We start from the raw sequence: 54,113 nt of genomic DNA on the forward strand, positions 1-54,113 counted from the left end.
TCGTCCGAGATGACGTGGTTCGATCTGGCCGATCCGCCCACACTGGCCTTCGAGACCATGGACCAGGCCGTTCGGGCCGCCGCACGACAACTGGGATGTTAAGTCGGTTTGAGAATTCAGCGGGTCGGGCACTATGCCGTCACCACACAACAGGGTGTGGATGACTTGAGTAGGAGACGACCGATGACTGTAGCTGGCATCATCACCGCACTCATTGTTGGCCTGATCGTCGGTGCGCTCGGCCGCCTGATCGTGCCCGGCAAGCAGAACATCCCGCTGTGGCTGCACATGCTGATCGGTGTGGGCGCCGCGCTTCTCGGTACCGTGATCGCACGGGCCGCGGGCATCGCGACCGAGACCGCCGGCATCGACTGGCGCGAGCTGCTGGTCCAGGTTGTCGTCGCGGCGATCGCGGTGGCCATCGTGGCCGGTGTCGGTGGACGCCGCAGCGTCAGCCGCTACTGACCCCCGGTAGCAAAGTAGCTACCTCCCCCTTGTACGACATGGCAGGGGCGTCCGACCGAAACCGGTCCGGCGCCCCTGCCGTACGTGCTGGGTGGGTTGACCGGTCGTTAGGGTGGTGCCATGACAGGCAGACTCGTCTCGGTCAACCTGGCCGTCGTGACCCAGGCTCCCTGGGCCGGGGATCCGAGCGGACGCAGCGGCATCGACAAGCGCCCGACGCCGGGGCCGGTGACGCTCCGCGCCGGAGGAGTGGACGGCGACTTCGTCGGCGAACTCTCGGTCCACGGCGGGCCGGACAAGGCGGTCTACTCGTACGCCCGCGAGGACGCCGCCTGGTGGTCGCGGGAGCTGGGGCGGGAGATCCCACCCGGTGGCTTCGGTGAGAACCTCTCCACCGAGGGCCTCGACCTGACCGGGGCGGTGATCGGCGAGCACTGGCAGGTCGGTTCGGCCCTGCTGGAGGTGAGCCAGCCGCGTACGCCCTGCCGGACGTTCGCCGGCTTCTGGGACGTACGCGACCTGATCAAGCGGTTCACCGCGCGGGCGCTGCCCGGCGCCTACCTGCGGGTGCTCCGCGACGGTGCGGTGACGGCGGGCGACACGGTGACGGTGGTGCACCGGCCGGTGCACGGGGTGACGATCGGGGAGACGTTCCGGGCCCTGAACCTCACGCCGGAGTTGCTCCCGCGCCTGCTCGACGTACCGGAACTTCCGGCGCACCTGCGGGAACGGGTCGAGCGGCGGACCGCCCGCCAGCCCCGCTAGGGAAAGGGGCCGGCATGGCGCTGCGACCCGTCCAGGTGAACATCAAGGCTCTCGATGACTCGGCGATCGGCCGGTTCTGGGCCGAGGCGCTCGGGTGGAGTGCGTACCGGCCCGGTGTGACCACCTACGTCGGACCCGTCGGCGGCTTCGTCTGGCCAGACCCGGTCGCCGTCGGCATCAACGTCGTTCCCGTTCCGGAACCCGGGACGACAACGAAGAACCGGGTGCACCTCGATCTCGCCACCACCTCTGCGGCCCACCAGGCCGAGTTGGTCGCGCGCCTGGAGACCCTCGGTGCGACGCCCGCCGACGTGGGCCAGGGCAACGTGCCGTGGACCGTTCTCGCCGACCCGGAGGGCAACGAGTTCTGCGTCATGGAGCCCCGGGAGATCTACCGGGACACCGGGCCGATCGCCGCCGTGGTGGTCGACTGCGAGGATCCGCAGGCCATGGCCCGGTTCTGGGGTGAGGCGTTGGACTGGACCCTGCACCAGGTGACCGACGACCAGGCGGTGTTGCGCTCCGCGAAGGGCGTCGGCCCGTACCTCGAGTTCCTCCGTCGGTCCGGCGTGAAGACCGTGCCGGACCGGGTCCATCTCGACCTGTTGCCCTACCCCGGTGACGACAAGGCAGCGGAGGTGGCCCGGCTGCGGGCCCTCGGCGCCACCGACCTCGACCTCGGCCAGGGCGACGTCCCGTGGACGTGCCTGGTCGACCCGGAGGGCCACGAGTTCTGCGTCCTCGCCCCGTCCTGACGCAGAACCGCTATCCCTCGGCGTAGACCTCGGCCACGACCAGCGCCGAGTTGGCCGACCCGTCGGTGATCGGATGCCACGAGCCCTCGTCGGCGGTCCATTGCAGATTCTCGAAGCTGACCCGCTTCACCCCGTTGTCACCGGCGTGCGAGACGAGCCAGTGGGCGTAGCGCCAACCGGTCTGGACACTGGCGGCGGGAACCGCGAGACCGGTCAGCTCGGCCGGCACCGTGGTCTGCAACTTGCCCCAGTCCAGGTTCAGCCCGGTGGTGAGCGCGGTCGCGGCGGCGGCGCCGCGCAGCAGCGGTTCGTCGCCGACGGTGCAGGCGACGGCGCCGGTCGCGTTGCCCAGCAGGGCCCTGGTGAGTACGGCCGACTCGTCGGCCCACTTCTCGTACGCCTCCGGGAACGCCGAGCGCTGCACCCGCTGGGCGGCGTCGGTGACCCGCATCTGCTCCCAGCCCTTGACCTTCTTCAACGCGGCGTAAAACTTGTCGGCGGCGTACCGCGGGTCCCGGATCTTCTCCGGGGTGCCCCAACCCTGGCTCGGGCGCTGCTGGAACAGCCCGACCGAGTCACGGTCACCGCCGGCCAGGTTCTCCAACCTGGACTCCTGGAACGCGGTGGCGAGGGCGACCACCACTGCCTGCTCGGGCATCTTGCGTTTGGCGCCGATCGCGGCGATGGTCGCGGCGTTCGCCATCTGCTCCGGGTTCAGGTTGACCCGGCCGTCCGCCTCGACCGTGCATCCGCGTACGGCGCTCGGCAGCGGCAGCTTGCCGACGATCTCGCGCGAGCCCAGGTAGACCCCGAATGCGGCAACCGCCGCGAGCGCCACGCCAGCCGCCACCATCGCTTGAGTCCGCACCCGCACCCCTTGCTCGTTCGTCGCCCGACCCCGTCTGTGCCGGTCCGCCGGCCCGTCGCGGGCCGGGGATGATCGGCGAACAGGGCCTAGCGTACGTCCCGACTCCGTACTCTCGGCCAGCCTTGTTTTCCCGGTAATCCTGTGCTCATCGGTCCTTCACCGGTTCCGTACCGGCGCCTGACATCGGGCGTTGCTGCTCAGGCCCCGGGTACCCAACGAGCGGGCCGTTTCTCGCGGAACGCGAGGATTCCCTCTCGTCCCTCCTCGGAGAGGAAGTACCGGGTCGACAGGGCACCGAGTTCGGCGAGTTCGGCCCGCAGGTCCGTGGCGGCCGGTCGACGCAGCAGCTCCTTGGTCCCGGCCAGGGCGCCGGGTGCCCCCCGGACCAGCGCCGCACAGTACGCGGCCACGGTCTCGTCCAGCGCGTCCGCCGGCACCGCCCGGCTGACCAGCCCGATCCGCTCGGCCCGGTCCCCGTCGAAGGTCTCACCGGTCAGGTAGAGCTCGGCGGCGGCCCGGGGCTGCAACCGGGGCAGAACGGTCGCGGAGATCACGGCCGGGATCACCCCGATCCGTACCTCGGTGAAGGCGAAGGTCGCCTCGGACGTACAGACGGCGATGTCGGCGGCGGCGATCAGCCCCAGCCCACCCGCGCGCGCCGGCCCGCCCACCCGGGCGACGACCGGTTTCGGGCACTCCCGGACCGCGGCGAGTACGTCGCCGAGCTTGCCGGCCGGCACCGCGCCGGTGCTGAACGCCGCCGCGGTCTCCTTCAGGTCGGCACCGGAGCAGAACACCGGCCCGGTGTGTGACAGGACCACCGCGCGTACTGTGTCGTCTGTCACAGCGTCGTCCAGTGCGGCGAGGAGCTGGGTCATCAGCGGGGTGGAGAGCGCGTTGCGGTTGTGCGGGCTGTCCAGCGTGAGCGTGGTCACCCCGGGTGCGGTCGACACCCGGACGAGCGTGTCGGGGGCTGCGGTCATGCCGGCACACTAGTCGCATGCCCGGCGTCCTCCCCGAAGGTGAACCCGTACCCGCTGACGGTTCGCTGCCCCGTACCGCCCTGACCGCAGTCGGCGACAGGGGGTTCGGGGTCTACGTGCACGTGCCCTTCTGCGCCAGCCGGTGCGGATACTGCGACTTCAACACGTACACCGCCACCGAACTCGGTGGTGGCGGCCGGGACGGGTACGCCGATTCGGTGCTGGCCGAGCTGGCGTTGGCCGGGCGGGTGCTGGGCGAGGCCCCGCCGCGCCGGGTGGACACCGTGTTCGTCGGCGGCGGCACCCCGACCCTGCTGCCCGCCGACGAACTGGCCCGGATCCTGGACGGAATCGACCGGACCTGGGGGCTGGCCGCCGACGCCGAGGTCACCACCGAGGCCAACCCGGAGTCGGTGACCCCGGAGTCGCTCAAGACGCTGCGGGCCGCCGGTTACACCCGGATCTCCCTGGGCATGCAGTCCGCCGCCGCCGGGGTGCTCGCCCTGCTCGACCGCAGGCACACCCCCGGTCGGGCGGTCCAGGCCGCCCTGGAGGCGCGTGACGCCGGCTTCGACCACGTGAACCTGGACCTGATCTACGGGACGCCGGGCGAGACCGCCGACGACTTCGCCGCGTCGCTGGCCGCGGTGACCGAGGCGGGGGTGGACCACGTCAGCGCGTACGCCCTGATCGTGGAGGACGGCACCCGGCTGGCCGGTCGGATGCGGCGCGGCGAGCTGCCGTACCCCAGTGACGACGTGGCGGCGGACCGCTACCTGGCCGCGGAGGCAGCCCTCGGCGCGGCCGGTTTCTCCTGGTACGAGGTTTCCAACTGGGCCCGCACCGCCGACGCCCGGTGCCGGCACAACCTGCTCTACTGGACCGGCGGGGACTGGTGGGGCCTCGGGCCGGGGGCGCACAGCCACGTCGGCGGCGTGCGCTGGTGGAACGTCAAACACCCCACCGCGTACGCGTCCCGCCTGGCCGCCGGTGAGTCTCCCGGCCACGCCCGGGAACTGCTCACCGGGGACGATCAGCACGTGGAGGACGTGATGCTGCGGCTGCGCCTGGACTCGGGACTGCCGTTGGCCGGGCTCGACGATGCCGGTCGGGTCGGCGCGGAACGGGCCCTGGCCGACGGTCTGCTGAGCCGTCCCGAGTACGCGGCCGGCCGGGCGGTGCTGACCCTGCGGGGCCGGCTGCTCGCCGACGCCGTGGTACGCGACCTGCTGCCCTGACCCCCGGTCGGGCGGGCGCTGGCTCGGGCCGGTCCGGACCGCCCCGAGCCAGCGGATCATCCCTGAGTGATGGTTACTTCACCAGGCGGTACGTCATCGGGTACCGGTAAACCGAGCCTCCGTTCGCCTTCAGACCGCCGAGGATCGAGAACACGATGATCACGATCCAGGTGATGAAGGGCAGGAAGAAGAGGATTCCGAACGAGCAGACACTCAAGATGACCGCGATCAGCGTGGCGACCGCCCAGGTGATCTGGAAGTTCAGCGCCTCGACCGCGTGCACCCGTACGGTCGGCGACTCGTTGCCCTTGGCGAGCAGCGCGATCAACGGGGCGATGAACCCGACGATGATGCCGCCGAAGTGCGCGATCAGGGCCCAGGTCTTCTCGTCGCTGTTCGCGTACCCGGTCGGGGCCGCGCCGCCCGGATAGCCGGCGCCCGGGGGATAACCACCGGGGTTGTAGCCACCGGGCGGCGGGTAGCCACCGTCGGCGGGCGGCGGGTAGGCACCCGGCGGGGGGTAGCCACCCGGAGGGGGATAGCCGCCGGGCGGGGGGTAGCCGCCGGCCGGCGGGGGTGCGCTCGGCGCGCCGTACTGCGGGGCGGCCGGGGGCGGCCCGTAACCGGGCGGGGGCGCCTCGTCCGGACTCGAGTACGAGCCCGGCGACGTGAACGGAGTGGTCGGCGGTTCCGGCGGCGGGTAACCGCCGGGGCCGCCCTCTCCGGGAGGGCGGGGTGGTTCAGTCATGGGGTCACGGTAGGGGTATCGATCAAACGACGCCAACTACCACGAGTGACTTCACTGGACAATTGCCGACTGAAGCTGTTATGCCGACAGGGGGTCGGTTACCGTCCACCAGATCACTCAAGATCTCCGGCCGGGCTCGCGATTGATCATCGCAACCGGTCGGGCCCACGTCGTAGACTGGCACTCGTTACAGTCGAGTGCCAGACTGGTGGGCCGGGTGCTCGCACCGACCCGGTCGCAGGGAGGTGAGGATGGGTCTCGACGACCGCAAGCTCGACGTGCTGCGCGCGATCGTGGAGGACTACGTTTCCACCCAGGAGCCGGTCGGCAGCAAGGCCCTGGTCGAGCGGCACCAACTGGGCGTTTCACCGGCCACCGTCCGTAACGACATGGCCGTGCTCGAAGAAGAGGGCTACATCCGGCAGCCGCACACCAGTGCCGGCCGGGTGCCCACCGACCGCGGTTACCGACTGTTCGTCGACCGCCTCTCCCGGGTCAAGCCGCTCACCCCGGCCGAGCGCCGGGCCATCGAACGTTTCCTGGTCGGCGCCGTCGACCTCGACGACGTGGTGCACCGTACGGTCCGGCTGCTCGCCCAGCTCACCCGGCAGGTCGCCGTGGTGCAGTACCCGAGCCTGGCCCGTTCGTCCGTGCGCCACCTGGAACTGGTGCCGATCTCCACCACCCGGCTCATGTTCGTCATGATCGCCGACACCGGTCGGGTCGAACAGCGCCTGGTCGAGATGCCCGCGCCGCTGCTCGCCGACGACGTGACCGACCTGCGCCGACTGATCAACGAGAAGCTCGTCGGCAGCCGGCTCTCCGACACCCCGCCGCTGGTCCAGGCACTGGTCGACGAGGTCACACCCGACCTGCGTCCGGCCATGGCGACGCTGGCGACCGTCCTGCTGGAAACCCTCGTCGAGCGACACGAGGAACGGATCGCCCTCGCCGGCACGGCCAACCTGACCCGAGGCGGGCTGCTCGACTTCCAGGGCTCGCTGCGACCGATTCTGGAGGCGCTGGAGGAAGAGGTCATCCTGCTCAAGCTCTTCGGCGAGGTCGAACCCAGTACGCTCCGAATTCGGATCGGCGACGAAAATGAGATCGACAACCTGCGCGCCACCTCGGTGGTGAGCACCGGGTACGGCACCGGCAGCAACATCCTCGGCGGGCTCGGGGTGCTCGGGCCGACCCGGATGGACTACCCCGGCACCATCGCGACCGTACGCGCCGTCGCCCGATACGTGGGCGACCTACTGGCACAGAACTGACGGGCAACGGTGCAGCGGGCGGCACCGGTACGGAACTGATCAACAAGCTGACCTGACGACACCGGCGGACGGCACGACTGACATGGGGACACGGAACACAGTGGCCAAGGACTACTACGGGATTCTCGGCGTCAGCCGGGAGGCCTCCGACGACGAGATCAAGCGCGCCTACCGCAAGCTGGCGCGGCAGTTCCATCCGGACGTCAATCCGGATCCGGAGGCGCACGAGAAGTTCAAGGACATCAACGCCGCCTACGAGGTCCTCTCCGACGACCAGAAACGGCAGATCGTCGACCTCGGCGGGGACCCGTTGGCCCCCGGCGGTGGCGGCGGTGGCGCCGGACCCGGCGGAGCCGGCCCGTTCGTCGGCTTCCAGGACATCATGGACGCGTTCTTCGGTGCCGCGGGCGGCAGCCGTGGGCCCCGTCCACGTACCCGTCCGGGTGCCGACGCCATCCTGCGTCTCGAACTCGACCTGAACGAGACGGCGTTCGGCGTCGAGGCGCCGATCACCGTCGACACCGCCGTACTCTGCACCACCTGCGCCGGTGCGGGCACCGCCACCGGCACCCACCTCGCCACCTGCGAGGCGTGCGGTGGGCGGGGCGAGGTCCAGTCGGTCCAGCGGACGTTCCTCGGCCAGGTCGTCTCGTCCCGGCCGTGCACCGTCTGCCAGGGCTACGGCACCGTCATCCCGCACCCCTGCCCGACCTGCGCCGGTGACGGGCGGGTCCGTACCCGCCGGTCGCTGACCGTCAAGATCCCAGCCGGGGTCGAGGACGGCATGCGGATCCGGCTCGCCCAGCAGGGTGAGGTCGGCCCCGGCGGCGGAACCGCCGGTGACCTCTACGTCGAGATCCACGAACGCACCCACGACGTCTACTCCCGCAAGGGCGACGACCTGCACTGCCGGGTCACCGTGCCGATGACGGCGGCGGCGCTGGGCACCCGGCTCACCATCAAGACGCTGGACAGCGACGAACCGGTCGACGTGAAGCCGGGCACCCAACCGGGCAGCACGCTGCGGCTGCGCGCCCGTGGCGTACCGCACCTGCGCGGCACCGGACGGGGTGACCTCTTCGTCCACCTGGACGTGCGTACGCCGACCAAGCTCGACGCCGACCAGGAACGCATGCTCCGCGACTTCGCCAAGACCAGAGGCGAGGAGGTCGCCGAGCTGAGCAAACAGGGCGGCTTCTTCTCCCGCATGCGAGACGCCTTCAACGGCCACTGAGCCCCCCGTCGGGCCCTTGGTTCGCGCACTTGTAGAGAAAGAGTGGCTATTCCTTCGGGGGTAGCCACTCTTTCTCTACAAGAGGGGCCATCGCTGGGCGAGCGGGGGCGGTGAGCGGGGCGGGGCGGGCGGTTAGCCTGTGGGCGTGTCGGTGCCGTTGTTTCTGGTGGAAGCCCTGCCTGCGGGGGAGTCGTTCACGCTCGGTGGGGCGGAGGGGCATCACGCGGCCACCGTGCAGCGGTTGCGGGTCGGCGAGGAGTTGCTGCTCGCCGACGGGAAGGGCGGCACGGCCGCCGCGTCGGTGACCGCCGTCGGCCGGGGCACCCTGGAGCTTCGGGTGTCCTCTTTCGCGTACGCCGACGCGCCCGACCCGCGACTCGTGGTGGTCCAGGGGATCGCCAAGGGGGACCGGGGCGAGTTGGCCGTACAGGCGATGACCGAGGTCGGGGTGGACGAGATCGTGCCCTGGGCGGCGTCCCGTTCGGTGGTGCAGTGGCGCGGCGAGCGGGGCGGCCGGGCCAGGGAGAAGTGGGTGGCGACCGCGCGGGAGGCGGCCAAGCAGGCCCGCCGACCGTGGTTGCCGGTGGTGGCCGGAGCACCTGACGAGTCGACCGGGCGGGTGGTGGACCGGATCACCGGGGCGGCGGCCGGTTTTGTGCTGCACGAGGAGGCGACGGTCGGTCTTTCCGCTGTCGACCTGCCGTCGACCGGGGAGATCGTGCTGGTCGTGGGGCCGGAGGGTGGCATCACCCCGGCCGAGGTGGCGGCGTTCGAGTCCGCCGGTGCGCGGGCGGTACGACTCGGTCCGGCGGTGTTGCGTACGTCGACCGCAGGGGTGGCGGCACTCGCCGTCCTGTCGGCCCGACTCGGGCGCTGGTAGAAGGCCCGGCCTACCCGGTGACGTCGACCGTGGCGGTCAGGCGTACGTCGGCGACGCCCCGGGCCGCCTCGACGGTGTAGCGACCGGGGACGGTGGACCACTGACCGGCCCAGATCTGGGTCGTACGGGCGGCCAGCGGCACCCATACGGTGATCGTCTCGTCGGGTGCGGCGGTGACCGTGGCGAAGCCGGCGAGTTGCCGGGTCGGTCGCTCCGGGTCCGGCTCGCCCGGACCGACGTAGACCTGCACCACCTCACGCCCGGTACGCGTCCCGCTGTTGCGCAACGTCACCACCGCGACCAGGCCATCATCGCTGGAGTCGGGTTCGACGGTCAGCGACTCGTACGACCAGGTGGTGTAGCCGAGGCCGTGGCCGAACGGGAACAGCGGGTCGGCCCGCCACCCCCGGTAGCCGATGAACACGCCCTCGTCGTAGTCGAGTTTGCCGTCGACCGGGGTGGTGGAGAGCACCGGTACGTCGTCGGCGTGCCGGGGCCAGGTGGTCGGCAGTCGCCCACCGGGTTCGGCCCCACCGAGCAGTACGTCGGCGAGCGCGGCACCGGCCTCCTGCCCGGGGAACCAGGTGAGCAGGATCGCCGCCACCTCGTCGGCCCACGGCATCAGGACCGGTGAGCCGGCGTTGACCACGACGACCGTACGCGGATTGGCCGCCGCGACCCTGGTCACGAGTTCGTCCTGGCGGCCGGGCAGGGCCAGGGTGGTCCGGTCGAAGCCTTCCGACTCGACCTGCTCGGTGGTGCCGACCACCACGACCGCGACGTCCGCCTCGGCGGCGGCGCGGGCCGCCGCGTCGAGCAGTTCGTCGGCGTCGGCGGTCGGTTCGGCGTGACCGAGGGCGAACTGCACGAAGCCGGCCATCCCCTCGACCACCTGCAGGGTGAGCGTCACCTCGACCGGTTCGCCTTCGCGCATGGTGATCGGGAAACGCCGTTCGACCGGGGCGAAGAACGTGACCGTCGGGTCCTGGTTCTCGTCGAAGACCGACCCGTCGAAGATCCCGGTGCCGGCGACGGTGAGGTTGAACATCCCGAACCCGTCGATCGAAAGCTGGTGCTCGCCCCCGGTTCGCGGGGTGTGGCGGGCGGTCAGCTCCACCGAGGCCAGGTCCGCCGGGTCGACCCCGTCGGGCAGGCCGCCCATCCACCGGACGATCGCGGTGCCGAGTTCGGCCCGGTAGAGCACCTCGCCGCCGGCTCCGCGCAGGGTCGCGGTGATCGGGGACCACTGTGCGCCGGTGGCCGCCGCCAGCTTCGGCCGGGGATCGGCGCCGATCGTGTACGTGACCTCGGCGTCGGGCAGCGCGGCGGTCAGCCCGGCCAGCGGGGAGACGATCCGCTCCGGGACGACCTGGGCGCTGCCACCGCCGAGGATCCGGGCGTCGGTGGCGAGCGCACCGGAGACCGCGACCCGCCGCAGCGTGGCCCGGTTCAGCGGCAGCACCACCCCCTCGTTGCGGGCGAGCACGAACGAGCGGGTCGCGATGTGACGCGCCACGTCCGGGCCGTGCAGCGGCGCCGGCCGGTCGGCCGGTTCCACCGCCGGGGGTACGCCGTCGAGCAGGCCCACCCGCGCGGCGAGGCGCAGGACCCGCCGTACCTTGTCGTCGATCACGTCCTGGGCGACCCGGCCGGCGCGTACGGCGGCGACCAGCTCCGGTCCCCACGGGTCACCGTGTGCGGGCATCACCACGTCGAGCCCGCCGTTGGCGGTGCCCACCGCTGACCGGGCGGCGGTCCAGTCGGAGACGATGAACCCGTCGAAGCCCCATCGCTCCTTCAACAACCCGTGCTGCAGCTCGGCGTGCTCTGTCATGGTGGAGCCGTTGACCCCGTTGTACGCGGCCATCACGCCCCACGCCCCGGCGGCCACGATCCGCTCGAACGGGGCAAGGTACAGCTCGTGCAGGGCTCGTTCCGACACCCGTACGTCGACGGTGAACCGGTCGGTTTCGGAGTCGTTGGCGACGAAGTGCTTGACCGTGGTGCCGACGCCCTGGTCCTGTACCCCGGTGACGTACCCGGCGCCGATCTCGCCGGTGAGCAGCGGATCCTCGGAGTAGCACTCGAAGTGCCGGCCGCCGAGCGGGCTGCGGTGCAGGTTGACCGTCGGCGCCAACAGCACGTGTACGCCCTTGCGCCGCGCCTCCTGCCCGAGCAGCCGACCGGCTTCCCTGGCCAGCTCCGGATCCCAGGTCGCGGCGAGCGCGGTCGGGCTCGGCAGCGCCACCGACGGATCGTCCGGCGCCCACCCGATCCCGCGTACGCCGATCGGCCCGTCGGACATCACCAGCGATCGCAACCCGATCTCGGGGAGCGCGGGGAGGGTCCACCAGTCCTGACCGGACAGCAGCCGTACCTTCGCCTCCAGGTCGAGCACGCCCAACGCCCCCTCGATCGCCGCCTCGCTCACCGAAGCTGTCGCCGCTGCCGTCACCCCACCGCCCCCTGAAGTTCGATCCCAATCGATCCTGCCAGCGATCGACCATCCCCGCACCCACCCGCCACAGGGTTGATCATGAAGTTAGCGCAGAGATTCGGCGCTACGGACGCGCTAACTTCATGATCAACGGCCGGGGTCTTCGTCAGCGGAGGTACGAGGCGCCGTTGAGGTCGATGATGGTGCCGGAGGCCCATTCGGCTGCGGGGGAGGCCAGCCAGTGGACGGCGGCGGCGATCTCCTCGGGGCGGGCGACCCGGTTGAACGGGCTCTGTGCCCGCATGGCCTCGTTGCGGGGGACCTTGATGTGTTCGTTGGTCAGGTCCGGTTCGACGAAGCCGGGCGCGACGGCGGCGACCGCGATGCCGTACGGGGCCAGTGCCACCGCGAGCGACTGGCTGAGGGAGTTCAGTGCGGCCTTGCTGGCGCCGTACGCGGGGTGGTTCGGCTCGCCCCGGAAGGCGCCCCGGGAGGAGACGTTGACGATCCGGCCGCCGCCCCGTGCCCGTAGGTGCTGGACCGCGCACCAGGTGACGTTGGCCGCCCCGACCAGGTTCAGGTCGATGGTCTGTCGCCAGTGCTGCTGCCACTGCTCGTACGTGGTTTCGGTGATCGGGTGCGGGGTGGACTGCCCGGCGTTGTTGACCAGCACGTCGAGTCCGCCGAGCCGGGCAGCGGCGTCGTCGACCATCCGGCGTACGGCTTCGGGGTTGGTCAGGTCGGCCTGGACCACGACGTGGGCGGTGCCGGGCAGCGCCGCCGCGAGTTGTTCGGCCAGTTCGGCGGACTCCCGGTGGTGGATCGCCACCCGGTCCCCGCCCTCGGCGAACGCGGTCGCCACCGCCCGTCCGACTCCCCGGGAGGCCCCGGTCACCAGTACCGCTCGTCCTGTCACGCCCATCATCATCCCCCGGAGGCATACCATGCCGTGGGTGGAGACTGACTGCTTGTTCTGCCGGATCGTGGCCGGCGAGATCCCGGCGACCGTGGTCCGGGAGACCGACACGATGCTCGCCTTCCGCGACATCTCCCCGAAGGCGCCGGTGCACATCCTGGTGATCCCGAAGGAGCACTTCGTGGATGTGGCGACGCTGGCCCAGGCCGACCCGGAGTTGGCGGGCGCGCTGCTGGAGACGGCGGCGACCGTGGCAGAGCAGGAGGGGCTGACCCTGGACGGCTTCCGGTTGATCTTCAACACCGGGCAGTGGGGCGGCCAGGAGGTTTTCCACGCCCACGCGCACCTGCTCGGCGGCGCCCCACTCGGCCCGATGCTGGCCGGCTGATCAGCCGGCGAATTCCACGATGGCGCGGGTGAACTCCTCGGGCTGTTCGAGGTGGCCGAAGTGGCCGCTGTCGGTGAGCAGGACGTGCCGGGAGCCGGGGATGCCGTCGTGCAGCATGGTGGCCCACCGCGTACCGCAGATGAAGTCGTGCTCACCGACGATGACCAGGGACGGTGCGGTGACCGACCCGAGCTGGTCGCGTACGTCGAACGGGGTTGGCTCCTCACCGAGTTGCGGGCCGAGCCATCCACGTACGGCGGCGCGCATCGGTGCGTACTCGGCCTCGCGGCCCCAGTAGTCGGCGAAGTAGACCGGCAGGATCCGCTGCAACTTGGTGCTGACCCAGTTGTCGTCCGGCTCGGTCGGCGTCTCCTGGAACGCCACGGCCACGTCCGCCGCCTCCGGACGGTCGGGGTGCCGCTCGACGAAACGCTGGACACCCGCCATCGCCTCGGCCCAGAACTCGGGGCCGGTGACCGGCGAGGTGTCGTACAGGATGAGGCCGGCGACCCGGTCGGGGTGGTCCAGGGCGTAGCGCTGGATCACGAACCCGCCGTGTGAGTGCCCGAGCAGGAGCACCCGTTCCTGGTCGAGGTGTTCGACCACCCCGCGCAGGAACCGGGAGTAGGTGTCGAGACGGTAGTCGCGGGGGTCGGCGAGCTGACCCGACGCCCCGGTGCCGACCGGCTCCAAGTAGACCATGGTCAGGTGCTCTTCGAGCGTGGGCATCCGCAGGTACGCCCATTCGATCCCCGGGCCGCCGGAGTGCACGATGCAGACCGGTCCGGTGCCGGCGACGTGGTAGACCTGCCGTACGCCGTCGATGTCGATCTCGTGCGTGCCGGCGGTGATGGTGGAACCCATTGGAGGTAACTCTCCCCGAACTGTGGCCTGACGAAGGCGAGCCTGAGCTGTCGCTACGAGATGCCGCAGTGGCGGAAAAGTTCGACCTGCTGGCGTGAAATTCTCCGGTCAGGCGGCGGCCAGTGCCGGCTGGGGGTGGAACAGCCGCATCCGTGCGGTGCGCCCCTCGTGCAGGGTGTGCAGCCAGACGGCGCCGGGCGGGCAGTGGGTCGGGTCGTCCGGAGGGCTGATCAGGTCCGCCTCCCAGATCATCACGTCGCCGCTGGCCGCGACGTTGGTGATCCGTTGCCGTACGCCCGCGGAGAGGTCACGGTCCATCGCCCGGACCGCGAACTCGCGACCGCCGGCCACCTGACCGTCCGGGGCGACGAACTGGGCGTCGGGTGTCCAGTGGTCCCGTACGAAGTCGGAGAACTCGCCCCGGCCGGCGGTCACCAGCGCCTCCTCCGCCTCGCGTCGGCGGGCGGCGGTCAGCGCGGCGGCGTCGTCGTGGGCCAGGCTCGCCGTCTCGTGCAGGGCGGTGGCGAGCTTGCTCCTGGCCTGGCTCAACCGGCTGCGTACGGTCCCGACCGGGATCCCGCAGAGGGCGGCGATCTGGTCGTACGACGATACGTCGCTGAAATACCTCAACATGGTCACCAGGCGGACAGGCTCGGACAACTGTCCCATTGCGTGCCAGACCCAGTCCCGCATCGACCGGCCCTCCAGCAGGTCCTCCGGGGTGGGGTCGGCGGCCGGCAGGGCCAGTGCTTCCAGATCGGCCACCGGGACCGTACGCGAGCGGCGCAGCCGCATCCGGGCACCGTTGCGTACGACCGCCCGCAGCCACGGGCCGACCGCCGACGGGTCGCGCAGTTCCCCGATCCGGCTCAGCGCGACCAGGACGGCGTCCTGCACCACGTCCTCGGCGTCCGGTCCGTAACCGAGCAGGCTCAACGCCACCGCCTGCATGCCCGCCTGGTGCCGCGACACCAGTAGCCCGAGCGCGGTCGGATCGCCGGACTGGGCGGCCCGTACCAGGTCGGCATCGGACTCCGGGGTGGAAACCACACCTGTCTCCTTCTCTCGCACACCTCTTCCGGGACTGGATGCGGGAGCGGTCCGGAAAGTTCGACCACGTGCGAAATTGACTGTGGGTGATCGTTCTGCGGGTCCAACGCTACCCGGAGTAGATAACGCCTGGCTGGTGTGCTCCCGGCCGGTCCGCCGATATCATCAGCGTGATCTTGACGGCGGCGGCGGAGGGTTGGGGTCGATGACCGAGGTGGGCCGGCGACTGACGCGGATGACCCGGCAGGTCCAGGCGGAGGAGCGGGTGCCGGCGCTCTCGGTGGCACTGCACCGGGCCGACCGGCCGCTCTGGACCCTGGCCGTCGGCGGGACCGGCAACAACGCCCCGCTCGGTCCGCAGACCCCGTTCCGGATCGGCTCGGTGACCAAGACCTTCACCGCCGTACTGGTGATGCAGGCCCGCGACGACGGCCTGCTCGACCTGGACGACCCCATCGGGACCCACCTCGACCTGCCCGCGCACGGCGAGCTGACCGTACGCCGGTTGCTCTCGCACACCGCCGGGCTGCAACGCGAGCCGTACGGCGACGTCTGGGACACCCTGCGCGCGCCCGCCGTGGACGAACTCCTGGCCGAGCTGGACCGGGCCGAGCGGGTGCTCCCGCCGGCCCGTCGCTACCACTACTCCAACCTCGGGCTGGCCCTGCTCGGCCACGCGGTCGCCCGGCTGCGCGGCGGCACCTGGGCCGAGGTGCTGGCCGACCGGGTGCTGAACCCGCTCGGCCTGTCCGCGACCACGCTCGTCCCGGCACCGACCGCCGCGACCGGATTCCTGGTCGACACCTACTCCGACCACGCCCACCCCGAGCCGCCCACCGACTTCGGCGCGGTCGCCCCGGCCGCACAGCTCTGGAGCACCGCGCCGGACATGGCCCGGTGGGGCGCCTTCCTGGCCGACCCCGCCGGGGTCGACCCGGCGGGCGCGGTGCTGCGGCCCGACACCCTGGACGAGATGCGCTGGCCGCTCACGGTCACCGACCAGACGCTCTGGCACCGCACCTTCGGGCTCGGGCTGATCATGGTCCCGCAGCCGGACCCGGTGACCGGGGCGGCGCGGCGGGTGGTGCACGTGGGGCACGACGGCGCCATGCCCGGCTTCCTGGCCGCCGTCTACGGCCGCCGGGGCGGACCCGGTACGCCAGGCGCGATGGGTGCCGCGGTGCTCGCCTCGTCCGGTACGGCCAGCGCGATCCTGGACCTGCCGCACCGCCTCCTCGACGCCGCCGTCGCCGACGACCCGGCCGAGATCGTCGCCTGGGCACCCGGCGAGCCCGCTCCCGAGCGTTACCGGGGCATGCTCGGCCGCTGGTGGGGCGAGGGATACGAGTACGTCTTCGGCTGGCACGACGGAACCCTCCAGGCCCGGGGTGCCGACGCCCCGGCCGGATGGCCCCCGTCGATCTTCGTCCCGCTGCCGGACCGCCCGGACGTGCTGCGTACGGTCTCCGGGCGGGAGACGGGTGAACTGCTCCGGCTGACCAGGGACGATCGGGGCACGGTGGTACGAATGCACTGGGCGACGTACCGGTTCACCCGGTCCCAGGAGACCTTCGACGGCTTCGACTTCCGGGCCGTCACCGAACGTCAGCCGTGACGTCGACAGGTGTGGCGCCAGGTGGGGAAATGGGCGGCGCCCTGTCGGCGTTGAGCAGATACGATGGGAAAGTCGTCCGTACGCTGCGCCACCAGGGCGCGGCCATGAGATCGAGAGCAGGTGGCGTGGGGCCCGCCGGGCCCGACCTATGACCGGTACCCCACCGCCCGGCCAGGCCCGGGTGCAGACCAGGATCACCGTTCCGGACTCGCAGATCATGGTTAACCTGCTCGGGCCCGGAGACGAGGTTCTCCGCCTGGTCGAGCGCTCGATCAACAGCGACGTACACGTACGGGGCAACGAGATCACCATCACCGGCGCCCCGGCCGACAACGCGCTCGCCGAGCGGCTCTTCACCGAGTTGCTCGAGCTGATCGAGAAGGGCGAGACCCTGACCGTCGACGCCGTCCGGCGTACCGTCGGCATGCTCGAACAGGGCACCGCCGAGCGCCCCGCCGAGGTGCTGACCCTCAACATCCTGTCCCGGCGCGGGCGGACCATCCGCCCCAAAACGCTCGGGCAGAAGCGCTACGTCGACTCGATCGACGGGCACACCATCGTCTTCGGCATCGGCCCCGCCGGTACCGGCAAGACCTACCTCGCCATGGCAAAGGCCGTCCAGGCGCTCCAGGCCAAGCAGGTCAACCGGATCATCCTGACCCGGCCGGCGGTCGAGGCGGGGGAGCGGCTGGGCTTCCTGCCCGGCACCCTCTTCGAGAAGATCGACCCGTACCTGCGCCCGCTCTACGACGCGCTGCACGACATGCTCGACCCGGACTCGATCCCGAAGCTGATGCAGGCCGGGACGATCGAGGTCGCGCCGCTCGCGTACATGCGCGGTCGTACGCTCAACGACGCGTTCATCATCCTGGACGAGGCGCAGAACACCACGCCCGAGCAGATGAAGATGTTCCTCACCCGACTCGGGTTCGGTTCCCGGATCGTGGTGACCGGTGACATCACCCAGGTCGACCTGCCCGGCGGCACCACCAGCGGCCTGCGGGTCGTACGCGACATCCTGGCGAACGTGGAGGACGTCCACTTCGCCCAGCTCGCCAGCTCGGACGTCGTACGGCACCGACTGGTCGGCGACATCGTCGACGCCTACGCCCGGTGGGACGCCGAGCGGGAGGCGAAGCAGGCCCAGGGCGTGCACGCCGTGCCCGGAACTACCGCACAGGGTGGCCGCGCCAGCCGGCGCCGCTAGACCAGCAGCCCAAGAGAGCAGCAGGGGAACAAGTTGTCCATCGAGATCGCCAACGAGTCGGGCGCCGAGGTCGATACCGACGCGGTGCTCGCCGTCGCCCGCTACGCCCTGGACGAGATGGGGGTCAACCCCCTCGCCGAGCTGTCGGTGCTGCTCGTCGACATCGAGTACATGGCGGAGCTGAACCACCGTTGGATGGGCGGGGACGGTCCGACCGACGTACTCGCCTTCCCGATGGACGAGGGCAGCGTCGACCACGGCCCCGGCGAGGTCAGCGGCGGTGAGCCGGCGTTGCTCGGCGACATCGTCCTCTGCCCCGAGGTGGCGGCCAAGCAGGCGGCCACCGCCGGCCACTCCGCCGCCGACGAGCTGCACCTGCTCACCGTGCACGGGGTGCTGCACCTGCTCGGTTACGACCACGCGGAGCCGGAGGAGGAGCGCGAGATGTTCGCACTGCAGGCCAAGCTCCTCTCCGGTTGGCGAGCAGCGCGGGCCCAGTGATGCCGGACCACTTAGCCGCCGCCGGCGCCACCGCCGCCGGCCTGCCCGATCTGCAACTCCTGTTCTTCGGTGCCGCCCTGGTGGTGCTCGCCGGGCTCTTCGCGATGACCGAGGCCGCGCTCGCCGCGGTCTCCCCGGCCCGTGCCGGTGAGCTGGCCCGGGACGGGGCACGCGGCGCGCGTACGCTCCAGATCGTCGCCGCCGACGCGGTCCGGCACCTGAACCTGTTGCTGTTGCTGCGACTGCTCTGCGAACTGACCGCGACCACCCTGGTCGCCCTCGTCGCGGTCGACACCTTCGGTGCTGGCTGGCGGGCGGCACTGGTCACCGCCGGTGCGATGACCGTGGTCAGCTTCGTGGTCGTCGGCGTCGCGCCGCGCACCATCGGCCGGCAGCACGCGTACGCGGTCGGCCGGGCGAGCGCGCCGCTGGTGCGGTGGCTGGGCCGGGCCCTGAACCCGCTCGCCTCGCTGCTGATCCTGATCGGCAACGCGGTCACCCCCGGACGGGGCTTCCGCGAGGGTCCGTTCGCGACCCAGGTGGAGCTGCGCGAGCTGGTCGACCTGGCCGAGCAGCGGGGCGTGGTCGAGCACGGCGAACGGCAGATGATCCACTCGGTCTTCGCCCTCGGTGACACCATCGCCCGCGAGGTGATGGTCCCGCGTACCGAAATGGTGTGGATCGAGGCGCACAAGAAGCCGCCGCAGGCGATGCTGCTGTTCCTCCGCTCCGGTTTCTCCCGGATCCCGGTGATCGGGGAGAGCGTCGACGACGTCCTCGGCGTCCTCTACCTCAAGGACCTGATCCGGCGCACCCAGGGCGGTGACCCGGCCGCCGAGGAGGTCCCGGTCTCCGACCTGATGCGCGAGGCGACCTTCGTACCGGAGTCCAAGCCGGTGGACGACCTGCTCTCCGAGATGCAGGCCGCCCGTACCCACCTGGTGATCGTCGTGGACGAGTACGGCGGCACCGGTGGCCTGGTCACCATCGAGGACATCCTCGAGGAGATCGTCGGCGAGATAACCGACGAGTACGACGTGGAACGCCCGCCGGTGCAACGCCTCGACGGCGGCGACGTACGGGTCACCGCCCGGCTCCCGGTCGAGGACCTCGGTGAGATCTTCGACGTGGAACTTCCCGCCGACGAGGTCGAGACCGTCGGCGGCCTGCTCGCCCAGGCCCTCGGTCGGGTGCCCATCCCGGGTGCCGCCGCCGAACTCGGTGGCCTGCGACTCATCGCCGAGGGCACCACCGGGCGGCGCAACCGGATCGACTCGGTGCTGGTCAGCCGGCTCGCCACCGGCGACAAGGACGACCCGGCGAACCGGAGCGACGGCGGCGACCGCGAGTCCCGCCGGAACCCCGAACAGAGCAAGTCCCAGAAGCAGAAACAAGACCGATCCGAGGAGAGGCAACCCGCTGATGCCTGAGTCGTACGCCGTATCCGCCGCCGCACCGGCCGGGCCGATCGGCTCCGCCGACGTGCCCGCCGAGTTGAGCGCCGAGGACGCCAAGCTGGTCGTCCTGGCCCGGGGCGCCCGCGCCCGGATCGGCGCGGTGGAAGGAGCGGCCGTACGCGACCAGGACGGCAGGACGTACGCCGCGGCCAGCGTCAGCCTGCCCTCGCTGACCATCACCGCCCTCCAGTTGGCGGTCGCCTCCGCGGCTGCCGCCGGTGCCAGCCGCCTGGAGGCCGCCGCGGTTGTCACCGAGGCGTCGACCCTCGACGGTGCCGGACACGCCGCCGTACGCGACCTGGCCGCCGAGGCGCCGATCCACGTGGCCGCCCCGAACGGCACCCTGCTCGGCACGGTGCTCGCGTGAGCGGCCGGATGCCGACCCCGCGCGGGATCCGGGGGGCGGACGGGACCAACGGCCAGCCGTACCGGGCGGGCTTCGCCTGCTTCGTCGGACGGCCCAACGCCGGCAAGTCGACCCTGACCAACGCGATCGTCGGACAGAAGATCGCCATCACCTCCAGCAAGCCGCAGACCACCCGGCACGTCATCCGGGCCGTACTGCACCGGCCGGAGGCCCAGCTCGTCCTGGTCGACACCCCCGGCCTGCACCGCCCCCGTACGCTGCTCGGCGAGCGCCTCAACGACCTGGTCCGGTCCACCTGGAGCGAGGTCGACGTGATCGGCCTCTGCGTGCCGGCGAACGAGCCGGTCGGACGCGGCGACCGGTTCATCACCGGCGAGCTGGCCGAGCTGAAGGCCAGCGTGATCGCCGTGGTCACCAAGACCGACCTGGTCGACAAGAAGCGGCTGGCCGAGCAGTTGCTCGCGGTCAACGACATGGGCGAGTTCGCGGCCGTGGTCCCGGTCAGCGCGGTCTCCGGACACCAGGTCGACACCCTGGTCGACGTGATGACCGGCTACCTGCCGCCGTCGCCGCAGCTCTACCCCGACGACATGCTCACCGACGAACCGGAGCAGGTGCTGGTCGCCGAGCTGATCCGGGAGGCGGCGCTGGAGGGCGTACGCGACGAACTGCCGCACTCGATCGCGGTGGTGGTCGAGGAGATGGTCCCCGAGGACAAGCTGATCCGGATCTACGCCGACGTCTACGTGGAACGGCCCAGCCAGAAGGCGATCGTGATCGGTCACCAGGCCAGCCGGCTCAAGGACGTCGGCACCCGGGCCCGGCAGCAGATCGAGGAACTGCTCGGCAGCCGGGTCTACCTCGACCTGCACGTACGGGTGGCGAAGGACTGGCAGCGGGACCCGAGGCAGTTGCGCAAGCTCGGCTTCTAGCCCCGCAGCGGGCAACGCCCGCCCTGCCGGCGCCTGCGCGGTGCCCGATTACTACGAACATCTGCTCACCGAGCGGCAGAGAACGGAAACACGATGACCGACCAGGGCACCACCGCAGAGACCAGGCAGGACCGCTTCGACCGTGGCATGAGGGTGCTCACCGAGATTGACGGCGAAGTCGGCCAGAAGGTCATCGACTCCCTCGCCGACGTCTCGCCCGAACTCGGCCACCAGGTCGTCGCCTGGGCGTTCGGGGACATGTACCAGCGTCCCGGACTGGCTCCCCGGGACCGGCAACTGGTCACCCTCGGCATGCTCACCGCCCTCGGCGGCTGCGAGCCCCAACTGGAGGTGCATGTCAACGCCTCCCTCAACGTCGGGCTCACCCCCGAAGAGATCATCGAGGCACTGCTGCACTCCGCGGTCTACTGCGGAATGCCCAGGGCGTTGAACGCCACCGCCGTGGCCAAGAAGGTCTTCGCCGATCGGGGCCTGCTCCCGGTCAAAACCCAACCGTGATGTGCTCCCGGTAAAGACTGAAGCCGTACGCAGCTCAGATCTGTCGAACCACCGGCGTCAGGACCTCCACTAGCAACTTCGTGTCGGCAGTGGCCAGGTTCACCCGACAGGCCTCGATGTTGTCGTCCGCGCTCAGCTCGGACCAGTCGAGCTGGTATCCGGCGGCTGCACCGAGCTGCCTGAGGAACGCCCGTACCGACCTTCCGTTGCCCTCCCGGAACGGATGACGCGCGTTCAACTCGCCGTAGAGGTGAGCCAGTGACTCGATGAAGGTCCTGCGGTTCAGGCCGAGGAAGTGGCTGTCGTTCGACAGCTCCGAGAGCACGGATCGCACCTCGTCGTCCACTTATCGCCAGTGGCAGAACCGGGAGTCGGCCTTGGTGATGTCGACCGTACGGGTTTCGCCGGCCCGCTCGTAGAGATCACCGAACAGGGCTCGGTGGAAGGCCTTCAAGTGTTCCAGGTTGAAGTCCCCCGGAATCGTCTTCCGCGCGATTTCCACGTCACGGACGCTCACGAGCCGAGCCTCCAGTAGGGCGAGTTGCTCCGCGTCGCGGATGCCGAGCACGTTCTTCAGGCAGGAGGTGCCCGGCCAGCAGTACGGGTCATGCACCTCGGAAGCGCGCGATCTCTTCGGCGATCAACTGATCCGCGGACATCTCTCCTGTCGCGACGTCGCGTAGTTTGTCCTGCCATTCCTCGTCCAGCGCGATGCCTTCGAGTGCGGCGCTGGACGTTGCCAGGGCCACCGCTGTCTCCGGATCGGCGCGCTGTCGCGCGTAGAAGTTCTGGATGAGTTCCCGACCGAGTGGCGCGTTCGACCGGGCGTTGTCCGGCAGACCCACCCGGGCGGCCCGCCACGGCAGCTCGTTGTGGGTCATCTGCGAGAGTTCGATCGCGGAGAACTTCCCGTAGTTGGCCGCCACCCACTCCACGGACGACCGCTCGTCCGGACTCAACATCGTGGGGTCACCGTCCGGCCAATCTCGGATCTGCTGTCGCCCTCGATGCCGTTGGTACAGCTCCGGCACCACCGGTCCCTGGCGCCAGGCTTCGATCGGCTCCTCGAACAGGGGGTGGCCGTAGTGCGCGAGGTGCCAGCACTGGCAGTAGTAGACGAGCTTCTCGAGCTTCATCGCCGTCATCACGCCGAGTCGATCGATGACGGCAGCCGCGACGTCATGCACGTTGGCCAATGGGCACCTCCTCTCAACCAGCGTAGACGAGTCTCCGGCTGGTGTTGGCGCCTGAATCCCGGTCCGTTGGGGCGCGCCGTTCCAGTTCAGCTCCGGAACCCAACGCCATTCTAGAACATATGTTCGATCGGGCTCCAGGCTCCCGCGTGGGCGTCCGGTGCGCATACACGCGATCGCTTCTAGGTGATATAGCCGAATCCTATGGGATTGTTCACCTGTGGGACACCCCGTGCATCGTTCGAACGGTGGACCGGCAGGGTAGGAAAACGTACGCCCCCCGTCGCCCCGGTTCAGATGCAGGCTGATGCGAAACAGATACGTAGATCTCCTCCGTTTTCTGGCAATCATCCGAGTTGTCGTCTACCACACCACCGGTTGGGCGTTCCTGACCATCGCGTTTCCCGCGATGTCGGTGATGTTCGCCCTCGCCGGATCGCTGATGGCAGCCTCCCTCGACCGTTCCGGTGTCGGGGCGGTGGGTCGCCGGTTACGCCGCCTGCTTCCGTCGCTCTGGCTGCTCGCCGCGTTCTTCGTACCGGCCATGCTGCTCACCGGGTTGCCGGTGAACTGGCGGCTGCTGCTCTGGGTCGCACCGATCGCCGACCCGCCGAGCAACGGCTGGGGCGCGCTCGCGTTGAGCGCCATCTGGTACCTGCGCGACTACCTCTGGTTCGTACTGGTGTCACCGCTGGCCCTCTGGCTGTTCCGGCGCTTCCCGCTGCCCACCCTGGCGGCGCCGTACGTGCTGCTGGTCGTGGTGGAGTTCGGGTTCCCGAGCGCACCGAACGTGCTCCGCGACTTCGGGCTCTACTTCGGAGCGTGGCTGATCGGCTTCGCGCACCACGACGGGATGCTGCGGCGGCTCTCCCGGCGGGTGCTGATCCCGGTCGCCGGTACGCTCGCCGCTCTCGGCGCCGCATGGATCTTCACCCATCCGGGCCCGCGCGGGTTCGACCTGAACGACATCCGGCTCGGCAACGGGCTCTGGTCCGCCGGGTTCACCCTGCTGCTGCTCGGGCTCGCCCCGGCGGGTGCCGCCTGGGTGGACCGCAACGAGATCTTCAGCCGGGCGGTGACGGTGCTCAACCGGCGGGCGCTGACGGTCTACCTCTGGCACATGCCGATCGTGATCGGCCTGACGGCACTGATGGTGCGAGCCGGCTGGAGCCTGACCGACACCACCGGGGTCACCGTACGGCTGATTGTGGTCACCACCCTGGTCGCACTGGCCACCGCGCTCTTCGGGTGGATGGAGGATCTCGCCGCGCGTCGCCGTACCGCCCTGCTGCCCGGTGGCGAGGCGGGTAGCGCGCAACCGAGTCCGGCCCGCCCGGCGATTCCGACCCAGCGGAACGGGCGCGGGTCCGGGGACCGGAGTGGACCGGCCCGCCCGCCGGAGAGCGGGGACCGGATCGGGGCGGTGAACCGGGCCGGCGGGGAGTGAACCGGATCAGCGGGGAGTGATCGTGATGTCCCCGCTGCCGGTCTCCAGGTCGAGCCGGTTGGTGGCGGTCGGGTCGTCGGCCAGCTCCGAGCGGGCCGTGCCGGACGAGGTCGTTGACCGGACCCGGTACGCCCCGGCCGGTACGGTCAGCTCGATCGAGCCGCTGGACGCGCGGGCGTTCACCGAGCCCGCCGTGTCCAGGGTCAGGACGATGTCGCCGGAACCGGTGGTGGCGTCGACCGTACCGCCGAGACCGTGCCCGTTCACCGACCCCGAACCGGTGCGTACGGTCGCCGCGGTGCCGACCCGGCTGAGGTCGATGTCGCCCGAACCGGTCTGCGCCCGGACCGTGCCGGTCGCGCCGATCAGGGTGATGTCCCCGGAGCCGACCTTCACGTCGACGTCACCGACATCGGTCAACTCGATGTCCCCGGAGCCGTTCTCCCCGTTGACCGAGACCCCGGTCGGGGCGACGATCTCGTACGAGACACCGCACCGGGACCCGCAGTCGGTGTCGATCCGCAGTTCGGTGCCCTCGATCACGTACGTGGAGCCGGGCTCGGACCCCCAGTACCGGACCACCCGCTTGATCCGTACGTCGGACACCGCCGCCGTCGACACCACGACGTCACCGGAGCCCGGCGCCACCGCGATCTTGGTGATCTTGACTTCTTCGGTCTGGTCGAAGTCGAGCCGCCGCTGCCCCATCGAGAAACCGTCGCAGCCGGCCAGGATGCCCAGAGTGAGCGCGCCCGCCGTGACGGCGGTGACGATCCGGAACGTGGTCATACAGACGAGGCTAGGAGCCGGCGGCCATCCGGACATCAGGGAGAAGCCACGCATCCGTCCCGGAGAAGACCCTGAGAACGCACTCAGGGTCACACCGATCCGACCCGGGTGTGCGGGGGAGGACCGGGGGCAGGGGAGAATGGTCGGATGGCCGGGTACCGCAGGCAGCTCTACCGCGACGACGCGGTGGTGCTGCGCGTACAGAAGCTCGGCGAGTCCGACCGGATCATCACCCTGCTGACCCGTAGGCACGGCCGGCTCCGGGCGGTCGCCCGAGGGGTACGCCGGACCACCTCCCGGTTCGGCGCCCGGCTGGAACCGTTCGGCCACGTCGACCTGCAACTCGCCGGTGACCCGCAGGGCAACATCGGCAGCCCCCTGCACACGGTCAGCCAGGTCGAGGGGATCGACCTGTACGGGCGGCGGTTCCTCGAGGACTACCCCCGCTACACCACCGCCAGCGCCATCGCCGAGACCGCCGAGCGGCTCACCCCGGTCGAACGCGAACCGTCGCTGCGGCTGTTCCAGCTCACCCTCGGCGCACTGCGCGCCCTGGCCGAGGGGAGCCACGCCAGCAGCCTGGTGCTCGACGCGTACCTGCTGCGGGGGATGGCGCTGGCCGGCTGGGCGCCGGCCCTGGTTGCCTGTGCCGTCTGCGGCACCCCCGGACAGCACCGGGCTTTCTCCGTACCGGCCGGGGGTTGTGTCTGCCCGGACTGCCGACCACCCGGCGCGGCCCACCCGGCCCCGGCCACCATCGATCTGATGTCCGCGCTCACCACCGGTGACTGGCGGGTGGCCGACGCGACCGAGGTCAACCACCGGCGCGAGTGCAGTGGCCTGGTCGCCGCTCACCTGCAGTGGCACCTGGAACGCGCGCTACGCTCGCTGCCGTTGGTTGATCGAGACGACCGGTCCGTCCGGACCGATCCGAACGAACCGGCCGGGACCTCGGAGTACGGGCCGGAGCAGGGGGAGACAGCGCAGTGATCCGATCCATGACCCGGGGAGCACGTCGGCAACCGATCGCGCCGACCCCGCACCCGTCCGGAGCCCGTCCGCCGGCCCTGCCCGCGGACGCCCTGCCCAAGCACATCGCCGTCGTGATGGACGGCAACGGGCGGTGGGCCAAGGATCGCGGCCTGCCCCGGACCAAGGGACACGAGGCCGGCGAGTTCTCCCTGTTCGACACGATCGAGGGCGCGATCGAGATGGGCGTGCCCTACCTGTCCGCGTACGCGTTCTCCACCGAGAACTGGCGGCGCTCACCGGACGAGGTGCGCTTCCTGATGGGCTTCAACCGGGACGTGATCCGGCGCCGCCGCGACCAGTTGGTCGACCTCGGCGTACGGGTGGTCTGGTCGGGGCGGGCCGGGCGGCTCTGGAAGAGCGTGATCTCCGAGTTGCAGACCGCGGAGGAGATGTCCCGCGACAACACCAGGCTGACGCTCCAGTTCTGCGTCAACTACGGCGGCCAGGCCGAGATTGCCGACGCGGCGGCGGCCATCGCCCGGGACGTCGCGGCCGGCAAGGTCGACCCGGCGAAGGTCAACGAGAAGATGGTCGCCCGTTACCTCTACCACCCCGAGGTGCCGGAGGTGGACCTCTTCCTGCGTCCCTCCGGCGAGCAGCGGACCTCGAACTTCCTGCTCTGGCAGAGCGCGTACGCCGAGCTGATCTACCTGGACGTGCTCTGGCCCGACTTCGACCGCCGCCACCTCTGGTACGCCTGCGAGCTGTACGCCCAGCGCGACCGCCGCTTCGGTGGCGCCCTGCCGAACCCGGTGGCGCCGAGCTAACCGGGCCGTAGTCCCCGCAGCAGCAGTTCGACCAGTCGGCGCGGGTCGTAGTCCGGATCGCTGTCCCGCCCGATGCAGAGGTTGCCGATGCCCCGCATCAGTTCGTAGGGGTGCGTACCGGGCCTGATCTCGCCCGCGTCGACCGAGGCGTCGAGCAGTTGCCCGCAGACGGGCACCAGACGGTCGAGGAAGTACGTGTGCAGCGCCTCGAACCCGCTGCTGTCCGACTGCATCGCGTTGGCGAGCCCGTGCTTCGTGACCAGGAAGTCGACGAACAGGTCGACCCACCGGCGAAGTGCCGCGTACGGGGATTCGGCGCCGGCCAGCAGGCTCGGGCCGGCCTCGGCGCACTCCTCGACCTGGTGCCGGTAGACGGCGACGACCAGATCCGCCCGGGTGGGGAAGTGGCGGTAGATCGTCCCCATCCCGACGCCCGCCCGGGCCGCGATCTCCCGGATCGGTGCGTCGACGCCGGAGGTGACGAACACCTCGGCGGCGGCGGCGAGCAGCGTCTGCTGGTTGCGTACCGCGTCGGCCCGCTTGCTCCGGGCCGGCACCTCGCCGGACGGGCTTGTACTCGGCACCACCGTCTCCTTCCGATGACCGGCTGACCATCGCCGCGCCCCTGGTCGAGGGGTGGCGACCGGCTCCGGCCGTTGACAAAGCGGAACGGCGCTCCGTATATTAATCGGAGCGGCGTTCCGCTTCAGCGTAGCCGAAGCCGGTCGCCGCGACCGCCTCACCCCACCGCCGGTCGAACAGGACCGGCGGCAGAGGCCATCGAAGGGAAACATGCATCATGAGTCAATCGACCTACCCGACCGGTAGCTTCATCCCGCCCACCCGGGTCCTCTCGGTCAGCCCGGTGGTGCTGCCGGCTCCCGACCGCGCCGTGGACCTGGAGCTGCGGATCTCCGCGCCGGTGACCGGCAGTGAGCTGCCGATCATCCTGCTCTCGCACGGCCACGGCCCCTCGAACAACCTCTCCTCGCTGAACGGGTACGCCCCGCTCGCCAACTTCTGGGCCGCGCACGGCTTCGTCGTGATCCAGCCGACCCACCTGAGCTCCCGGACGCTGAGCCTGTCTCCCGACACCCCCGGAGCGCCGCTGTACTGGCGGTCACGGGCAGAGGACATGACCCGCATCCTCGACCACCTCGACGTGATCGAGGCCGCCGTACCGCAGCTCCTCGGGCGCCTGGACCGGAGCAGGGTCGCCGTGGCCGGGCACTCGATGGGCGGGCACACCGCGAGCCTCCTGCTCGGCGCCCGGCTCACCGACCCGGACGACGGCACGGAGGTGAACCTGGCCGAGCCCAGGATCAGGGCGGGCGTGCTGCTCGCCGCCCCCGGCCGGGGTGGCGACGCCCTCAGCCCGTACGCGGCCGAGAACTACCCCTTCTTCCTGACCACGGACTTCTCCCGGATGGCAACGCCCACCCTCGTCGTCGTGGGGGACCGGGACAGCTCCACCCACCTGACGGTTCGGGGGCCGGACTGGCACGCCGACCCGTACCGGCTCTCGCCGGGGCGCAAGGACCTGCTCACCCTGTTCGGGGCGGAGCACGGGCTCGGCGGGGTCTCCGGATACGACGTCGCCGAGACCACGGACGAGAACCCCGAACGGGTCTCGGTGGTCCAGCGGCTCACCTCGGCGTACCTCCGGTCTCAGCTCCACGCCGGAGATTCCGCCTGGCAGGCGGCGCGGGACGCGCTGGCGGCGGACCCCGATCCGCTCGGACGGGTCGAGTCCAGGTAACTCGGACGGGTCGAGGTAAGGAGTCGACCCGACCACGTGGGGTGCGGTGCGGTCAGGCGATGCTGGGCGCGGTCGCGCGGTCGGTTCCGGCGAGGATGCGTACGACCGGGTCCACCGCGCCGAGGTCGGTGAGGACTATCTGAGCCCCGGCCTCGGCCAGGTCGGCGGCGGAGGTGCTGCCGGTGGCCACGCCGACGGCGGTCACCCCGTTGGCGAGGGCACCGGCCACATCGTGCACGGTGTCGCCGATGACCAGGATGTCGGCCGGGGCGAACCGGTGGCCGTACTTCGCCTCGGCCAGGTCGCGGCACTGCCGGACCAGGTCCGCCCGTACGGTGTTGTGCCGGCCGTACCCGCCGATGTCGAGATCCAGGCCGGCGCCGAGGCCGAGGGCGGCGAGCTTGTCCACGGCCACCGACGGGATGTTGCCGGTGACCAGGGTCTGGATCACGTGCGGGTGACCGGCCAGCCCGGCGAGCACCGCGCCGACACCGGGTAGTACCCGTCCCTGTTCGGCGATCAGGTGCCGGCGGGCGGCGAGCGCGGCGGCGTACCGGTGGAAGAACTCCTCAAGGTACGGCTCGTAGTCGGCGACACCGTGCGTGACGAACGCCTCGGCGGCCAGGTCCCGGTCGGTCCGGCCGGCCGAGTGCGGCATCCGTTGCCAGGCCACCCCGGTCAGCGCGGTGAACGCCTCGGCGTACGCGAGCTTCGCCGCCGCACCGGTGTGCACCAGGGTCCCGTCGATGTCCCACATCAGCAGCCGGGGTGCCGCCGCCACCGGATCCGGCGGTACGGACGCCAGGGCGGTCATCCCTCGCCCAGCCGGGCCTCGATGTGCGCCACCTTCGCGGTCATCGCGTCGGTCACACCGGCCCGGATGTCCGCCTTGAGGACCAGGCTCACCCGTGGCGACTCCTCGGCGAGTACGTCGACAGCGCGTCTCACCACCGCCATCACCTCGTCCCACTCGCCCTCGATCAGGGTGAACATGGCGTTGGTCTCGTTCGGCAGCCCTGACTCCCGGACCACCCGGACGGCCTCGGCCACCGCATCACCCACGGACTCGCCGCCGCCGAGTGGACTCACCGAAAACGCGATCAGCATGCCGTTGATGGTCGCACTGTCACCCGGCCCGGACCATCGTGATCGCCGCTGTCGAGATAAATCGGATGCGTCGGGGGAACCCTGGGGTTAGCGTGGATCCATGCGCTACTGACGCTCTGTGCACCGTGCCGGCCCGCCGCCTTTCCGCCGTGGGCCCGTGCCGGGGCGTCCGCGCACTCCGTCACCCGTCTCGACGATTGATCGTCGACACCGTTGGCGGGTCGCCGCTTTCCAGGACGCTCCGGGCACTCCCTTTCTCACCTGACCGCCCCGGCGTGACAGGGCGGAGATCCTCGGAGGAGGCCAGAATGCCTGGTAAGCGAGACTCTCGTAGCAACCGTCAGCGCACCGGTGGGGCCGCGTTCGCCGTACCGGCGGAGCAGCGGGAACCCGACCTGACCGGGAAGCTCGGACCGATCGAGGTGCCGGAGACCGGTGCACCGGCGGCGCCTGCGCCGTCCGTACCGAAGGCCGGCCCACCGGTACGGGGTGGGCGATCGGGTGGTGTCGGCCGGTCCCAGGCCGCCCGTTCCACCCGCCAGTACGCCTTCCGCCGTAGCTGATCCACCCGGTCCCCGCCGCTGTCGGCCTCCGCCTTGGCGTCGAAGTGCGGCGCCGGGGTGCAGGCAGGGCCCCTTCCGGTGCACGAACGACCGGAAGGGGCCCTGCCGTACTAGTGGTCGGCGCAGCAGGGGGTCGGGTCGGGCATCTCGAACGGAACCAGGATGCCCCCGCGCGCCGGCTGCGTGGTCAGCACCAGTTCACCGTGCTGCCACAGCGGACGGACGAAGTCCCGGGTGTGTACCCGCGTCTCCTCCTGCGCCGGGGAACCGCCGAGCACGGCCACCCGGTCGATCGCGCTCCAGGCGAGCAGTTCGCCGACGGTGATGGTGCCGACCAGCCGCTCCACCCCGGCGAAGTACACCGCCCGACCGGATCGGCGGGTGGCGTGCTCGGCCGCCGCCGCGGTGGCCGCGTCCCGGAGTTCGACCGGCACCGCCGGCAATGTCGCCGACTCCATGCCCGTACCGCTCAGGCTCAGCGCCACATGCGGGTACGGCTCCCGCATGAGGTGCGTACAGGCGGTCAGGTCCGGCAGGCTGAGCGGCAGCACGACGTCGCGCAGCCACTGCTCCGCCTCCGGGTCGTTGCGGTGACCGAGGCTGATGCCCCGGTGACCGAGGCTGACGCCCAGGTAGGTCACTTGGTCAGGACCCAGATCGGGTTGCCGTAGAACCACAGGTCGGCCCACGGGTCGGCGTCGCCGACGACGTCCATCGCCGGTCCGTGCGGGTCCACCGAGGCACCCATCAGACCGGTCGCGCTGCGGTTGCCGTCGGTGCCCCGGACGCGCAGGTAGAACGGCTCGTTCACCCGGCCGAAGTTGTAGCTGAACGACACCCGGCCACTGCTCTTGGCGCTGACCTCGAACGACTTGACCACCCGGGTACGCGGGGCGGTGAAGGTGTCGCCGTCGCGTACCGGACCGGTGACCGCGCCGGCGACCACGTCGACCCGGGCCAGCTTCGCCACGAACTGCGACCAGTTCGGGGTGGTCGCCAGGTCGATGTCGATGGTGACCTCGACCTGCTCGCCCCGGCGTACCCGCAGCGTGCCGCCGAGCGGTGTGCCGGAGTCGCGGTGGCGGTCACCGGCGACCCGGGCCCGTACGTCGAGGCCCTTGATCAGGCCGCCGTGGTCGACCCAGACCCGGCCGGCCCGCAGGCCGTCCATCACCGCGCGGTAGCTGTCCGAGCTGGCACCGACGTGGGTCCGGCTGTAGAAGCCCGGCCAGTAGTCGCCGGCCGCGGTGAGCAGCGGACCGCGTACGGGGTCGGCGTGCTTGCCGTCGACGTCGAAGTTGCTGTTCGGACCACGCTGCGACGTGTCCAGGTAGTTGACGTGCGAGTCGGAGTTCGCGCTGATCCACCAGGGCTTGCCCTCGGCGAGCAGGCTGTCCCAGAGGCCGCCGACGGTGGAGGTCATCCAGTCGAAGCCGCCCCAGGTGCGGTAGCTCTCCAGCGGGTAGCCGGGGAACGACTCGGCGCCCGGGCTGCTCTCGTAGTAGCCGCGGCCCCGGCCGGTGCCACCCGGGATGCCGGCTGCCTGGTGACCGGGGGCGCCCTCCATCCCGATCGCCACGGTCGGGTCGGCGTCGCGCCAGCCCCGGATCTCGTGCGGCGAGTCCACGCCACGGCGGGCCGGGTGGTTGGCGAGGAAGAGCGCGCCGTCGACCCGGCGCTTGCGTACGGCCTCGCCGAGGAACTTCACGCCGGCGATGGCGAGCGCCTCGTTGGCCGCACCCGGGCCGGAGGTGCCGGTGACCGAGCCGTCGAACCCGTTCTCGAACTCCTTGAGTACAGCGACCTCGTTGCGCCCGGGGTGGACAAAAACGGTGCCGTGCTCGGCGGCCGGGATGTTCCACTCCATGCCCTGAAAGATCAGCAGCTCCTTGAGCTGGGCGCGGGCCGCCACGATCTCCGGGTTGACCTTGTCGACGCCGATCTTGGCGTGTGCGACGCTGCCGTGGTCGGTGATGACCATCCAGTCCAGCCCGTACGCCTGCGCGTGCCGCGCCTGGTCGATGACCCGGTACTGGGCGTCCGAGCTGTACTGGGTGTGGATGTGGTGGTCGCCGGCGAGCCACTGGAAGCCGCCGGTGCGCTCCCGGTCGTCGTTGGAGTCGGATCCGTGCGCGTGCGCCAGTTCGGGCGTGGCCAGTACGGTCGCGGCGGCGGCACCGGCGCCGAGCAGACCGGCGTTGCGGAGGAAACCGCGCCGGGACAGTTCCGACGGCGACAGCTCGCTGTCCGGTACGGCCAGGTCGAGCGCCGGCGTCAGGTCCACATTGTGCTCGTGGCCGTGGTCGTGACTATGGCCGTGGTCGTGGCCGTGATGAGAGTGATCGTGACCCATGGAGACTCCGTTTCGGGCGGTATGTGGCGCCAATCTCGCGAAGCCCGGGGAACGGAAGGTGTACTGATCGCGGCATGGGTGCGAACATGCGGCTGCGAGCATGCGTGGCCGGCCACATCGTCACTGCTCGGGGCGGGGGGTCACGCTGGGTGCGTGCCGGGAACCCCTGCGCGCGTTGCCGGCGCCGCGCTCGGCCCGGTCCCGCCGGCCGGGGCGGGTGGTTGTCCCAGGGCTCGGGCGATGGCCGGGACGTCCTGGTATTCGCGCCAGAGCACGACCTGCCCGCCCCGGACCCGCAGTACGGCGATGAAGTTGGCGGCGGCGCGCTGGTGGGTGGTGGTGACCGTGCCGACCAGTTCGTACTCGACGACGATCGTCTCCGGGTCCGTCGTTTCGTGGATCACCACGTTGCGGCACTCCTCGAACCGTGCCGGCAGGGATGCCCGCCCGGCCTCGGTGAAGGCCCGGCACGCGTCCCGCCCCTCGACCCGTCGCGGTCGGCCGGGTGCCGCGAAGGGCATCTCGATCACGGCGTCCTCGGCCAGGTCGTTGCCGAAGGTGCTGACGGTGTCGGCCAGCCAGCGTTCCCGCATCCGGGCAAAGATCTCGTGTGGCCCGGCAAGCGCGTGGATGCTGTTCGATCCGGTCATGAGCTTCTCCTGGGCCGGGGGAGTAATGTGAGTCGAGGCTCGACTTAGGACCGAAAATAATGAGTCGTCACTCATCTTGTCAAGGATCGAGGAAGATCGACCATGATGGCGCCACCCCCGCCGCTTCCGGGCAGCGACACCGACAACCCCAGGCCGCTGCGGGCCGATGCCCGGCGCAACCGGACCCGCATCCTCGACGCGGCCGAGGCGGTCTTCTCCGAGCAGGGCACGACCGCCTCGACCGAGGAGGTCGCCAGCCGGGCCGGAGTGGCGATCGGCACGGTGTTCCGGCACTTCCCGACCAAGATCGACCTGCTCCGCGCGATCATGAAGGAGCTGCTGCAACGGCTCACCGACGACGTGCGGTCGCTCAACAGCGACGGCGACCCCGGCACCGGCCTGTTCACCTTCTTCACCCGGATGGTCGCCGAGTCGGCGGCAAAGAGGACCGTGGTCCAACTCCTGGCGGACGCGGGAATCGGCGTCGATCTCGGCGACTCGGTCCGAGCCCTCCAGGAGGCGGTCGGCGCCCTGCTGACCCGCGCCCAGCAGGCCGGCACGGTACGGGCCGACGTACGACTCGACGAGGTGATGGCCCTGCTGGTCAGCACGTGTCAGGGGGCGCTCCACGCCGGCTGGGACGCCGACCTGCAACGCCGTACGCTCGCGGTCGTCTTCGCCGGACTCCGTCCGGCCGTGGCGGGTACGGCGAGCCACCCCTGAAAGGCCCACCCGCTCCACCGGTGGGCGAAAGTGGCGTTTCCGGCGTGGGCGGTGGCCGTTGCGGGCTACGGTGCGCGGGTGCCACCGGGATCAACCGAGGAGGTGGGGTCATGGGCACCCGTCAGGTCGTACGGACCGAGTACCAGGCCCGTCGGCTCGCCATTGCGGTGGACGCGCCCTTCGACGACTTCCGGCGGCGGTACGAGGAGGCCGTACCGGTGTTCGACCCCGCGACGTTCAAGCCCCTGTACGACCGGAAGGCGGACTGGTCGGAGTGGGTCGAGGTGACGCACCGGGCCGCGCCGCACGACTTCCTCCGCTACTGGCAGATCGACGCGCAGCCGATGATGGGGGTAGCGGGTGACGCGGCGGACTGCGCGCAGTACCTGATGGGCAACCACACGGTCGCCGAGCGGATGTTCCGGCACGACCCGACCGTGTTCCTGTACGTGCCGCTGCCGGTCAACATCAGCGACGACGGCAGCACCGGCACCTGGTTCTCGATCGACCAGCCGAGCCGGAACCTGGCCTCGTACGGCCGCCCGGCGATCACCTCGGTCGGCGTCGAGCTGGACCACAAGGTCGGGCGCCTGCTGGAATTCCTGGGTGTGTCCGTACCGCCGGACCTGCTGCCCTGACCGCGCCCGGCGCGGTCCGGGTCGGCCGATGTCAGCTCGCGGCGGGCGACGGGGCGGGGCTGAGCACCTTGCAGGCGTCCAGGGCTGCGCTGACCTTCGGGTCGGTGCTGTTCAGGTCGGGGGCGAGGGTCACGCCGTGGTCGGTGAGGCAGTTCGCGTACGCGCCACCGGGTGCCGCAGCGCCACCGGGACGGGCGCCCTGACCCCGGCCGGTGCCGCCGGTGGGCAGGGTGGAGGCGCACGCCTGCTGCGCCTTCTGCCAGGTCGCGTCGTCCACACCGGAGGGTCGCAACCCACCGAACCCGCCACCGGGTCCCCGGTTGCCGCCCGGCCAGCCGGACGAACCCGGCGACGGCTGGCCGGACGGACGCCCGGAGGGGAAGCGGGACGGCCGTCCGGACGGAAAGCCGGACGGTCGACCGGAGCCGTCGGGCCGGGGTCGCGCGGACGGCCGCCCGCCGGGCAGGTTGTCAGGTACGTCGATCCCCTGTTGCTTGAGGCAACCGACGTACGCGGCGAAGGCGTCGGGTCGACCACTCGACGCCGGTGCCGCCGTACCCTGACCGCTGGTGTCGGCACCGCCGCAGGCCGTCGCGAGAATCAGGGCCGCCGACCCCGCCGCCGCGGTCAACGTCCAGCGCGCCCGCCAGCTCAACACCGCCACCGGTACCTCCCTCTGGGTTGACGCCACCGGGACGGAGAGGGTGAGAGGGGCCCCGGGGCGCGTCCACAGACAACCGGCACCACCTCCGGACCAGATAGGACCAAGCTCGACGCCGGCTGGGAATCGCGCCGCGCGAACCGTCGGTTACTGCCTCCCGGCCCGGGAGCGGTCGCTTCGGGGACTCTCAGGCAATTCCGAGGTACGGCCGAGTCAGCCCCGAGCCGGGGCGATGACACTCGCCGGTCATGGGGATCGGCCTGAGTGCGTCGGGGCGTGCCGGACGTGGCCGGCGGGTGTGGTGGCTTTCCGGTGTCGTGGCCGTCGTGCTCGTACTGTCCGGCTCGGTGGCGGCGTACGCGTTGACCGGCGACGACGGCGAGCCGTCCCGCCCGGCGGCGACCGCCCGGGTGGACCGGGGCGACGTCACGCTCGCCATCGCCACCACCGGTGCGCTGCGACCGGCACAGACCCGCAGTCTCGGCTTCACCGGCGCCGGTACGGTCACCGAGGTCAAGGTGCGCGCGGGTGACCAGGTGACCGCCGGCCAGTTGCTCGCCCGGATCGATCCCGCCGTCGCCCAACAGCGCGTCGACTCCGCCCGGGACGCGCTCACCGAGGCACGGACCGCACTCGACGCCGCCGAGCAGCGACAGTCCACCCCACCCACCACCTGCGGCCCCGCGACCGGCACGGGCAACGGCGGCACGGGCGGCGGCGCGGGGGAGCCGACGCCGAGCGGATCCGTCACGCCGAACGGGTCCGCCACACCCACCACCTCCACCCATCCCGGCTCGCCGATGCCGAGCCCGGCCGCCCCGTCGGGACGGGTTTCGACGCCGACGGGGACCGGGCAGAGCGCGGGCCAGCCCTCGGGCGGCGCGCGGGACTGCACCGGCCGGAGCGGTTCCGCGTCGACGGGCGGCCCGGACCCCGTACTCCGGGCACAGCAGCAGGTGACCAACGCCCAACTGAACCTGGACACCGCCTCGGACGCGCTGGCCGGCACCAGCATCACCGCACCGATCGCCGGCAAGGTCCTCTCCGTCGCCGGTGGCGTCGGCGCGGTGGTCGGCGGCGGCACCACCTTCATCACCCTGGGCGACGTGGCCGGGATGGAGGTCGGGGCGAGTTTCCCCGAGGCGGACGCCGGGCGGCTGGCCGTCGGTCTGGCCGCCACCGTGACCCTGGCGAACCGGCCCGGTGAGGAGTTCCCAGCCAGAGTGACCCAGGTCGACCCGGTCGGCACCGCAGACGGGCAACTCGTCCGGTACGGCGCCCTGATCAGCTTCGACCGGGTGCCCGCCGACGCGCTGGTCGGGCAGAGCGCGAACGCCCGGGTGACGATCGAGTCGGTGCCGGGGGTGCTGCGGGTGCCCGCCACCGCCGTCCACCTCACCGGGACCGACGGGACCGGCGGCGGGCCGGCGACCGGGGAGGTGCGGCTCCGGACCCCGGCCGGCGGCACCGAGACCCGCCGGGTGACCGTCGGCGTACGGGGTGACCAGTACGCCGAGATCACCGACGGCCTCGCCGAAGGGGACGAAGTCGTACTCGGCTGGTGATTCCCCAGCCCATCGTGACCCGGCTCCCAGGTCGCTCCCAGCGGGCTCGGCTAAAGATGACCCGGAGTTCGAGGGGGAGGAGGTCGACGGGTGCGCCCATCGGCAGGAGAGTCGGCCCGGCGGTCGACCAGGGTGCTCGTGGTGGACGACGAGCCGAACATCTGCGCGTTGCTGTCGGCGACCCTGCGGCTGATCGATTTCGAGGTCCGGATCGCGTACGGCGGGCACGAGGCGTTGACCGCCGCCGCCGAGTTCGAGCCGGACCTGGTCGTACTCGACGTGATGATGCCGGACCTGGACGGCTTCCAGGTGGCGCGGCGGTTGCGTACGGCGGCCGACGGCCGGGGCGTGCCGGTGCTGTTCCTGACCGCGCGGGACGCGGTGGAGGACCGGATCTCCGGGCTGACCGTCGGCGCCGACGACTACGTCACCAAGCCGTTCAGCCTGGAGGAGGTCGTGCTGCGGATCCGGGCCATCCTGCGGCGCAGCCGGGTCGAACCCGAGTCGGGCGTGATCCACTACGCCGATCTGGAGCTGAACGAGGACGCGCACGAGGTACGCCGCGCCGGCCGGTTGGTGGACCTGTCGCCGACCGAGTTCAACCTGCTGCGGTACCTCATGGTCAACGCCGGCCGGGTGGTCAGCAAGGCGCAGATCCTGGACCGGGTCTGGAGTTACGACTTCGGCGGCGACGGCCGGATCGTCGAGTCGTACGTCTACTACCTGCGCAAGAAGATCGACCGGTGGGACCCGCCGCTGATCCAGACGGTACGGGGCGTGGGGTATGCGCTCCGGCTGCCTCGACCGGCCGGCGAATGACCGCCCGGCCCGGCCAGCCCGGCGCTCCCGCCCCTCCGGGTGGGACCGCCGTACCCGGCTGGCCGCCCCCGCCACCGCCCGACTGGACGGCGGCACCCCCGGTCGGGCGGTGGCGGCGGCGACTGGCCCGGGTACGCAGGTGGAGCCACTGGACCCTGCGCGCACGGCTGGTGGTGGTGATCGCCGTACTGACCGCGATCGCGTTGATCGTGGCGAACGCGGCCGGGCTGGTGCTGCTGCGGTCGTACCTCACCGACCGGGTGGACGAGCAGCTCGCCCGGTCGATCCGCCCGTACGTCGCGGGTATGGTCCCGGACTTCGGACCCGGAGCGGCCCGCGGCGGCCGACCCGCTCCCGCCGGTGGCCCCGGCCAGGCCGTGGTGATCTACGACCCGGGCGGGCGGGTGCTGGTCGCCGTCCTGTCCCACGACGAACTCTCCCCGCCCGACCTGACCGGCCTCACCGACCTGGCCGAGCGCGGTGAGCCGTTCACGGTCGACTCGGCGGACTCGCACAGCACCTGGCGGGTGCTGGCCGCGCCGACCGCGAACGGCGGGCTGGCCGTGGTGGCCTCCTCGCTGCGCGACGTCGACGCCACCGCGGACGGCCTGTTGCTGATCGACGGGGCGGTGATGCTGCTGGTGCTGCTCGTGCTCGGCCTGGTCGCCGCCCTGGTGGTACGGATCGGGTTGCGCCCGCTGACCCGGATGGAACGCATCTCCAGCGAGATCACCGCCGGCAACCTGGCCCGGCGGGTGGAGGACGCCGACCCGCACACCGAGTCGGGGCGGCTGGGCATCGCGCTCAACGTCATGCTCGACCGGATCGGCGCCGAGATGGCCGCCCGTACGGTCTCCGAGCAGCGGTTGCGGCAGTTCGTCGCGGACGCCTCGCACGAGTTGCGTACGCCCCTCACCTCGATCCGCGGCTTCGCCGAGCTGTACCGGCGCGGTGGTGCCCCACCCGGACCGGTGCTGGACGAGACCATGGGCCGGATCGAGAACGAGGCGGCCCGGATGGGGCTCCTGGTCGAGGACCTCCTGCAACTGGCCCGCATGGACCTGAGCCGGCCGATGCGACGGGCACCGGTGGACCTGTTGGCGATCGCCGCCGACACCATCCGGGACGCACATGCCCGCCGCCCCGACCGCCCGGTCCGGCTGGTCCCGCTCGGCGGTGGTCCGGCGCCGGTGCCCGGCGGCGGCCCCGATCCGTCCGGCGGTGGGCTGGAGCCGGTGACCGTGCTCGGCGACGAGCACCAGTTGCGCCAGGTGGCGGCGAACCTGGTCACGAACGCGTTGCAACACACCCCGTCGACCGCTGAGATCACCGTCCGGGTCGGCCGCTGGTCCGCCCCCGCCGATCCGGCCCTGCCCGGCGCCGGCGCCGGGTACGCCGTGCTGGAGGTCGCCGACACCGGTCCGGGTGTGCCGCCCGAGCACGCCGGACGGATCTTCGAGCGGCTCTACCGGGTCGACCAGAGCCGTACCCGTACTCCCGGTGTCGGTTCCGGGTTGGGGCTGGCCATCGTGGCCGCGATCGTCCAGGCCCACGGCGGCCGGGTCGACCTGGTCGGCGCGACCGGTGTCGGCGCGACCTTCCGGGTGGTGTTGCCGACCATGATGGACCCCACCCCGGTCGACCCCGTCGAACAGGGCACCACCACTCGCGACGGTGCCCCGCCGTCCGGGGACGCCGGTGGTTCCCAGCTTGCTCCGAGCTGACGCCGGGGCTGTTCCGAGCCGGACGATCCAGGCTGGCCCGCATGCCGGTGCGACGTCTGGTCTCGCTACGCCGCCCGTCGGTGCTCGTCAACGCCGTACTCGGCCTGGCGATCATCGGCGGCGGCGTCTGGATCTACACCTCCTTCGTCAAGCCCGAGTCGAGTTCGGCGGCGACCGGTGCTGCCACCCGTACGATCCCGGTGGGGCAGGGCACGGTGACCGCCACCGTGTCGGCGGCCGGTACGTTGCGCAGCGCCGCCACCGCGAGCGCCACCTTCGGCACCGGCGGTACGGTCAGCGAGATCCGGGTCAAGGTCGGTGACCTGGTCACCCAGGGGACCGTGCTGGCCAAGGTGAACCCGACCGCCGCGAACCGGCAGCTCACCGCCGCACAGGCCAATCTGGACGCGGCCAGGGCGGCCCAGGACCGCGCCGAGGCGGCCGGTACCGACACCACCGACGCCCGGAGCCAGGTCACCACCGCCCAGTTGGCCGTCGACACCGCCCGGGACGCGGTCGACGGCACGACACTGAAGGCGCCGATGGCCGGGACCGTGGTGGCCGTCAACGGCAGCGTCGGCAGCTCCACCGGCGGGTCCGGGTCCAGCTCGTCCGGTTCCGGGTCGAGCGGTTCGGGATCGTCGTCGGGGGGATCGTCCTCCGGCAGCGGCTCCTCCGGCGGTGGCTCGGCGTCCGGTGGCTCCGCGTCGGGTGGTTCGACCAGCGGGTTCATCCAGCTCGCCGACCTGGGCAAGCTGGAGGTGTCCGCCTCGGTCGCCGAGGCCGACGCGACCAAGCTCAAGGCCGGCCAGCCGGCCACCATCACCTGGAACGCGCTCGCCGGTGCGACGGCGACCGGCACCCTGTCCTCGATCGACCCGAACGCCACCACCAGCAACAACGTGGTCACCTACGGGGTGGTGTTCGGGGTGTCGCAGCTCCCGCCCGGCGCCCGCCCCGGCCAGACCGTCCAGGCGACGGTGACGGTCGGGCAGGTGGAGAACACCGTCTACGTCAACTCGGCGGCGCTCACCACCGTCGGCAACCGGCACACCGTCACCGTGCTGGAGGACGGGCAGCCGGTGACCCGTCCGGTCGAGGTCGGGCTGACCGGCGACCAGACCGTACAGGTGACGTCCGGGTTGCAGGTCGGTGAGCTGGTCGTACTCCGGACCACCAGCACCGGGACGACCGGGACCACCGGTGGCGGCCGACCGGGCGGCGGGCTCACCGGTGGTGGCGGTTTTCCCGGCGGCGGCGGCTTCCCCCGGGGTGCCGGGGCCGCGGGAGGCGGGCGATGACCGCGCCGGACCGCGTGGTGCTCGACGTCCGCCGGCTGACCAAGCGGTACGGCGAGGGCGAGGCGACCGTGCACGCCCTGCGCGGGGTGTCGCTGGTCGTCGGTGCGGGTGACTACCTGGCCATCATGGGCTCGTCGGGTTCGGGCAAGTCGACGCTGATGAACATCCTCGGCTGTCTGGACGTCCCCACCACCGGGCAGTACCTGCTGGACGGGGTGGACGTGAGCCGGCTCAACGACCGGCAGCTCGCCCTGGTCCGCAACCGGCGGATCGGCTTCGTCTTCCAGGCGTTCAACCTGATCGCCCGTACCAGCGCGGTCGCCAACGTGGAACTGCCGCTCGCGTACGCCGGGGTCAGGGCGAACGAGCGGCGTCGGCGGGCGCTGGCCGCGCTGGACCTGGTGGGGCTGGCTGACCGGGCCGGACACGAGCCGAACCAGCTCTCCGGAGGTCAGCAGCAGCGGGTCGCGGTGGCCCGTGCGCTGGTCACCGAACCGGCGCTGATCCTGGCCGACGAGCCGACCGGCAACCTGGACAGCCGGTCGACGGCGGACGTACTGGCCATCTTCGACCGGTTGAACGCGGCCGGTCGGACCATCGTGATGATCACGCACGAGCCGGAGGTGGGCGACCGGGCCAAGCGCCTGATCCGGCTCTTCGACGGGGAGATCGCCAGCGACCAGCGCCAGGACGTTCCGGGCGCCGGTACCGATACCGGTGCCGGCGTTGACGGCGGGTCGGAGCGGGCGACCGTACGGCTGGAGCGGATCGGATGAGCTTCTTCGAGATCCTGCGGTTCGCCGTACGCGGGATCACCGTGAACAAGCTCCGCTCGGCGCTGACCATGCTCGGCGTACTGATCGGGGTCGGTGCGGTGATCCTGCTCGTCGCGGTCGGCAACGGCTCGGCGAAACAGATCACCGACCGGATCGCCGCGCTGGGCAGCAACACCCTCACCGTGCAGAGCACCGCGCGGGGCGGCAGCAGCAGCGACGCGATCACCGTACCGACCGCGTTGGCGCTGAAGGACCCGGTCCTGGCGCCGGACGTGCGTTCGGTCTCCCCGGTGGTGAGCGCCTCGGCGACCATCACCTACCAGGGCGCCGACCACCAGGTGTCGCAGTTCGTCGGCACGTACCCGAGTTATCTCGGTGCGTCGAACACCTCGGTCGCGACCGGTGCCGCGTTCAGCGACTCGGACCTCGCCCAGGGTCGGCGGGTGGTCCTGATCGGACAGACCGTCGCGGCCGAACTGTTCCCCGGTACGGACCCGCTCGGCGCGCAGGTGACCGTCGGCGGTGCGCTCTACACGGTGGTCGGCGTACTGGCGGAGAAGGGTTCCGCCACCGGTTTCCAGGACGCCAACGACGTGGCGATCGCGCCGCTGACCGCGGTCCAGCAGACGTTGACCGGTTACGGCGCGGTCAACTCGGTGCTCGTCGAGGCCACCGGACCGGATCGGGTGGACGACGCCCAGGCACAGATCGCCACCATCCTCGACCAGCGACTCAAGGTCGCACCGGCGGCGGGTGGGGCGGTCGCGGGTGGTGCGGTCGCTCGGGGTGGTGCCGCCGCCGGGCGGGCGCAGGGTACGCCGTACCGGATCCAGAATGCGGCCCAGTTGCTCCAGACCCAGACCGAGACCGCGGACACCTTCACCGTACTGCTCGGTGCGGTGGCCGGGATCAGCCTGCTCGTCGGCGGGATCGGCATCACCAACATCATGCTGGTCACGGTGACCGAGCGGACCCGCGAGATCGGCATCCGCAAAGCCCTCGGTGCGCCCCGCCGGGTGATCCTCACCCAGTTCCTCGCCGAGGCGACCATGCTCAGCCTGGTTGGCGGGGGACTGGGGGTGCTGGCGGCACTGGCCGGCAGCCATTTCACCATCGTCGGCGTCAAGCCGGTGGTCGTACCCAGCTCGATCGCCCTGGCGCTGGGCGTATCGGTCGCGATCGGGCTCTTCTTCGGCAGCGTGCCGGCCAGCCGGGCCGCCGGTCTGCGGCCCATCGACGCCCTCCGCTACGAGTGAGCCACGAGTGATTCCGGGGAAGCAGCGATGAGCAGAGCAGTGCGATGGGGTCGCCGTTCGCCGGGTGCGCCCGGAGTCCATCGGGACGACGCGGCGGACGCCCCGACCGTCGTCGGCCCGCCCCTCGTGGTCGCCGATACGCCCACCCCGCCGACCGGGGCGGGCCATGACGACGACGGGGACCTCGCCGTCGAGTTGGCGGCCGTGGCCGGTCGCCGCTGGTGGAACCGGGCAACCCTCTACCTCGGGGCGGCGGTGCTGCTGATCGGCGGTTTCCTGGGCGGGGTGCAGGTGCAGAAGTCGTACGGCGATCCGCCCGGCACCGGTCCCTCGGCCGCCACCGGCCGGGGTGCCCAGCGCGGCGCCGGTGGTTTCGCCGGCTTCCCCGGCGGCGCCGGCCGACCGGGCGGCACCGCCACCGGCGTCCCCGACGCCGACGGCGGTACGGCACAGACCACCACCGGCACGGTGAAGCTGGTCGACGGCACCACCGTGTACGTCCAGACCGCCGACGGCACCGTGATCACGGTCCGGACCGGCACCGACACCGCCGTGGCGGTCGCCAGGGCCGGTTCACTCAAGGACCTCAAGGCCGGTGACACGGTCACCGTCGACGGACCCAACTCCGCCGGTACGGTCACCGCCACGAAGGTCACGGCCCAGTCGAAGTGACCGGTTGTCCGAGGATGGTGCGGAGCCTCTCGGCCGCGTAACCCTCGCGCCATCGTCCCGTCGGGTGGCGGCGCCGGCGGCCGTGCTTACCGACACCGGCGGCCGGGGCTGGGCGTTACCGGCCGGCGGTGATGATCAGCCGAGCAAGGGTTGGAACGTACCGAGCAGGATGCTGACCGTCAGCGCCGCCCCGGCCAGCACGGCGGCACCGGCCACCAGCGCGGTGTCGGCGACGGTGAACCGCTGCCGCCGGGCGACCGTACGCGGGGTGCCGCCGTCGAACCCTCGGGCGTCCATCGCGGTGGCGAGCCGGGTGCCGCGCCGGATCGCCCCGACGAGCAGGGCGAACGCGGTGGCGCCGAAGAGGCGCAGCCGGGCGATCGGGTTACGTCCGGCGTCCACGCCCCGGGCCCGCCGGGCCATGCCCAGCAGTTGCCACTCGGTGGCGAGCAGGGGCAGCATCCGGAACGCGGCCAGCGCGCCGAGCGCGAACCGGGATGACACCCTCGCGTTCTGGATCAGCGCGTCGGCCAGGTCGGTCGGGTCGGTGGTGGCGAAGACCAGCACGCCGGGCAGCGCCACCGCGAGTACCCGCAGGACCAGGCCCAGGGCGGAGGTGAGCACACCGGTGGTGACCGTGATCGGGCCGGCGTCGAGCAGCACCGCCCCGGTACGGTCGGCGGCGAACAGCACCATGGTGAGCACGATGCCCAGCGAACCGATCAGCAGTGGCCAGGCTCGGTGGGCCAGGGTGCCGTAGCCGAGGCCGAACAGGGGCAGCACGGCCAGCTCGATGGCGATCGCGACGGCGGGCGCGACCGGGTCGATCGTGGCGACCAGGGTGAACGAGAACACCAGCGCGGCAGCGAGCTTCGCCACCGGATTGCGCCGAGCCAGCGGCGCCGTCGCCCTCCCCACCGGCCCAGTGCTGATCACGCCGCAACTCCCCGGTTCACGCGGGCTTCTACCCGGTTCACGCCGCGACTCCCCGGTTCACGCCGTCGGGGACCGGGTCGGGCGCGGGGTCGTCCCGGCCGGAGAGGGTCACGGTCCGGTCGGCGATCGCGGTGACGAAGTCGGCGTCGTGGGTGACGGTGACCATGCCGTGCCCGGCGTCGCGCAGGTCGGCGAGCAGGTCGACCAGCTCGATCCAGGTACGTCGGTCCTGGCCGAAGGTCGGCTCGTCGAGTACGAGCAGCCGGGGCGCGGTGGCCAGGGCGGTCGCCACGCTCAGCCGCCGCGCCTCACCACCGGAGAGGGTGTACGGGTTCGCCCCGGCGAGCCGGTCCAGCCGGAGCCGGACGAGCAGATCGTCCACTGTGGAGCGTACGACGGGTTCCGGGAGTCCGGTCCGGCGTGGCCCGAGGGCCAGTTCGTCGAAGACCGTACCGGCGAGGAACTGGTGTTCGGGGTCTTGGAAGACCGAGCCGATCCGGCGTACCAGGGACTTGGCCCGCCAGCGGTGCGGTGGCGTACCGGCGTCGGTTCCGGCCAGGGCGGAGGTGGCCTCGAGTCGACCGGTCGCCGGTTTCATCAGCCCGCCGAGTTGCAGGGCCAGGGTGGTCTTGCCGACCCCGTTGTGCCCGAGTACGGCAACCGCCTCGCCCGCCCGTACGGTCAGATCGGTCGGGGCCAGCCGGGGTGGTAGGCCGAGCCGGTCGGCGGTGAGCAACAGGTCGCCGGCGGCGGTGGTCGCCGGTCGGGCCCGCACCGACCGGCCGGGTACCCAGACCCCGGCGTCGGCGAGGGCGTCCCCGTGCGCGGCGAAGACCTCGTCCGGGCTGCCGTCGGCGCGGATGCCGCCGCCCGGCTCCAGGACCACGACCCGGTCGACCAGGGGGAGTGCCTCCGCGACCCGGTGTTCGACCAGGATCAGGGTGGTGTCGCGGTCCACTGCGGCGGCGATCGCTGCCCTGACCAGGGCGGCGCCGGCCGGGTCGAGGTTGGCGGTGGGTTCGTCGAGCAGGAGCAGCCGGGGCCGGAGCGCGAGTACGCCGGCCAGGGCGAGCCGTTGCTGCTCGCCGCCGGAGAGGGCGGCGGTGGAGCGGTCCCGTCCGTAGGGGAAGCCGACCCGGTGCATCGCCTCGTCGACCCGGTTCCAGATCTCGCCGGCCGGCACGCCCCGGTTCTCCAGCCCGAACGCGACGTCGTCGCCGGCCCGTGCCATCACGAGCTGGCTCTCCGGGTCCTGGAACAGGATGCCGACCCGGTCCCGGACCGTACGCGGATCGGCTCCGTCGACCTCGATCAGCCCCGCCTGCTCCCCGGAGTCCTCGGCGAGCAGCCCCGCGAGCGCGGCCAGCAACGTGCTCTTCCCCGCCCCCGAACCCCCCAGCAACAACACCCGCTCCCCAACCGCAACCCGCAGATCAACCCCCCGTACCGCCCACCCCTTCCGCCCCGCATGCCTCCACCCAAACCCCCCAACAACCACCCCACCCACCCCACTCACCCCTCCCTCTAGCCGTTGATCATGAAGTTAGATACCTCAGAACAAGATCGAATCGTCGCTAACTTCATGATCAACGCCGAAGGGGCCCGGCGGGCCGGGTGGGGGTTAGACCGTGGGGCGGGTGCGGCCGGCGGGGAAGCGGTCCAGGGCGCCGGTGTTGGCTAGGGCTCGGGTTAGGGCGATGCTGCCTAGGCCGGCCACTACCAGGGAGCTTGCGGTGGTTAGGGCCAGGTAGGGGAGGCGGAAGCTGTCCCAGGCGGTGCCGGGGTACCAGACGAAGATGTCGTAGATGGCGGCGGCGAGACCGGCCAGGGCGGCGGCCAGCAGGGTCACCGGCAGCCGGTAGATCCGGTACGCGAACACGGCGAAGGCCAGCTCCGCGGCGGCGGCCTCGATCGGGCCCTGGACCACCAGCGTCCAACCCCAGCTCGTGCCCAGGGCCACCGAGACCAGGGCGGCCAGGGTCAGGGTGTAGAGGGCCGCACCCGGCTTGCGGATCACCAGTGCGCCGAGGACGGCCGGCACCAGCCACACCCCGTAGATCACGGCGCGACCGGGCAGCGGAATGGCGTCGGCCGGACCGTTCCAGAGCAGGCCCCAGGCCCAGAAGATGACGCCGAACGCCACCCCGAGGGTCGAGGCGATGACGATGTCGAGCGTCCGCCAGCGGTTGTTCATGATGTTGGCTCCCAGTTCTCGAAAGTGAACCAGGAGAAGTCGCACGCCTCGGCCCGGCGTCGTGCCGGACTCCGGCGCGGCCGGAGCATGACCGAACTCCCTGCGCTGGCATTACCCAGATCAGGTTCGAGGGTCTGCGGATGTCATCCCGCACTCTCAGCGCTGTGCGCTCCCCTGTCGGATGTGAAGTTGTTTCGGGGACGCTAGCACCGACCGGCGGCGCGGCACAGCGCCGTATCGATCGGGTGTGGTGGTGGACACCGGGGCTCGGGTTAGGGTGAGCTGCCCCCGGACCCGGCCGAGCGAGGAGAGCAGAGACGCCGTGACCGCCTCCGACCGCGCGACCGAACGCCGCGCCGGGCCGGGCGACGAGATCGACTGGACGATCCCGCCCACCACCGGCACCGTCGACAGCGCCGCGCCCGGTTCGACCACCGGTCCCGCCCGCGCCCACACCACCCCCGGCGGTACGCCCGCAGCAGGCGACCCACCACCCCGGCAACGGCTGTTCGGCGACCGGATCGGGTCGGTGGAGGTGCTCGCCGGGCTCCTCATCCTGCTGGTCGTCTTCCGTGGCCCGATCGCCGACGCGATCTCCGGCCCACGACTGCAGACCTGGACCACGGTTTTCGTCTCGGTGATGGTGCAGGCGGTGCCGTTCCTCGTCTTCGGGGTGGTCCTCAGCGCGGTGATCGCGGTTTTTGTGCCCCGTTCCTTCTGGGCGAAGGCGTTGCCGAAACATCCGGCGCTGGCCGTACCGGTGGCGAGCTGTGCGGGAGTGATCCTGCCCGGTTGCGAGTGCGGCGCGGTCCCGATCGCCGGGTCGCTGATCCGCCGGGGCGTCACCCCGGCCGCCGCGCTGGCGTTCCTGCTCGCCGCCCCGGCGATCAACCCGATCGTGCTCACCGCCACCGCGGTCGCCTTCCCGCAGAACCCGGAGATGGTGGTCGGCCGGGGCGTCGCCAGCCTGATCGTGGCGATGCTGATGGGTTGGCTCTGGCTGCGGCTGGGCCGGGCCGACTGGATCCGGCTGCCGCACCGCCCCGACCTGGACGGACTGTCGAAGGGGCGGGCGTTCTTCTCGGCCGTACGGCACGACGTGGTGCACGCGGGCGGCTTCCTGGTGCTCGGTGCGATGGCGGCGGCCTGCATCAACGTGCTGGTGCCGGAGCGTTGGTTGCAGACCCTGGCCGACAACCCGGTCCTGTCGGTGCTGGCGCTGGCGGTCCTCGCGGTGCTGCTGTCGATCTGCTCGGAGGCGGACGCGTTCGTGGCCGCGTCGCTGTCCCAGTTCTCGCTCACCGCCAGGCTGACGTTCCTGGTCGTCGGGCCGATGGTCGACCTCAAGCTGATCTCGATGCAGGCCGGTGTCTTCGGGCGGCGGTTCGCGTTCCGGTTCGCCCCGGCGACGTTCGCGGTCGCCGTACTGGTGGCGGTGGGAGTGGGAGCGGTGGTGCTCTGATGAACCGACAGGCACAGGCGGTGGTGTTGCTGCTGCTCGGCGGGGCGGTGCTCAAGGCCAGCCTCACCGACATGTACCTGCGTTACGTGAAGGAGGGGCTGCAACCCTTCCTGATCGGGTCTGCGATCCTGCTGATCGCGGTGGCGGTGATGACCCTGGTCCACGACCTGCGCCCGGCCCGGCGTACGTCCGGGGCGGCGGTGGAGGGGTCGGCCGAGGAGGACCACGACCACGGGCACGACCACGGGCACGGGGGCAAGGGCCACCACGAGCCGCGGGTCGGTTGGCTGCTCATCCTGCCCGTGCTCGGCCTGCTCCTGGTCGCCCCACCGGCCCTGGGCTCGTACGCGGCCGGTCAGGCCGGGACCGCCCTCGGCAGTCAGCCGCTGTCGGACTATCCGCCGCTGCCCGAGGGTGACCCGGTCCGGATCGGGGTGCTCGACTATGCCTCCCGGGCCATCTTCGACAAGGGTGTCTCGCTCGGCGACCGGCGGGTGCAGCTCACCGGTTTCGTCGCCACCGGAGCCAACGGCGAACCGATCCTGGCCCGCATGATCCTGTCCTGCTGTGCTGCCGACGGTCGGCCGATCAAGCTCGGCCTGGCCGGCGACCCGCCGACCGGCCTGGCCCCGGACACCTGGGTCGACGTGGTCGGCCGCTACTCCGACCGGATCGCCAAGGACCCGGTCAACGAAGAGGAGATCCCGTACCTCGAGGTGGAGTCGTGGCGCCAGGTCGACCCACCGAAGCAACCGTACGAGTGAAGCGAGGCCGGTCGGGGTGAGTTGCCCGGCTCGACGGTTAGTTCCCCGGCCAGTGGGCACTGCCATGGGATCGGCACGCGCGGGCGTGACCGGGACCGTGGAAGGGAACAGCATGCCAGGCACACCAGAGGGTTCGTTCGGCCTCGACACGGCCGCACACGTCGGGATCTCCGTCTCCGACCTCGACCGCTCGGTCGCCTTCTACCGGGCGTTGACCGGGTTGGAGCCGGCGGTCGACAACGAGAGCATGAAGGGTCAGGGCTTCGCGCACGCGCAGGGGCTGCCCGTGTCGAAGCTGCGCTACGCCACCTTCCACCTGAGCAATCTCGGCATCGACCTGATCGAGTTCGAGGATCCCATCGGTGCTCCCGGCCAGTCCGCCGCCAACCGGCCGGGATCGATGCATCTCTGCTTCCAGGTGGACGACCTCCGGTCGGTCCACACCCGGATGCGCGAGGCCGGGTACGACTTCCTCGGTGAGCCGTACACCTTCGCCGCCGACGAGGTGACCCCGCCGGACGCGGTCGGCACCCGGGTCGCGTACTTCAACGATCCCGACGGGACCAACCTCGAACTGATCGAGCCCAGGGGCGGGTTCGCCGGCCCGAGCTGACCGGGGACCACCGTCGGGTTAGGCCGAAGTCAGGGCCCAGATCTCGACGTCGTGGCGTACGCCGTTGTGCGGGAACGCCTGGCGGAGCACACCTTCGCGGGTCATGCCCAGCCGTCGGGCCGCCGCGATGCTGCGGTTGTTGTCGGGGACCGTGCGCCATTCCACCCTGGACAGACCGCGTACGCCGAGCGCCCAGTCGATCAGGTGCCGGGCGGCCAGGGTGACCAGCCCCCGGCCCTGCGCCTGCGGGGCGAGCCAGACCCCGATCTCGCAGACCCCGGCACGGGGGTCGAAGACCCGGAACAGGACCCCGCCGACGAGTGCGCCGTCGAGCCGGATGCCGAAGATCCGGCCCCCGTCGGCGGCCTGGGAGTCGGCGTAGCGCTGGAGGAACCGCCGGGCCGATTCGGTGTCGGTGATGGTCACGGCCCAGGGCAGCCACGGGGCCAGGTGCGCCCGGTGTTGTTCGACGTACCCGGCGAACTCGGCCGCCTGCCAGGGTTCGAGCGGTCGGAGGTCGGCGCCGGGGGCGAGGGGATGACCGAGCATCGGGGCTCCAGACTGAGAATGTACGTACCAAACGTTTGTTACGTACTATAGGGCGTTGGCCGTACCGGTGGGGAGGGCGCGATGCCCGCGAAGGGTGACCATGACGCGAGGCGGCGGGACGTCTCCGACGCGGTCTGGGGCGTGCTCGCCGAGCACGGTTTCGGTGGCCTGACCATGCGTGCCGTCGCCGCCCGGATGGGCGCCTCGACCGGCCTGGTCAGCCACTATTTTCCCAGCAAGAAGGCGTTGCTGCGGCACGCTCTGGACCTGGCCGAGGAACGCACCGCCGCCCGCCCCCGGCAGGTCGCCACCGGGCCGGGGCTGGCGGCGCTGCGGGCCGCCCTGCTGGACGTGCTCCCGGTGACCCCCGAGTTGACGGCGGGGAGCCGGGCCTGGGTCAGTTTCTGGGACGCGGCACTGGCCGACCCGGCGCTCGGCGCCAGTCAGACCGCCCGGTACGACCGTTGGCGGACCCGGCTGCGCACACACGTCGAAGCCGCCCGTGACCTCGGGGAACTGCCGGCCGCGACCGATCCGGACCAGGTGGTGGTGATCGCCGCCGCCTTCGCCCACGGGCTCGTCGTGCAGGCACTGTTCGACCAGGCGCAGTTCCCGCCCGCCCGGCAGGTCGACCTCCTCGACCGTTTCCTCGGCACCCTCGGGCACCCGGCACCACCCGCTGATCCGCCCGTGACCGGATAACGGCAGGCGGGCAGGTTCCGGATTTTTCCGGGGTCGGCTCAACCTTTGGTGCCCGGTGCGAGTCGTGATGGGTGACCGACCGAGCGGAGGCCCATGTCGGAAGACGACGAGCAGTTCCGGGAGTTCGTCGACGCGCGTTATCTGGATCTGCTGCGCGTGGCGTACCACCTGACCGGGTCGGCGGAGGATGCCGAGGATCTGGTGCAGTCGGCGCTGGTGAAGGTGATGCGGCGCTGGCACCGGATCGACGAGCCGATGGCGTACCTGCGGCGAATGATGATCAACCAGCACATCAGTAGCTGGCGGCGGCACCGGGTGCACGAGGTGCTGACGGCGTTCCTGCCGGACCGGCCCGTACGCGACCTGACGGAGGCGGTGGCGGACCGGCACGCCCTGCACGAGGCGATGCGCGAGCTGGGCCCCCGTACCCGTGCGGTGATCGTGCTGCGGTACGTGGCCGACCTGCCGGAGGCGGAGGTCGCGGCGACCCTGGGCTGCTCCGTCGGCTCGGTCAAGAGCCTCGCGTCGAGGGGCCTGGCCCGGCTGCGCGTGGCACTGGCAACCCCCGTCGGCGGTGGTGACGGTGGTCGCGGGCGGCCCCTGGATCACGACGAGCACGGGGGTGGGGCGATGACGGTGGACGAGCGACTGCGGGTGGCGCGATGACGGTGGACGAGCAACTGCGGGTGGCGCTGGACGATCTGAGTCACACGCTCCGGCCGCAGCCGGATCCGTACGGCCGGGTCCGCGCCCGGTACCGGCGGTCCCTGCGGCGGCGGGCGGTCGGCCTGGTGACCGCCGTGGTGGTCACCCTGACCGGTGGCGCGCTGGCTGTCGCCGGACCGGTGGGTACGGCGCACCGGCCACCGGTGGTCGAACCCGCCGACCCGGGCGACGCCTTCCAGCGGGTCCTGGCGTGGGGCGACAAGCTGCTCCGGTCGCCGCCGCGCGGGGCGGTGGGGCAGGACCGGACCTATGTCGACGCCCTCGCCGGCATCCTGCTCGCGGCCCAGCGCCGGGGTGAGTTCGACCGGCTGACCGTTCCGGTGCACAACGTGAAGGTACTTTTCGCCGACGACGTCGGCGGGCGGCGGATCGCACTCGCCGCGTTCGTCCGAGAGAAGCCCGACCCCGACACCGGGTGGCCGTACGCGTCGGTGTGGCTGGCCGCCGACGAGGGCGCCGGCCCGACCGAGCTGGGGCTCAGTGCGGTGGTACGGGATCTGTCCGACGGGCTCGAACCCTATGAGAGCGTGGCCACCGCCCCGCTCAGGCCCGGCACCCAGGCCGAGGGGGTGCACGTGGCGATCGTCCCGGACGGATGCGTTTTCGCCACCGCCCCGGTGACCGACCTGGATCGGTGGACGGTCGAGCCGACCGGCTCATACCTGGTCCGGACACCGCTCACGGCGCGGGCCGAGTGGTGGCGGGTGACCTGCGACGGGGTGGTCCGGCTACTGCGTCCCGGTCCGGGTTCGCTCGCCCCGGAGCGGCTCGGCGAGGAGGAGGTGACACGGTCTCTGTCCCGGGCGCGTGGGATGGTCGACCCGGATCGCGCCCCTGTGCTCGCGTACATGGCGGCCCAGTCGTGGGGGTACCGGGCGACCGCGCTGCCCGAGGTGGTCTGGGGTGGACGGATCAGCGGGTCCGCTCCGGCAGGCCAGTCCTCGATCGGGCCCGGTGGCACCCCGGGCGCGGCCTCCACACCCCCGGGCGGAGTGAACCGATCTCTCGACGGGCGGGCGACGGTGGTGGCCGCCCCGGCTCAGGGTGGCGGCTGGCTGGGACGGCTGGACGTCGACTACGACCGACCGGCTCCGGACCGGGTGATCGGCACCGGGGTGCTGTTCGACTCGCGTACGGACCCGGCTGATCCGGGCGGTGTGCTCGCCGTACCGCTGGACGAGGAGGGGCGGGCGCTGCTGGTGGTGACCCCCGCTGCGGCCGTCACCGTACGGGTACTGCGCGACGGGCGGGAGGTGGTTCGGGGACAGGTCGTCTCCTCGGGCGCGGTGCTGGCGGTTCCGTACCCCGCTTCCACCGGACCGGTGGTGGAGGCGCTCGACGCGGCCGGTGTGGTGCTGGCGACCGGTACGCCCGCGACGTTCGGCAATGACCAGGGAAACCGTGAGGTGGATGCCTGGGACGAGGAGTGAGCCGCCGTCCCGGTCGTCGGTGACCCTCGGCGACGAGATTGCGGCCTCCATTGCCATCCACAAAGGACAGAATCAACTGGCACAACCATAGCAATAGCTGATGATCGATCTCTATGGGTTTGTCGGCGGAATCTCCTGTCGCTTTGACGACCCCACCAAAACATTGACCAGCACCTATTATCGGTCGGGTAAATGCCTGGTGATCTGAACCATCGGGCATGGCTTTCACGGGGAGGCTCCGATCGTGTTCAGTCGTACCCTGCTGTGGATTCCGCGCGCCCGATGGTTGGCGCTCCTCTGCATCCTGACCCTGGTCGTCACCTTGGCGCCGCCCGCGAAGGTGGCCCGCGCCCAGGTCGCGCCGGTGCCGACGGCCAGCCCCGGCCCCGGTCCGGTAGACCGGCCGCTGCCCGACTCGGTCCGGCCCGACAAGGAATTCCCGCCGGACAAACGCCCGCCCGTGGTGCCGCCGGGCACCGCCGCGCAGGGCGAACCGAACCGGCTCTCGGCCGCCGAGTGGGCCCGGGTGCCCAAGCCCGGCGTCGCCCGCGCCTCCGCCGAGGACGAGGTCTTCGACAACCTGCTGCTCCGGTCCGGCTTCGCGCTCGGCGAGACCTCGGTCGTCGCCTACTTCGACGTGGCCGGCGAGGAACAGCCCTGGACCTCCTGGAAGGCGACGCTCTACGACGCCGAGTCCCGTACCGAACAGGCGTCGACCACGCTCGGCAAGGACGAGCTGGAGCGGGCCCGGTGCACCGGGCAGCGCCAGTACTGCCGGTCGTTCGGCACCAGGGAAGGCTGGGTGCTCGACCCGGCCAAGGACTACTACCTCACCGCCACCGCGATCTTCGACGACGGCCGGGAAATCATCTCCGAGCCGTCGGACAACGCGAAGCCGCGTACGACCATCGAGCCGCCGGCCATCCCGGCCGGTCAGGCCGCCGGCTGCGGCTGTGGCAACGCGCTCGGCCTGACCGCCGCCGGTCAGGCGGTACGCGGCATCGGCGTGAACACCGCCACCGGCGCGTTCATCCGGGTCGAGCCGGACCTCGGCATGGCCTCGTTCGGCATCCCGTTCTCCTCGTCCCGTACCTACTCCTCGGCGAGCCCGGCCGGCGGTCCGTTCGGTCCCGGCTGGGCCTGGTCCTACGGGATGACCGTCACCGAGTCGGCCGACGGCGTGGTGGTCCGGGCCGAGGACGGTGCCGAGGCGCTCTACCGACTCGACGGCGAGAGCTACCGGCGCCCGCCGGGCGTCCGGTCGAACCTGCGCCGGATCGCGGACGGCTGGGAACTCGTCACACCCTCGCAGATCACCCACCGCTTCGACGCGCAGGGCCGGCTGGTCTCGGTCGCGAACGCGCGTGGCATGGGGACGCGGCTCGCGTACACCGCGACCGGGGTGACCGTCACGGACGCCTCCGGGCGCGAGGTGAAGGTCAAGGTGGACGCCGGCCTGATCCGGGAGATCCGGCTGCC

Annotated in this window: 59 protein-coding genes and 1 riboswitch (2 of these 60 cut by a window edge); of the genes, 37 read left to right on the forward strand and 22 right to left on the reverse strand. The window is 71.4% G+C overall.

The window, feature by feature from the left end:
• From ACWEFB_RS04520 to ACWEFB_RS04535, 4 genes are all read left to right on the forward strand, one after another.
• Window positions 1-102: the 3' end of an NUDIX domain-containing protein gene (locus tag ACWEFB_RS04520; protein ID WP_452282193.1), read on the forward strand. It extends 426 nt beyond the left edge of the window; only the last 102 of its 528 coding nucleotides appear in the window; the start codon falls outside the window, past its left edge; its stop codon occupies window positions 100-102.
• An 81-nt stretch (window positions 103-183) separates the two neighbouring features.
• Window positions 184-465 carry a GlsB/YeaQ/YmgE family stress response membrane protein gene (locus ACWEFB_RS04525; RefSeq protein ID WP_452282195.1) on the forward strand — a complete coding sequence of 94 codons (282 nt, stop codon included), beginning with the start codon at window positions 184-186 and terminating at the stop codon, window positions 463-465.
• A gap of 120 nt (window positions 466-585) precedes the next feature.
• Window positions 586-1,230 carry an MOSC domain-containing protein gene (locus ACWEFB_RS04530; protein WP_452282197.1) on the forward strand — a complete coding sequence of 215 codons (645 nt, stop codon included), beginning with the start codon at window positions 586-588 and terminating at the stop codon, window positions 1,228-1,230.
• A 14-nt stretch (window positions 1,231-1,244) separates the two neighbouring features.
• On the forward strand, window positions 1,245-1,985 hold the full coding sequence (locus ACWEFB_RS04535) for a VOC family protein (RefSeq protein WP_452282199.1): 741 nt from the start codon (window positions 1,245-1,247) through the stop codon (window positions 1,983-1,985).
• A 10-nt stretch (window positions 1,986-1,995) separates the two neighbouring features.
• Here the strand turns inward: ACWEFB_RS04535 and ACWEFB_RS04540 are convergent, their stop codons facing one another.
• Both ACWEFB_RS04540 and ACWEFB_RS04545 read right to left on the reverse strand, forming a co-directional pair.
• On the reverse strand, window positions 1,996-2,859 hold the full coding sequence (locus tag ACWEFB_RS04540) for a hypothetical protein (RefSeq protein WP_326556260.1): 864 nt from the start codon (window positions 2,857-2,859) through the stop codon (window positions 1,996-1,998).
• 191 nt (window positions 2,860-3,050) lie between these two features.
• Complete coding sequence (locus tag ACWEFB_RS04545) at window positions 3,051-3,836, reverse strand: enoyl-CoA hydratase family protein (RefSeq protein WP_326556261.1); 786 nt, start codon at window positions 3,834-3,836, stop codon at window positions 3,051-3,053.
• Between the two features lie 17 nt (window positions 3,837-3,853).
• Between ACWEFB_RS04545 and hemW the strand changes: the two genes are divergently transcribed.
• On the forward strand, window positions 3,854-5,074 hold the full coding sequence (gene hemW / locus ACWEFB_RS04550; protein ID WP_452282201.1) for a radical SAM family heme chaperone HemW: 1,221 nt from the start codon (window positions 3,854-3,856) through the stop codon (window positions 5,072-5,074).
• 73 nt (window positions 5,075-5,147) lie between these two features.
• Here hemW and ACWEFB_RS04555 read toward each other — a convergent pair whose 3' ends face one another.
• The gene (locus tag ACWEFB_RS04555; protein WP_452282203.1) at window positions 5,148-5,822 is read right to left on the reverse strand and encodes a DUF4870 domain-containing protein; all 675 of its coding nucleotides are present in this window, start codon (window positions 5,820-5,822) and stop codon (window positions 5,148-5,150) included.
• 251 nt (window positions 5,823-6,073) lie between these two features.
• Between ACWEFB_RS04555 and hrcA the strand changes: the two genes are divergently transcribed.
• From hrcA to ACWEFB_RS04570, 3 genes are all read left to right on the forward strand, one after another.
• Entirely contained in the window at window positions 6,074-7,096 is a 1,023-nt protein-coding gene (hrcA, locus tag ACWEFB_RS04560) for a heat-inducible transcriptional repressor HrcA (protein WP_326556264.1), read from the forward strand.
• Window positions 7,097-7,196: 100 nt separating this feature from the next.
• Window positions 7,197-8,330 carry a molecular chaperone DnaJ gene (gene dnaJ / locus ACWEFB_RS04565; protein WP_452282768.1) on the forward strand — a complete coding sequence of 378 codons (1,134 nt, stop codon included), beginning with the start codon at window positions 7,197-7,199 and terminating at the stop codon, window positions 8,328-8,330.
• Window positions 8,331-8,475: 145 nt separating this feature from the next.
• On the forward strand, window positions 8,476-9,210 hold the full coding sequence (locus ACWEFB_RS04570; RefSeq protein ID WP_452282206.1) for a 16S rRNA (uracil(1498)-N(3))-methyltransferase: 735 nt from the start codon (window positions 8,476-8,478) through the stop codon (window positions 9,208-9,210).
• A gap of 10 nt (window positions 9,211-9,220) precedes the next feature.
• Here ACWEFB_RS04570 and ACWEFB_RS04575 read toward each other — a convergent pair whose 3' ends face one another.
• The gene (locus tag ACWEFB_RS04575; RefSeq protein WP_452282208.1) at window positions 9,221-11,665 is read right to left on the reverse strand and encodes a beta-glucosidase; all 2,445 of its coding nucleotides are present in this window, start codon (window positions 11,663-11,665) and stop codon (window positions 9,221-9,223) included.
• Between the two features lie 148 nt (window positions 11,666-11,813).
• Window positions 11,814-12,569: an SDR family NAD(P)-dependent oxidoreductase gene (locus ACWEFB_RS04580; RefSeq protein WP_442791975.1), complete on the reverse strand. Its 756-nt coding sequence runs from the start codon at window positions 12,567-12,569 to the stop codon at window positions 11,814-11,816.
• A 22-nt stretch (window positions 12,570-12,591) separates the two neighbouring features.
• On the opposite strand from ACWEFB_RS04580, the gene ACWEFB_RS04585 reads away from it, so the two are divergent.
• Window positions 12,592-12,951, forward strand: a complete 360-nt coding sequence (locus tag ACWEFB_RS04585; RefSeq protein ID WP_442791976.1) for a histidine triad nucleotide-binding protein — start codon at window positions 12,592-12,594, stop codon at window positions 12,949-12,951.
• Here ACWEFB_RS04585 and ACWEFB_RS04590 read toward each other — a convergent pair whose 3' ends face one another.
• The gene (locus ACWEFB_RS04590; RefSeq protein WP_452282211.1) at window positions 12,952-13,815 is read right to left on the reverse strand and encodes an alpha/beta fold hydrolase; all 864 of its coding nucleotides are present in this window, start codon (window positions 13,813-13,815) and stop codon (window positions 12,952-12,954) included.
• Between the two features lie 108 nt (window positions 13,816-13,923).
• The gene (locus ACWEFB_RS04595; RefSeq protein WP_452282213.1) at window positions 13,924-14,865 is read right to left on the reverse strand and encodes an RNA polymerase sigma factor; all 942 of its coding nucleotides are present in this window, start codon (window positions 14,863-14,865) and stop codon (window positions 13,924-13,926) included.
• Window positions 14,866-15,070: 205 nt separating this feature from the next.
• Between ACWEFB_RS04595 and ACWEFB_RS04600 the strand changes: the two genes are divergently transcribed.
• The 7 genes from ACWEFB_RS04600 to ACWEFB_RS04630 all read left to right on the forward strand — a co-directional run bounded on the left by ACWEFB_RS04600 (window position 15,071) and on the right by ACWEFB_RS04630 (window position 21,463).
• Complete coding sequence (locus tag ACWEFB_RS04600; RefSeq protein WP_452282215.1) at window positions 15,071-16,480, forward strand: serine hydrolase; 1,410 nt, start codon at window positions 15,071-15,073, stop codon at window positions 16,478-16,480.
• 148 nt (window positions 16,481-16,628) lie between these two features.
• Window positions 16,629-17,687 carry a PhoH family protein gene (locus ACWEFB_RS04605; protein WP_326556275.1) on the forward strand — a complete coding sequence of 353 codons (1,059 nt, stop codon included), beginning with the start codon at window positions 16,629-16,631 and terminating at the stop codon, window positions 17,685-17,687.
• A 33-nt stretch (window positions 17,688-17,720) separates the two neighbouring features.
• On the forward strand, window positions 17,721-18,188 hold the full coding sequence (ybeY, locus tag ACWEFB_RS04610; protein ID WP_326556276.1) for an rRNA maturation RNase YbeY: 468 nt from the start codon (window positions 17,721-17,723) through the stop codon (window positions 18,186-18,188).
• On the forward strand, window positions 18,188-19,618 hold the full coding sequence (locus ACWEFB_RS04615) for a hemolysin family protein (protein WP_452282218.1): 1,431 nt from the start codon (window positions 18,188-18,190) through the stop codon (window positions 19,616-19,618). Before ybeY ends, ACWEFB_RS04615 begins: the two co-directional genes overlap by 1 nt.
• Window positions 19,611-20,012, forward strand: coding sequence for a cytidine deaminase (locus ACWEFB_RS04620; RefSeq protein ID WP_452282220.1), 402 nt, complete (start codon window positions 19,611-19,613; stop codon window positions 20,010-20,012). The genes ACWEFB_RS04615 and ACWEFB_RS04620 overlap by 8 nt, the downstream gene beginning before the upstream one ends.
• Before the next feature lie 8 nt (window positions 20,013-20,020).
• The gene (gene era / locus ACWEFB_RS04625) at window positions 20,021-20,944 is read left to right on the forward strand and encodes a GTPase Era (RefSeq protein ID WP_452282770.1); all 924 of its coding nucleotides are present in this window, start codon (window positions 20,021-20,023) and stop codon (window positions 20,942-20,944) included.
• 93 nt (window positions 20,945-21,037) lie between these two features.
• Entirely contained in the window at window positions 21,038-21,463 is a 426-nt protein-coding gene (locus ACWEFB_RS04630) for a carboxymuconolactone decarboxylase family protein (protein WP_452282222.1), read from the forward strand.
• A gap of 34 nt (window positions 21,464-21,497) precedes the next feature.
• Here the strand turns inward: ACWEFB_RS04630 and ACWEFB_RS04635 are convergent, their stop codons facing one another.
• The 3 genes from ACWEFB_RS04635 to ACWEFB_RS04645 are packed head-to-tail and all read right to left on the reverse strand — an operon-like array spanning window position 21,498 to window position 22,650.
• Window positions 21,498-21,788 (reverse strand): Fic family protein, encoded by a 291-nt coding sequence (locus ACWEFB_RS04635; protein ID WP_452282224.1) that lies wholly within the window; start codon window positions 21,786-21,788, stop codon window positions 21,498-21,500.
• 21 nt (window positions 21,789-21,809) lie between these two features.
• A complete protein-coding gene (locus tag ACWEFB_RS04640; protein WP_452282226.1) occupies window positions 21,810-22,076 on the reverse strand; it encodes a Fic/DOC family protein in 267 nt (88 codons plus the stop codon).
• Complete coding sequence (locus tag ACWEFB_RS04645; RefSeq protein ID WP_452282772.1) at window positions 22,069-22,650, reverse strand: type II toxin-antitoxin system antitoxin SocA domain-containing protein; 582 nt, start codon at window positions 22,648-22,650, stop codon at window positions 22,069-22,071. Before ACWEFB_RS04645 ends, ACWEFB_RS04640 begins: the two co-directional genes overlap by 8 nt.
• A 313-nt stretch (window positions 22,651-22,963) precedes the next feature.
• On the opposite strand from ACWEFB_RS04645, the gene ACWEFB_RS04650 reads away from it, so the two are divergent.
• Entirely contained in the window at window positions 22,964-24,103 is a 1,140-nt protein-coding gene (locus ACWEFB_RS04650; RefSeq protein ID WP_452282228.1) for an acyltransferase family protein, read from the forward strand.
• 6 nt (window positions 24,104-24,109) lie between these two features.
• On the opposite strand, the gene ACWEFB_RS04655 is transcribed toward ACWEFB_RS04650, so the two are convergent.
• Window positions 24,110-24,892, reverse strand: coding sequence for a DUF4097 family beta strand repeat-containing protein (locus ACWEFB_RS04655; RefSeq protein WP_326556282.1), 783 nt, complete (start codon window positions 24,890-24,892; stop codon window positions 24,110-24,112).
• Between the two features lie 147 nt (window positions 24,893-25,039).
• On the opposite strand from ACWEFB_RS04655, the gene recO reads away from it, so the two are divergent.
• Complete coding sequence (gene recO, locus ACWEFB_RS04660; protein WP_326556283.1) at window positions 25,040-25,882, forward strand: DNA repair protein RecO; 843 nt, start codon at window positions 25,040-25,042, stop codon at window positions 25,880-25,882.
• Window positions 25,883-25,890: 8 nt separating this feature from the next.
• Window positions 25,891-26,691, forward strand: coding sequence for an isoprenyl transferase (locus ACWEFB_RS04665; RefSeq protein WP_326563188.1), 801 nt, complete (start codon window positions 25,891-25,893; stop codon window positions 26,689-26,691).
• Here the strand turns inward: ACWEFB_RS04665 and ACWEFB_RS04670 are convergent.
• On the reverse strand, window positions 26,688-27,275 hold the full coding sequence (locus ACWEFB_RS04670) for a TetR/AcrR family transcriptional regulator (RefSeq protein WP_452282231.1): 588 nt from the start codon (window positions 27,273-27,275) through the stop codon (window positions 26,688-26,690). The genes ACWEFB_RS04665 and ACWEFB_RS04670 overlap by 4 nt on opposite strands.
• Before the next feature lie 215 nt (window positions 27,276-27,490).
• On the opposite strand from ACWEFB_RS04670, the gene ACWEFB_RS04675 reads away from it, so the two are divergent.
• Window positions 27,491-28,450, forward strand: coding sequence for an alpha/beta hydrolase family protein (locus tag ACWEFB_RS04675; protein WP_452282233.1), 960 nt, complete (start codon window positions 27,491-27,493; stop codon window positions 28,448-28,450).
• A gap of 52 nt (window positions 28,451-28,502) precedes the next feature.
• Here the strand turns inward: ACWEFB_RS04675 and ACWEFB_RS04680 are convergent, their stop codons facing one another.
• Together ACWEFB_RS04680 and ACWEFB_RS04685 are read right to left on the reverse strand one after the other, a co-directional pair.
• Window positions 28,503-29,264 carry an HAD family hydrolase gene (locus ACWEFB_RS04680; protein WP_452282235.1) on the reverse strand — a complete coding sequence of 254 codons (762 nt, stop codon included), beginning with the start codon at window positions 29,262-29,264 and terminating at the stop codon, window positions 28,503-28,505.
• Window positions 29,261-29,557 (reverse strand): MTH1187 family thiamine-binding protein, encoded by a 297-nt coding sequence (locus ACWEFB_RS04685; protein ID WP_326556287.1) that lies wholly within the window; start codon window positions 29,555-29,557, stop codon window positions 29,261-29,263. The genes ACWEFB_RS04680 and ACWEFB_RS04685 overlap by 4 nt, the downstream gene beginning before the upstream one ends.
• A 308-nt stretch (window positions 29,558-29,865) precedes the next feature.
• Between ACWEFB_RS04685 and ACWEFB_RS04690 the strand changes: the two genes are divergently transcribed.
• Window positions 29,866-30,120, forward strand: coding sequence for a hypothetical protein (locus ACWEFB_RS04690; RefSeq protein WP_452282237.1), 255 nt, complete (start codon window positions 29,866-29,868; stop codon window positions 30,118-30,120).
• Window positions 30,121-30,230: 110 nt separating this feature from the next.
• Here the strand turns inward: ACWEFB_RS04690 and ACWEFB_RS04695 are convergent, their stop codons facing one another.
• The 3 genes from ACWEFB_RS04695 to ACWEFB_RS04705 all read right to left on the reverse strand — a co-directional run bounded on the left by ACWEFB_RS04695 (window position 30,231) and on the right by ACWEFB_RS04705 (window position 33,123).
• Window positions 30,231-30,761: a hypothetical protein gene (locus ACWEFB_RS04695; protein WP_452282239.1), complete on the reverse strand. Its 531-nt coding sequence runs from the start codon at window positions 30,759-30,761 to the stop codon at window positions 30,231-30,233.
• Complete coding sequence (locus ACWEFB_RS04700; protein WP_452282241.1) at window positions 30,758-32,404, reverse strand: PHP domain-containing protein; 1,647 nt, start codon at window positions 32,402-32,404, stop codon at window positions 30,758-30,760. Before ACWEFB_RS04700 ends, ACWEFB_RS04695 begins: the two co-directional genes overlap by 4 nt.
• Window positions 32,405-32,613: 209 nt before the next feature.
• Window positions 32,614-33,123, reverse strand: a complete 510-nt coding sequence (locus tag ACWEFB_RS04705) for a nuclear transport factor 2 family protein (RefSeq protein ID WP_452282243.1) — start codon at window positions 33,121-33,123, stop codon at window positions 32,614-32,616.
• Between the two features lie 102 nt (window positions 33,124-33,225).
• Between ACWEFB_RS04705 and ACWEFB_RS04710 the strand changes: the two genes are divergently transcribed.
• Window positions 33,226-33,846, forward strand: coding sequence for a TetR/AcrR family transcriptional regulator (locus tag ACWEFB_RS04710; protein WP_452282245.1), 621 nt, complete (start codon window positions 33,226-33,228; stop codon window positions 33,844-33,846).
• A gap of 110 nt (window positions 33,847-33,956) precedes the next feature.
• A complete protein-coding gene (locus ACWEFB_RS04715; protein WP_452282247.1) occupies window positions 33,957-34,484 on the forward strand; it encodes a hypothetical protein in 528 nt (175 codons plus the stop codon).
• Between the two features lie 31 nt (window positions 34,485-34,515).
• On the opposite strand, the gene ACWEFB_RS04720 is transcribed toward ACWEFB_RS04715, so the two are convergent.
• Window positions 34,516-35,148 (reverse strand): hypothetical protein, encoded by a 633-nt coding sequence (locus ACWEFB_RS04720; protein ID WP_452282249.1) that lies wholly within the window; start codon window positions 35,146-35,148, stop codon window positions 34,516-34,518.
• A gap of 245 nt (window positions 35,149-35,393) precedes the next feature.
• On the opposite strand from ACWEFB_RS04720, the gene ACWEFB_RS04725 reads away from it, so the two are divergent.
• The 7 genes from ACWEFB_RS04725 to ACWEFB_RS04755 all read left to right on the forward strand — a co-directional run bounded on the left by ACWEFB_RS04725 (window position 35,394) and on the right by ACWEFB_RS04755 (window position 43,258).
• Window positions 35,394-36,710 (forward strand): efflux RND transporter periplasmic adaptor subunit, encoded by a 1,317-nt coding sequence (locus ACWEFB_RS04725; RefSeq protein ID WP_452282251.1) that lies wholly within the window; start codon window positions 35,394-35,396, stop codon window positions 36,708-36,710.
• Between the two features lie 90 nt (window positions 36,711-36,800).
• Complete coding sequence (locus tag ACWEFB_RS04730) at window positions 36,801-37,529, forward strand: response regulator transcription factor (protein WP_452282253.1); 729 nt, start codon at window positions 36,801-36,803, stop codon at window positions 37,527-37,529.
• Window positions 37,526-39,253: a sensor histidine kinase gene (locus ACWEFB_RS04735; RefSeq protein ID WP_452282255.1), complete on the forward strand. Its 1,728-nt coding sequence runs from the start codon at window positions 37,526-37,528 to the stop codon at window positions 39,251-39,253. The genes ACWEFB_RS04730 and ACWEFB_RS04735 overlap by 4 nt, the downstream gene beginning before the upstream one ends.
• Before the next feature lie 41 nt (window positions 39,254-39,294).
• Window positions 39,295-40,554 carry an efflux RND transporter periplasmic adaptor subunit gene (locus ACWEFB_RS04740; protein ID WP_452282257.1) on the forward strand — a complete coding sequence of 420 codons (1,260 nt, stop codon included), beginning with the start codon at window positions 39,295-39,297 and terminating at the stop codon, window positions 40,552-40,554.
• On the forward strand, window positions 40,551-41,330 hold the full coding sequence (locus ACWEFB_RS04745; protein ID WP_452282259.1) for an ABC transporter ATP-binding protein: 780 nt from the start codon (window positions 40,551-40,553) through the stop codon (window positions 41,328-41,330). The genes ACWEFB_RS04740 and ACWEFB_RS04745 overlap by 4 nt, the downstream gene beginning before the upstream one ends.
• On the forward strand, window positions 41,327-42,586 hold the full coding sequence (locus ACWEFB_RS04750; protein ID WP_452282261.1) for an ABC transporter permease: 1,260 nt from the start codon (window positions 41,327-41,329) through the stop codon (window positions 42,584-42,586). The genes ACWEFB_RS04745 and ACWEFB_RS04750 overlap by 4 nt, the downstream gene beginning before the upstream one ends.
• Before the next feature lie 27 nt (window positions 42,587-42,613).
• Window positions 42,614-43,258 (forward strand): hypothetical protein, encoded by a 645-nt coding sequence (locus ACWEFB_RS04755; RefSeq protein WP_452282262.1) that lies wholly within the window; start codon window positions 42,614-42,616, stop codon window positions 43,256-43,258.
• Between the two features lie 135 nt (window positions 43,259-43,393).
• Here ACWEFB_RS04755 and ACWEFB_RS04760 read toward each other — a convergent pair whose 3' ends face one another.
• The 3 genes from ACWEFB_RS04760 to ACWEFB_RS04770 all read right to left on the reverse strand — a co-directional run bounded on the left by ACWEFB_RS04760 (window position 43,394) and on the right by ACWEFB_RS04770 (window position 46,388).
• Entirely contained in the window at window positions 43,394-44,194 is an 801-nt protein-coding gene (locus ACWEFB_RS04760; protein WP_452282264.1) for an energy-coupling factor transporter transmembrane component T family protein, read from the reverse strand.
• A gap of 37 nt (window positions 44,195-44,231) precedes the next feature.
• Entirely contained in the window at window positions 44,232-45,701 is a 1,470-nt protein-coding gene (locus ACWEFB_RS04765) for an ABC transporter ATP-binding protein (RefSeq protein ID WP_452282266.1), read from the reverse strand.
• A gap of 114 nt (window positions 45,702-45,815) precedes the next feature.
• Window positions 45,816-46,388, reverse strand: a complete 573-nt coding sequence (locus ACWEFB_RS04770; protein ID WP_452282268.1) for an ECF transporter S component — start codon at window positions 46,386-46,388, stop codon at window positions 45,816-45,818.
• Between the two features lie 79 nt (window positions 46,389-46,467).
• A riboswitch (TPP riboswitch) is annotated at window positions 46,468-46,574 on the reverse strand.
• Between the two features lie 319 nt (window positions 46,575-46,893).
• On the opposite strand from ACWEFB_RS04770, the gene ACWEFB_RS04775 reads away from it, so the two are divergent.
• The 3 genes from ACWEFB_RS04775 (at window position 46,894) to ACWEFB_RS04785 (ending at window position 49,227) form a co-directional block, all read left to right on the forward strand.
• Window positions 46,894-47,850: a permease gene (locus tag ACWEFB_RS04775; RefSeq protein ID WP_452282774.1), complete on the forward strand. Its 957-nt coding sequence runs from the start codon at window positions 46,894-46,896 to the stop codon at window positions 47,848-47,850.
• Complete coding sequence (locus ACWEFB_RS04780; protein WP_452282270.1) at window positions 47,850-48,614, forward strand: TIGR03943 family putative permease subunit; 765 nt, start codon at window positions 47,850-47,852, stop codon at window positions 48,612-48,614. Before ACWEFB_RS04775 ends, ACWEFB_RS04780 begins: the two co-directional genes overlap by 1 nt.
• Window positions 48,615-48,726: 112 nt before the next feature.
• The gene (locus ACWEFB_RS04785; RefSeq protein WP_452282272.1) at window positions 48,727-49,227 is read left to right on the forward strand and encodes a VOC family protein; all 501 of its coding nucleotides are present in this window, start codon (window positions 48,727-48,729) and stop codon (window positions 49,225-49,227) included.
• Between the two features lie 18 nt (window positions 49,228-49,245).
• Here ACWEFB_RS04785 and ACWEFB_RS04790 read toward each other — a convergent pair whose 3' ends face one another.
• Window positions 49,246-49,776, reverse strand: coding sequence for a GNAT family N-acetyltransferase (locus tag ACWEFB_RS04790; protein WP_452282274.1), 531 nt, complete (start codon window positions 49,774-49,776; stop codon window positions 49,246-49,248).
• An 81-nt stretch (window positions 49,777-49,857) separates the two neighbouring features.
• Here ACWEFB_RS04790 and ACWEFB_RS04795 point away from each other — a divergent pair, with 81 nt between their 5' ends.
• The 4 genes from ACWEFB_RS04795 to ACWEFB_RS04810 form a co-directional block, all read left to right on the forward strand.
• Window positions 49,858-50,478 carry a TetR/AcrR family transcriptional regulator gene (locus ACWEFB_RS04795; RefSeq protein WP_452282276.1) on the forward strand — a complete coding sequence of 207 codons (621 nt, stop codon included), beginning with the start codon at window positions 49,858-49,860 and terminating at the stop codon, window positions 50,476-50,478.
• A gap of 93 nt (window positions 50,479-50,571) precedes the next feature.
• Window positions 50,572-51,144: a SigE family RNA polymerase sigma factor gene (locus ACWEFB_RS04800; RefSeq protein WP_452282278.1), complete on the forward strand. Its 573-nt coding sequence runs from the start codon at window positions 50,572-50,574 to the stop codon at window positions 51,142-51,144.
• Entirely contained in the window at window positions 51,141-52,634 is a 1,494-nt protein-coding gene (locus tag ACWEFB_RS04805) for a hypothetical protein (RefSeq protein WP_452282280.1), read from the forward strand. The genes ACWEFB_RS04800 and ACWEFB_RS04805 overlap by 4 nt, the downstream gene beginning before the upstream one ends.
• A gap of 244 nt (window positions 52,635-52,878) precedes the next feature.
• A protein-coding gene (locus tag ACWEFB_RS04810) for a polymorphic toxin-type HINT domain-containing protein (RefSeq protein ID WP_452282282.1) crosses the window boundary here: on the forward strand, window positions 52,879-54,113 show its 5' portion. 5,287 nt of this gene lie beyond the right edge of the window; 1,235 of the gene's 6,522 nt are visible here — the first part of the coding sequence; it begins with the start codon at window positions 52,879-52,881; its stop codon lies off the right edge, out of view.

This window comes from Micromonospora sp. NPDC004704, assembly GCF_053601675.1.

What these genes read in the sequence shown, in the direction of transcription:
- ACWEFB_RS04750 (WP_452282261.1), top strand. Translation starts at nt 41,327, where the DNA reads ATGAGCTTCTTCGAGATCCTGCGGTTCGCCGTACGCGGGATCACCGTG.
- ACWEFB_RS04555 (WP_452282203.1), bottom strand. Translation starts at nt 5,822, where the DNA reads ATGACTGAACCACCCCGCCCTCCCGGAGAGGGCGGCCCCGGCGGTTAC.
- ACWEFB_RS04690 (WP_452282237.1), top strand. Translation starts at nt 29,866, where the DNA reads ATGCCTGGTAAGCGAGACTCTCGTAGCAACCGTCAGCGCACCGGTGGG.
- ACWEFB_RS04685 (WP_326556287.1), bottom strand. Translation starts at nt 29,557, where the DNA reads ATGCTGATCGCGTTTTCGGTGAGTCCACTCGGCGGCGGCGAGTCCGTG.
- ACWEFB_RS04725 (WP_452282251.1), top strand. Translation starts at nt 35,394, where the DNA reads ATGGGGATCGGCCTGAGTGCGTCGGGGCGTGCCGGACGTGGCCGGCGG.
- ACWEFB_RS04770 (WP_452282268.1), bottom strand. Translation starts at nt 46,388, where the DNA reads ATGAACAACCGCTGGCGGACGCTCGACATCGTCATCGCCTCGACCCTC.
- ACWEFB_RS04545 (WP_326556261.1), bottom strand. Translation starts at nt 3,836, where the DNA reads ATGACCGCAGCCCCCGACACGCTCGTCCGGGTGTCGACCGCACCCGGG.
- ACWEFB_RS04745 (WP_452282259.1), top strand. Translation starts at nt 40,551, where the DNA reads ATGACCGCGCCGGACCGCGTGGTGCTCGACGTCCGCCGGCTGACCAAG.
- ACWEFB_RS04780 (WP_452282270.1), top strand. Translation starts at nt 47,850, where the DNA reads ATGAACCGACAGGCACAGGCGGTGGTGTTGCTGCTGCTCGGCGGGGCG.
- ACWEFB_RS04800 (WP_452282278.1), top strand. Translation starts at nt 50,572, where the DNA reads ATGTCGGAAGACGACGAGCAGTTCCGGGAGTTCGTCGACGCGCGTTAT.
- ACWEFB_RS04590 (WP_452282211.1), bottom strand. Translation starts at nt 13,815, where the DNA reads ATGGGTTCCACCATCACCGCCGGCACGCACGAGATCGACATCGACGGC.
- ACWEFB_RS04600 (WP_452282215.1), top strand. Translation starts at nt 15,071, where the DNA reads ATGACCGAGGTGGGCCGGCGACTGACGCGGATGACCCGGCAGGTCCAG.
- hrcA (WP_326556264.1), top strand. Translation starts at nt 6,074, where the DNA reads ATGGGTCTCGACGACCGCAAGCTCGACGTGCTGCGCGCGATCGTGGAG.
- ACWEFB_RS04585 (WP_442791976.1), top strand. Translation starts at nt 12,592, where the DNA reads ATGCCGTGGGTGGAGACTGACTGCTTGTTCTGCCGGATCGTGGCCGGC.
- ACWEFB_RS04705 (WP_452282243.1), bottom strand. Translation starts at nt 33,123, where the DNA reads ATGACCGGATCGAACAGCATCCACGCGCTTGCCGGGCCACACGAGATC.
- ACWEFB_RS04805 (WP_452282280.1), top strand. Translation starts at nt 51,141, where the DNA reads ATGACGGTGGACGAGCAACTGCGGGTGGCGCTGGACGATCTGAGTCAC.
- ACWEFB_RS04620 (WP_452282220.1), top strand. Translation starts at nt 19,611, where the DNA reads ATGCCTGAGTCGTACGCCGTATCCGCCGCCGCACCGGCCGGGCCGATC.
- ACWEFB_RS04755 (WP_452282262.1), top strand. Translation starts at nt 42,614, where the DNA reads ATGAGCAGAGCAGTGCGATGGGGTCGCCGTTCGCCGGGTGCGCCCGGA.
- ACWEFB_RS04715 (WP_452282247.1), top strand. Translation starts at nt 33,957, where the DNA reads ATGGGCACCCGTCAGGTCGTACGGACCGAGTACCAGGCCCGTCGGCTC.
- ACWEFB_RS04655 (WP_326556282.1), bottom strand. Translation starts at nt 24,892, where the DNA reads ATGACCACGTTCCGGATCGTCACCGCCGTCACGGCGGGCGCGCTCACT.
- ACWEFB_RS04785 (WP_452282272.1), top strand. Translation starts at nt 48,727, where the DNA reads ATGCCAGGCACACCAGAGGGTTCGTTCGGCCTCGACACGGCCGCACAC.
- ACWEFB_RS04795 (WP_452282276.1), top strand. Translation starts at nt 49,858, where the DNA reads ATGCCCGCGAAGGGTGACCATGACGCGAGGCGGCGGGACGTCTCCGAC.
- ACWEFB_RS04535 (WP_452282199.1), top strand. Translation starts at nt 1,245, where the DNA reads ATGGCGCTGCGACCCGTCCAGGTGAACATCAAGGCTCTCGATGACTCG.
- ACWEFB_RS04680 (WP_452282235.1), bottom strand. Translation starts at nt 29,264, where the DNA reads ATGACCGCCCTGGCGTCCGTACCGCCGGATCCGGTGGCGGCGGCACCC.
- ACWEFB_RS04735 (WP_452282255.1), top strand. Translation starts at nt 37,526, where the DNA reads ATGACCGCCCGGCCCGGCCAGCCCGGCGCTCCCGCCCCTCCGGGTGGG.
- ACWEFB_RS04580 (WP_442791975.1), bottom strand. Translation starts at nt 12,569, where the DNA reads ATGGGCGTGACAGGACGAGCGGTACTGGTGACCGGGGCCTCCCGGGGA.
- ACWEFB_RS04525 (WP_452282195.1), top strand. Translation starts at nt 184, where the DNA reads ATGACTGTAGCTGGCATCATCACCGCACTCATTGTTGGCCTGATCGTC.
- era (WP_452282770.1), top strand. Translation starts at nt 20,021, where the DNA reads ATGCCGACCCCGCGCGGGATCCGGGGGGCGGACGGGACCAACGGCCAG.
- ACWEFB_RS04665 (WP_326563188.1), top strand. Translation starts at nt 25,891, where the DNA reads ATGACCCGGGGAGCACGTCGGCAACCGATCGCGCCGACCCCGCACCCG.
- ACWEFB_RS04615 (WP_452282218.1), top strand. Translation starts at nt 18,188, where the DNA reads ATGCCGGACCACTTAGCCGCCGCCGGCGCCACCGCCGCCGGCCTGCCC.
- ACWEFB_RS04790 (WP_452282274.1), bottom strand. Translation starts at nt 49,776, where the DNA reads ATGCTCGGTCATCCCCTCGCCCCCGGCGCCGACCTCCGACCGCTCGAA.
- ACWEFB_RS04650 (WP_452282228.1), top strand. Translation starts at nt 22,964, where the DNA reads ATGCGAAACAGATACGTAGATCTCCTCCGTTTTCTGGCAATCATCCGA.
- ACWEFB_RS04605 (WP_326556275.1), top strand. Translation starts at nt 16,629, where the DNA reads ATGACCGGTACCCCACCGCCCGGCCAGGCCCGGGTGCAGACCAGGATC.
- ACWEFB_RS04630 (WP_452282222.1), top strand. Translation starts at nt 21,038, where the DNA reads ATGACCGACCAGGGCACCACCGCAGAGACCAGGCAGGACCGCTTCGAC.
- ACWEFB_RS04530 (WP_452282197.1), top strand. Translation starts at nt 586, where the DNA reads ATGACAGGCAGACTCGTCTCGGTCAACCTGGCCGTCGTGACCCAGGCT.
- ACWEFB_RS04710 (WP_452282245.1), top strand. Translation starts at nt 33,226, where the DNA reads ATGATGGCGCCACCCCCGCCGCTTCCGGGCAGCGACACCGACAACCCC.
- ACWEFB_RS04675 (WP_452282233.1), top strand. Translation starts at nt 27,491, where the DNA reads ATGAGTCAATCGACCTACCCGACCGGTAGCTTCATCCCGCCCACCCGG.
- hemW (WP_452282201.1), top strand. Translation starts at nt 3,854, where the DNA reads ATGCCCGGCGTCCTCCCCGAAGGTGAACCCGTACCCGCTGACGGTTCG.
- recO (WP_326556283.1), top strand. Translation starts at nt 25,040, where the DNA reads ATGGCCGGGTACCGCAGGCAGCTCTACCGCGACGACGCGGTGGTGCTG.
- ACWEFB_RS04740 (WP_452282257.1), top strand. Translation starts at nt 39,295, where the DNA reads ATGCCGGTGCGACGTCTGGTCTCGCTACGCCGCCCGTCGGTGCTCGTC.